Below are 57,671 nucleotides of genomic sequence, written 5' to 3'. Positions count from 1 at the left end.
CCGTATGCATCTCAATAATTAAGCCATCTGCTCCAGCTGCTACGGAAGCCTTGGTCATTGGCTCTACAAGCTCACGACGCCCCGTACCATGGCTTGGGTCAGAGATAACAGGCAAGTGACTTAAGCCTTGTAACACAGGAATTGCCGCTAAATCAAGTGTATTACGAGTGTATTGCTCAAACGTACGAATACCACGCTCACATAACATGACATTTGGATTGCCACCCGCAAGAATATATTCTGCTGCATTCAAAAACTCATCATATGTCGCACTAAATCCACGTTTCAATAAAACCGCTTTGTTGCACGTACCTAATTTACGTAGAAGGTCAAAGTTCTGCATGTTACGTGTACCTACCTGCAAAATATCTGCGTATTCCGCACATACATCAACATATTCAGGGGTCATGACCTCAGTAATTGTAAGTAATCCATGTTTTTTGCCTGCGTTAGCCATCATTTCTAAACCTTCAACGCCTACCCCTTGGAAGCTATAAGGGCCTGTACGAGGTTTAAATGCACCCCCACGCAATACCTGCCCGCCTGCTGCCTTCACAAGTCTAGCAATTTCATCAATTTGCTCTGGTGATTCTACTGCACAAGGACCACCCATAACTACAAGCTCGCCACCACCAATTTTTACATCGCCAATTTCAATTACAGTGTTTTCTGGATGGAATTCACGACTTGCTAGTTTATATGATTTTGAAATTTTAATTACACTTTCAACATCTTTTAATTGACGTAAATGCTCCGCTAACTTTGGCTCGATGCTACCAATCAAGCCAATTACAGTCCGATCACTGCCACGAGAAACATGAACTTGAAGTCCTTCTTTTTCAATCAAAGCAATAATTTCCTGTACACGCTCTTGTGGCGTTTGATTGGAAGTAATAACGATCATAATCAATCATCCTCTCATATTTAAAGCATCACTGAAATACAATTTTTATATTATATCACATTTTCGCGCTTAGACGCTTTTATGCTTGTTTGCTTTTAAGCTTTTAATCGTTAAAGTAATTTTACATGATTAACCGATATTCGTCAACAACATCATTATGTAATAAATATAAACTTAATTAACTATGTTGGAATAACATCTCACATAAAAAAGGACTAACCCCAATCCAGGTCAGTCCTACCTTTTACTTAAAGTTATATAAATTATGACTTTTTACTTTCTTTCTTTACAGGAGGAAGCAGTTTGCTCATATTTACGGTTCTTACAATTTCCCATGTATCAGGATTAGCAGGGTCATATTGCTCTAAATAAGCGATAACCTCTCTCGTGATTGGGGTCGGTGTGGATGCTCCCGAGGTCACTGCTACCTTCTCAATACCTTTTAGCCATTCAAGCTTTAACTCACTTACGTCTGCAATTCGATAAGCCGTTGTGCCCGCGATTTCCTCCGACACCTGTGCTAACCGATTAGAGTTATTACTGCGTGGATCGCCTACAACAATAACAAGATCAGCTTGACCTGCTTGCTCTGCTACTGCTTCTTGTCTTACTTGGGTCGCTAAGCAAATTTCATTGTGTACCTCAGCACCGGGATATTTAGCGATCAATCGATTCATAATGTGTCTTATATCCCATTGGCTCATCGTGGTCTGGTTCGTAATTATGATCTTATTTCCTTTTATGTTTAAACTGTCGATTTCTTCTTCCTTTTCTATCAAATACACATGTTCTGGTGCAATACCCACCGCACCTTCTGGTTCAGGATGCCCCTTTTTACCAATATAAATAATTTCATAACCCTCTTCTGCCTTCTCTTTAATGAGTACGTGGGTTTTTGTTACATCAGGACAGGTTGCATCAACTGTAGTTAAGCCTTTATCTCTGGCCAATTTACGGACCTCTGGCGATACACCATGTGCTGTAAAAATGACAGTACCACTCTCAACCTGGCTTAGAATTTCAAGTCGATTTGGGCCATCTAATGTAATTATTCCTTCGTCCTCAAAGGAGTTTGTAACATGACTGTTATGCACAATCATACCTAATATATAAATTGGACGGGGTAAATCCAAATTTTTCGCTGCTTGCCTTGCCAGCACCATTGCATCCACCACACCATAACAATAACCTCTTGGCGATATTTTAAGGACTTCCATTTACTTCACCTCCATAATCTACTACTTGATTATAACTCAAATTTGAATGATATAACACAACTAGCATCACACAATATAAATAAAGCATCTTTAAATAAGGCGCCTTATTTATATTTAAAGCCTTAAATAAAATTCATTCTTGTCAGTAACCGTCTAATTCTTGCACCAAGCTCACCAATTTTAAATGGCTTCGTTAAATAATCATCCGCACCTAGCTGTAATGCACGTACAATATCATTTTCTTCCTTCCGTCCAGTGAGCATAATAACAGAATGCAAATCCGTATGTGGGATGGAACGAATTTTTTCTAACACCTCTAGCCCATCCATTCCAGGCATAATGCCATCAAGAATAATTAAAAACGGTGCACGCTCTGCATGCCATGGATCCCTGAAGAAATGTTCTCCACTCCGAAAGGAGCGGATGTCTACTGTAATAATTGCCGACAAATCTTCCGTCAAATATTGTTTAAGCATCGTTCTTATAATGGAATCATCATCAATAATGGCAATGTTTAGCTTGCGTAAATTACGACTTTGCTGGGCTCCTGATCTACCAATTTCCACACAACGACGCCCACGTTTTTTTGCACAATACAGTGCATTATCAGCAATCTCAAGTATTTTATTGCATTCCTCTTGCGTTATCGCTCGTCCTTGGGTTATGCCTACTGAAAAGGTCACATGAAAGGTCGTATTAGCATAGCTAAAATCTAGCTGAGAAAATTGTTCGAGCAACGTTTCCATCCGCATTTTTGCCTTTAATTCATCCATCTTAGGCATAATTAAAACAAATTCTTCCCCACCAAGGCGAATAAGCATATCCTTAATACGTATATTTTCTTTCATAAAGGCTGCAAACTGCTGCAAAACTTCATCCCCAGTGAGATGTCCATAACGATCATTAATTTGCTTAAAAAAGTCCAGATCAATCACAGATAACGAGAAGCAACTCGCTTCTCGTTGATAATCACGACATAATTGTCTAAAAGCTTCATCTAAGTATTTACGGTTCATCGCACCGGTCAATTCATCCATAAACAATAAGTTGCCTAGTTGCTTTCGTTTTCTCATCTGTCTTTTCAGGCGTGCCAATAAATCATCCATATCTAAGGGCTTGTTAAGGAAATCATCTGCACCCATATCAAACGCTTTAATACGACTGCTCTTGCGAGTGTCTGTACTAATAATAGTCGTTGGAATTAATCCTTTACTAATACGCTCCTTAAGCGCATCAATAACTTGAAAACCATCTTTTTCGGGAATGATAAGGTCAATGATTAAACTGTCAGGGGAGAGGTCATAAAAGTAGCGAATGGCTTGATTCGGATTCACAGTAGCTACGACAAAAAAACCCTCAAGCTCTAGCTTATCCTTCAAAAACTGCAGCAAAACTGCATCATCGTCTAAAATAAGCACAAGCGGTTGTTGCTCCACATGGGGAATACGCTTTAATGTCATTAATGATTTTTGGGTTGGTTTTCCTTGATGCTCTAATTCATAAGTAGCCTTCATGAGCGGAATCAAAAAATTTTGTAGATTCTGAGGTTCCCACTCTTCTATGTCTATGCTATTCAGTTCATTAAGAAGTGATGCCGCCGTCACTGATAGACCAAACATCCTCAAAGTGCCCGCAGTGCCTTTCACAGAATGTAAAAAGCGACGCACTTCTGTAACAGAAATAACGTCGTTTAAATCAAACCAGCTATCCATTTGCTCATGGATGTTATTATATAAAAGTGTAATATATTTTTGCATAGCGACTTCTCCTCGGGTGACTGAACGGTAGGTCGTTTAAATGTGTTGAAGAACTCGCAGATAAGTATAATTCATCGTATGAAGCAGGTCAATCATTAATAATAACAGGGAGCCAGATCACAAAGGTGGTCCCTTGTCCTTGTTGAGTAAAAACTTCAACTGAGCCTTGATGCTCATCAATAATCCATTTTGCAATCGCTAGTCCTAACCCTGTTCCTGGTGTCATTCCGCGGGACGGATCAGCACGATAAAACCGCTCAAATATGTGCGGAATTTCACTGCGATCCATACCAATGCCCGTATCCTTAATCCTAATCCCTACGTATCCCTGGCTTTCTATCGCATCTATAACAACTTCACCTTCCGGTGTATACTTAAAAGCATTTTCAATAAAAATGAATAGCATTTGCTGTAAATAATCTTTACTTCCAATAACATAGGCATTTTCTAGTGCACTCAAATCACCTTGGAGCCATTTTGCTTGACGAGGAAGAAACTGAGCACGCCTCACAACCTCATCTAGTAATGGCATCAGTGGTAACTTTTCCTTTACCATCATTTTCCCCGCATCCGCACGAGCCAAAGATAACATATCATTGACCAATCTACTCATGCGTTGGGATTCACCTACAATATCATTAATAGCTTCATACGATATTTCAATCATTTTTTGAGAATCGATATGACTATTGCCATCCTTATTTTGATCCCACATCTTTTTAAGCAAATCAACATTCCCACGAATTGTAGTTAATGGCGTACGAAGCTCATGAGAGGCATCCGATACAAAACGTCGTTGAGCGGCATATGCCTCCTCAATTTCTCGGTAGAAGCCTTCCGTTCGCTCAAGCATTTGATTTAATGTGCCAATTAAGCGACCAATTTCATCATTTGGTCCATCGTAATCAATCCGAACGCTAAGGTCGTTTCCTGTTTGAATCCCGTTGGCAGCTTTAATCACCTTGCCAATCGGGGCCATAGATTTATGAGCAAGAAATAAACCAAAGGTACTTGCCACAGCGAGCGTAACAAAAGAACCAAAAATCAATATGTTCTTCATTTGCTGCATTAACCGATTTTCAGCATTCGTATCCGCTGCAAGCTGAAGCACACCAACAATTTGCCCCTGAAATGCAATGGGACCTTCATACAGCAAATAATAGTTACCATTATCTATCATGCTTTGGAATATCCCGTTTGTTCCTAATTCTTGCACACTCGGAACCTTAAATTCCATTCCTCGATTCCGCATGCCAGCGGACCGACTAGAGTGATCTGTCACATAGTTATTAAGCTGCCATAATATTCTGGCGTCCTCAAGCCTGATTTTTTGTTCATCCTCTATAACTAAATCCCATCCCTGAAGCATAGTCACATTTTTAGATTGATCGATTGCCTTTGCTTGCTCAATGATACGATTTTTAACCTCTTGGAATGTATTATATCTAACAATGGCATAGATAGACCCGGAAAATAAAATTAACGTTACAGCAAGAATACTGGTATACCAAGCCGTCATCCGAAGTCTAACTGACATTAAGAATCTCCCCTTAAAATATAGCCTGCTCCCCGAATCGTTTGAATAATTCGCTTCCCGCCATATTCTTCTGTTTTTTGCCGCAACATTGCAATATATACTTCTAATACGTTGGATTCACCACTGTAGTCATAACCCCAAATTTTATCCATAATCAAGTCACGAGTAAGTAAACGCTTTGGGTTTTGCATAAACAAATATAATAGCTCAAATTCTTTAGCAGTTAGCTCTAATCGTTGCCCTGCACGCAGCACTTCACGAGAATCCATATCCATTATAATATCTTCAAACACAAGTCGTCCGCCTTGTCCTTCATTTTCGGACACTGTTTCCTTGCGCCGCAGTAGCGCACGCACTCTCGCCATTAACTCCTCTAACGCAAACGGCTTTACTAAATAGTCATCTGCGCCTGTATCTAGTCCCTTGACTCGGTCCTCAACTTCATCCTTTGCTGTAAGCATCAAAATAGGCACATTACTTCCTGCCGAACGCAATCGACGGCAAACCTCAAAACCATCGATTTTAGGCATCATAACATCTAAAATAATCATGTCCGGTTCTTCAGATAATAATTTATTTAGTCCTTCTGCACCATTATTTGCAGTTTGAACCTCATATCCTTCAAACGCCAATCCTCGGCGTAACATGGATGTTATTTTTTCGTCATCATCAATGACAAGTATAGACGATCTCAACTTCCCCACTCCTTAGTTACGATATATTCCATCATCTTATCTTATTTTATCAAAACAAGTTAATCTTTTGCATCCTTTGCAGCTGTAATGAAGTGAAAAATGACGTATGTATGCAAGTAGCAGACTACAGTGAGTCTGCTACTTTCTAACTCTTTAATTAAATTATTAATTTTATTATTGTTGTTCTAGATTAGAAAAATCATTTTTGTTGCCAATCGTTACTTTAATATCCATCGTTTTTCCTCTACGAACAACGGATAAGGTAACTTCTTTCCCTACCTCTTGCTTTTGGATATAACCAATTAATTCTTCTTTAGTTGAATACTTTTTACCATCTGCACCTGTAATAATGTCATATGGCTGTAAATCTGCTTTGTATGCAGGTGAATTAAAGACCACATTAGACACTACAGAACCTTCAGTAATATCTGTTTCCATTTGTTTTGCAACTTCCTTTGTCATTGTCATTAAAGTCGCGCCAATAAATGGAACTGGTTTTTCAGGTATTTTTTCGTTATTTTTTAATTTTTCTAAAACTTCATTCACAGTAGATGTTGGAATAGCAAAACCAATACCTTGTGCTGTAGAGCTAACCGCAACATTAATCCCTACAACCTCACCATTAAGGTTGAGCAATGGACCACCTGAGTTCCCCGGGTTTATAGAAGCATCAGTTTGTAATAAATGCTCATACTCCCGATTTTTCTCGCCATTTTCGCCAGCAATCGTAATTCCACCACGTTCTTTGGCACTTAACACACCCGCAGTTACGGTATGATCAAAGCCTTGTGGGTTCCCAATCGCAACTAACCATTCCCCTACTTTCGTATTATCCGAATTGCCTAATGGAATTGATGGGAAATTATCACCTTCAATTTTCAAAACAGCAAGGTCAAGCTCATAGCTCGTACCTAACACTTTAGCTTCATATGGCTTATCTTTATCTTGCAAGGTTACCTGTACAACATCTGCATTGTGTACTACATGCTCGTTGGTTAAAATATAACCCGCTTTATCAAAAATAAATCCAGAGCCAATTCCCGTTGGGACTAATTGGTTTGAGTTACTACCTTCATTTGAGCCTTGGTTTGATCCATCATCTGTTCCTCCTTGTGAACGGTCACCAAAGAAGTAACGGTAAAACGGATCATTGCTATAAGGACTCGCTGATTGATTATTTTGTTTGCTTGCCTTTACTAAGGTTTCTATCTTGACTACTGCTGCCCCAGCTTGATTAACCACATTAGTCACATCTCCTGGCTTAGTCATCGGCAACACTACAGAAGCATTTGTCGCATTAGAGGTAGTTGCTGTAGCAGGAACTGCAGCATTACTTAATGATTCATTTGATGTAAATAAGTTTTGTTTATCCGCATAAACCATACCACTAAGCATAATCAGCATTCCTGCTAGCGTTCCAGCAATGATTGTCTTAAAGGAGGTTTTTCTAGGACGCTGATTGTATTGCCAGTTATTATTCCCACCATTTTGACTTCCACTAAAATTGGAGCTTGGAGTTAAGTTCCTTTCTGGTGGTGTATATCCACTCGAAGTTAGGCTTGGTGGAATAGGTTTAACTGGTTCTGGTTTTGTAATTTCCACATTTTCATCGTTCACACTCTGCATTTTTCCTTCCACAGTATCTTGTTCTGAATTATAGGATTGGGACTTAAAGGAACCATAAGAATAATGATAAGAAGATCCAGTCTCAGGGGAATCTTGCGATCTATCGTTTCCGTTAGGCCCCCAGTTTTGTTCAGGTTTATTTTTGTTGTTTTGATCTTCCATAATGCATATACCTCCTTCCCCGTTAGGGGGATTATTGATTGTTTAATTGTCTTTATTTTGTACCACGAACCTTAAATGTACATTAAAAACAATTAAAAAGGAGATAAAACAATTTATCCCCCTACTAGGCCCTGCCTATGCGCGTATATAGCAAGCTGTGTCCGATCCTCCAACTCGCATTTTAAAAGCAAATTACTGACGTGCGTTTTAACCGTTTTTATACTAATATGTAATTCCTCACTAATGTCCTTGTTTGTTTTTCCTTCTGCAATGAGTAATAAAACTTCCTTTTCACGATCCGTCAGATTAACATAAGTTTTTTGTACGGATTGTTGACGTATGCCTCTAGTTAAGGCTTGAGCAACTTCACCAGTCATCACGGGTAGCCCTTTAGACACACCATCTAAAGCATGAATCAATTCCTCCGCGGAGACGGTTTTGAGTACATAACTAACGGCTCCAGCCTCTACCGCCTGCACAACCAAATTATCCTCCATGAAGCTAGTTAAAATAACAATTTTTAAATCTGGATGTATAGCTACGATCTCTTTCGTCGCCTGTGCCCCATTCATGATCGGCATCATCAAATCCATTAATATAATATCAGGCAAAGGATCAAGTCTACCTTGCTTAATCATCTCTACAACTTCTTTCCCATCCGTCGCCTCTGCGATGACCTCAAAACGCTGATCAAGCATTAAATACGTCTTTAATCCCATTCTGACCATATCATGGTCATCTACAATCATAATTTTAATTTTCTCACTCATCCGCATTCCCTCCCTGCTCCTGCTCAAAATTCGGAATATGCACACGTATCGTTGTTCCCGCACCAGGCTTACTAATAATTTCTACGTGTCCACCTAGCTTCTCAGCCCGTTCCTTCATCGTTGATAATCCGTAGGAGCCTTGCTTTTGATAGGAGTTCGAGAAGCCTTGTCCATCATCACTAATACTTAATACAACCTGACGTTTATCCTGATGTAATGACAAGCTAACTAAGTTGGCTTGAGCATGTTTGACGATATTTGCAATCGCTTCTTGGATAATAAGAAAAAGCTGGTGCTCCTTTGCTTCAGATAATTCACCTTGTAAATCTACATCCTTGATTCCTTTTAAGCCATTTTGCCGACAATAATCAGGAAACCATTGGTCTAAAGCCTCCTCTAAAGTTTTATCTACAAGCTCCATTGGACGAAGCTGAGCGATTAAAGCTCTCATTTGCTTTTGTGCTAGGTTGGACATTTGAATGAGTTGGCTCATTACATTACGTGCACCATCCTCATTACTTTCCAGCACCTTTGGTAATGAAGATGCCGCCATATGAATCGCAAATAACTGCTGGCTTACCGTATCATGTAAATCACGTGCCATTCTTCTTCTTTCTTCCAGTACTGCTTTTTCTGCGGCTTGCTCTTTTTCTAGTACATCATTTTCACCCAACAATTGAAGCAGCTTCATTTTTTTTTCAACTGCTTCAATCATCGTATTAAACTCCTGATATAGACTTGCAAAAGATTGATCCACCGTTTCAGGCATTCTAACCGATAAATTCCCCTTTGCAACCTGAAGCATATTAAGATGAAGTGGATCTATCCGACGTTGAACTCGTTGCCCTGCAATATATCCTGCAATAAGTACAAAAGGAATAACCCTTGCAATATGATAAACCCAACTATAACGACTGTTGACAGTGATTTCCCCGTAAATAACCCCAATATACATACTCAAAGCGGAGAGTCCAGCTGTTAACAAAAAATAAAGCAACAATTCCCACTTTGTATTTTTTATAATTTGACGTAACATCATTACCCCACCACATTAACTTTAATGTCGCCAATAAATGTATTGACGTTAAGTTTAATAGACTTATTCGTCTCGCCATAATGCAATGTTTCCTTCTGGAAATTAGCCAAAAAGCTACCATGCTTTTCACCAAGCGCATCGATATCCCCTAAAAAAGCATTACCTTGCATTTTAATTGATAAATCCATATCGTTTGGGACAAATATTTTCACATCTCCAATGAAAGCAGATACGTTAATTTTAGTTTCACCATATGGAATCTGTGCCTTGGTAAGATCAATAATGGTGTCACCAATAAAGTGAGAAACATTAGTAGGATAGAGCTGAAAGTAATCGCGACCAAGATGCACATCACCAATGAAATTATGTTTCTCTATTTTTTTTCCATAAACATTTTTATATTCTTGATTTCCATTGCTATCAGACTTATTTTTATGTGCAAAACCTTTTTGCTCATATTTATGAAATGGATCCTGTTCAGTTTGATGGAATTCATTTTGCTGCTGATTTTGCTCTTCACCGTAAAAGTTTTTTTCCTTAAATAAATCATCTAAGGAGGACTTCATTTCTGGTGGTGGCATATATTCATTTTGTGTAGGTCCAAAATCAAAATTATTTTGTTCCTCGTGTTTTTTGTCATACTTATACTTATTTTTTTGAGATTTTGGTTTAAATATAATTTGAACCCCAACCATGATAAGTACTGCGGGAATTAAAAGATTAAAGAAAGTCGTAGATCCGATATAGACATAACCTGTATTTCTACCAAGAAAATATAACCCGATAATAATTAATACACCGCTACCTACAAAATTTCCACTTTTGAACCCGTTATTAATAAAATTACTTAATCCAGCAACAATTAAAATTAATGGCCAAAACATGGAAATTAAATCTCCAACGCCATAGTGGATATAGCCCATTTGATTAAGTAAAAATAAAGCACCAAGCCCAATAAATAAACAACCCCATAAAAATCGGCTAAATAAATTTCTCAAGCTAATGACCTCCTGACAAACATTTCTTGTTATGTATAGTGTACACGATATAGCCGTTGTTCAATAGTATGCCAGAGAATGAAATTCATATCGGTCTAGAGACTGAGATGCTTAGTGAAAGTTAAGCTAAATATATCTAACCAAAGCATAACGTAAGCACTAGACAAAAAAAGCACCCTTATAAAAGGATGCTTTTTTATAGGTACCATATATATGGTATACAGAACGCATACTTGTGCTCACCATTATTGTTGGTTTTGAGAAGTATGATTCATTGCTGCGTTTTGAGAATCTTTCACTTTTTTCTTCAATGTTGTGTTTGTTTCTTCTGCAAATTCTGCATTAAACTTCTCGTTAGGTGTTTTGTATCCTGGAGAAGCAGCAGCTTTATTATTTTGGTTTTTAGCCATTGTCATTCACCTCCATCCACTTAATCCGAGTAATGAACTAAATCTTACGACGAAGTCCTTACCCGTAAAGTATTATGTGGATAAAAGTTTAAATTTATTCAAAGCTAGAATAACTAGATCACCTAAATGGCATTTTTCCATAAATCTTCGGGGATTTCCTTGCTTACTTCCATCACTTTGCCTAACTCTAAGAGCATCGCTTCGGTTAGCTTGCCATTGCCTTTACGGATAAGCTGAATATCAACTTCCTTTTTGCCCCATTCCTTATATACTTGCTTTTTTGTATTAAAATATAAGTCGATTTTTTTCCCTTTGATGGCAGAGCCTTTATCTGCAACGACACCATAGCCATACCCAGGAATATAAAAAATAGTGCCTAACGGAAATAGCTTTAAATCAGCTGCAATGGTGGATACCGTCTTTTTATCTCTTCTTACCTTAACCCCAGAATACGTAATCCCATAGTCTGGATGGTTAGGCCGTTTGCCTGTTGATTCATAACCTGCAGTGTACCCTGTTGCTACAACCGTTACTGTCCTAACATCCTTTTTTTCTGGAGTTGTTTTTTTTTGGGTAACTGGTTGCTTGTCTCCGTCAATCTCTTTTGCTTTAACCGCTTCAATAAAGTTAAGCTTCCCCAAGCTTGCTTGATGCTCATGTTGCTGTACATCCTCCTTTTGCGGCTCTAAACCTGAAAGCATAGGCAACAATAATAAAGTTATAGCAGCACACTTCCACATCGTAAAATGACGCATCTAAAACCCTCCCTTTTGCTAAAAGGATTGCCAGATGCGTCACTTTTCATACAATATTAATTTTTACAAAATGAAGATCTATTTCTTATCTCTAAAAAATAGTGTGATTAGAAATATCGTCTTTTAACATCCCCACTGCTTCATCTAAAGACTTAACTCCAATGTCGCCTTCCCCACGTTTACGGATCGCAACAGAAGCACTATTTTGCTCATTTTCACCCACTACGAACATATATGGAATCTTCTCTAATTGCGCTTCACGAATCTTATAGCCCAATTTTTCATTACGTAAATCCGCTTCCGCACGAACACCACTTGCTCTTAACTTATCCTCAACTTCACGCGCATAAGCTTCAAATGCAGTAGAAACTGGAATGACCTTCGCTTGCACAGGAGATAACCATACAGGCAAGTTACCCGCAAAGTTTTCTAGCAAGAATGCAGAGAAACGTTCCATAGTACCTAAAATACCGCGGTGTAATACAACTGGACGGTGCTTTAAGCCATCATCACCAACGTATTCAAGCTCAAAACGTTCAGGAAGCAAGAAATCAATTTGAATAGTAGACAAAGTTTCTTCTTTTCCTAATGCAGTTTTAACCTGTACGTCTAGCTTAGGACCGTAGAATGCCGCTTCGCCTTCTGCTTCATAAAATGGAAGACCTGCTTCTTCTACTACCTCGCGTAACATTCGTTGTGCAGTATTCCACATTTCATCATTTTGGAAATATTTCTCTGTATCCTGTGGATCACGGTAAGACAAGCGGAACCGATATTCCTCAAATCCAAAGTCATTATATACCTGCTTAATTAGATCTAACACACGAGTAAACTCACTTTTAATTTGATCAAGTCGGCAGAAGATGTGTGCGTCATTAAGAGTCATTGAACGTACACGATGTAAGCCAGTTAATGCGCCAGACATTTCATAACGGTGCTGCATGCCAAGCTCTGCAATCCGGATTGGTAAATCACGATAAGAATGCATACTGCTCTTATAAACAGTCATATGGTGAGGACAGTTCATCGGACGAAGCACTAGTGCTTCATTATCCATTTCCATTACAGGGAACATATCCTCTTGGTAGTGCTCCCAGTGTCCAGAAGTTTTGTACAATTCTACATTACCAAGCACTGGAGTATACACATGCTGATAACCAAGACGTTCCTCAATATCAACGATATAACGTTCTAAAGTACGGCGAAGAGTTGCACCTTTTGGTAGCCAGATTGGCAAACCTTGACCCACCAATTGATTGAAAGTAAAGATGTTAAGCTCTTTACCTAATTTACGGTGATCACGTTTTTTGGCTTCTTCAAGGAAATGCAAATGCTCATCAAGCTGTGCTTTTTTCACAAATGCAGTACCATAAATACGTTGAAGCATTACATTTTTACTATCTCCACGCCAGTAAGCTCCAGCAACACTTAACAATTTAAACACTTTAATTTTGCCAGTAGAAGGAACATGTGGTCCACGACAAAGATCAAAAAACTCGCCTTGATCATAAATTGAAATTTCACTATCCTCAGGAAGATCCCGAATCAATTCTAATTTATAAGGATCACCTAATTCTGTGAAGATCGCAATCGCTTCTTCGCGGCTAACATTTCTTCTTGTGATTGGCAGGTTTTCACCAATAATACGTTCCATTTCCTTTTCAATCTTTTGCAAATCCTCAGGATTCAAGGAATTTTCTAACTCCATATCATAATAGAAGCCATCTTCAATTGTTGGTCCAATACCAAGCTTAACTGCTTTATTCCCGTATAAACGCTTCACAGCCTGCGCCATCAAATGCGCTGTACTGTGACGCATAATCTCTAGACCATCTGGAGAATCAAGTGTAATAATTTCCACCTTTGCGCCATCTACTAAAGCAGTATTTAAGTCTACCGCTTTTCCATCCATTTTACCTGCAATTGCATTTTTACGAAGCCCACTGCTAATCGATGCAGCTACATCCTCCAAAGTGTTGCCTTCTACATATTCCCGAACAGAGCCGTCTGGTAAAGATACTGAAATTGCCATTTTACTTCCTCCTTAGTACTGTAGTGTTTTTCACTTCAACTTAAGCTCCAAAGACAGACATTTTAGCTATCCATATACGTCTATATGTACACAAAAAAGCCCGCCCCTGGAAAGGGACGAGCATTAATTTACCCGTGGTTCCACCCTCATTTAGCTAGTTTGTCACTACAAAAGACAAGTAACCCTTAATTGAGTATGATATAACGGTCATCACCCGTTTTTCCTTAGTAATATTAAACATGGTAACACCCAACAATGGTGTCTACACAAGCAAACATATTCAGGAAAACAGCTACAAAGTGGTAAACCAAAGCTGGTTACTGAAGGGACTTACAGCCAAGATCCCTTTCTCTGGAACAGTCCTTATCTTTGATTCATGTCTTTATCAACGCCTTTAATACACAACATTATAATATTGCGTTTTCCAAACGTCAAGCCATACCTTAATCTAAGTCATTTTTACTTTAATTTGTACTTTTTTGACCATGAATCATCTGACAAGTGGTACAACCCGTACATACCTCTACGCGTTCACCAAATATACGCTTAATTGTCGTTATAATTACAGCTTGTGGCTCCATCGTATGAAGGACAATGCGCTCTGGAGATAATGTAATTAAGGTGCTGACAATTGCATCCTCCATTTCGAGCTCCTGATCAGCAATGCGGGCAACTACCCCTTGAACATAGTTGACATTAACTTCCTTAAACTGTTCATTTAAAATGTTAAACTCACTGTCATGATCATGTATTAAATGTAATACTGGGGTCAGTGGCTCCTGGTAATAAACAAAATATTGTAACAAGCTAATAAATTCTTCATATTGCCGATCAAGCAAATATTCTTCAATTGCATATTGCATCGTGTCTTGCAATAACCGAGTATACTCCTTCAACCAAAAAGAAATAAAACCTTCGACATGAAGTAATCGATGTTGGCTAAAGTAGTCCATACAAGCTGTGGCAATTTTTTCAATTCTAAAATTACGCGAGCGTTTGTTTTCTGTTGTATCCACAAGCAAATCCATACAGAAATTGTACAACTTAACAAATTCATCTTCTTCTTGAGCCAAGCTCTCTTTTTTAAGCATGACTTTTACCAATTGTGGTTCACATTCATTGACAATATATTTTGCAACTGCTCTAGCTAGCTGTGACTTTTCTTCTTCCTCTTTAATAAAAATTTGGATCTCATGAAAAGGCTTATTCCAATCCTGCTCCGATGAAATATGTAGCCGAAAGTGTTGTTTATTTCCACATTCCTTAGTGATATAGGTTGCAAACTGTTGTCCTGATAATGCATTCAAACTCAATACCCGAAAAATAAACAATCCCATTTATGTGAACCTCCCTCCACTTCCTCTACAAAGTATATGGTGGGGAGCAGAGGGATATACAAAAAGGACGAATGGTAACTATTTCACTTCATCCTCCCATACAACAAGATGAGGACTCTCATCTAAAATAGATTCGTATTGCTCTTTCCACCCATACTTCATTTCACTATCCAGCTTCATATAACGTTCATATTTATAACGGCGATCTTGCTCATCCGCCCATCCAAAATGCTTTAAACGTAGCGGATGACACCAATAAGAAAAATGCGTCACTTCTAAAGGAAACCTTCCGCAATGCTGTGGTGTTTGCTTCCACGTATAATTAATTTCAGGACGATAGCGTACTAAAAAAGGCCGATAGCTCTGGTGTGCATTCCAATAAGCATCATCCCGATAATGCGTTTCACTCCACATATCATACAACCTAAAATACACAGCATCATAATCACTTTGTGATACAATTTCATCTATCATATTTTTAGCATTTGGTTCAAACATTTCATCTGCATCTAGACTTAAAATCCAATCGGGGTTACCGCTAACCGTCTCCTTCCATTGCTGTTGTCTCAGCTCCACTTCGTTATGAAAAGCAGATTTAGCATTTGTGATGAGCCGTAATGGAATTCCATGAAGCAAGTCTTTGCATATTTCTGCCGTGTTATCGGTACTTCCATCATCAATAATAACTGCTTCTTGAATATATTCTCGGTGCATTAATAAGGCTTTGGACAAATAACGATCCGCTTCATTATGGACAATCATCGATAAGGTTACTTTGTTGTTTAAATCATACATTACTTCTGATTCACCTCCTCAAGCCTTTTTGCCAAATAAGCTTGATTCGCTAACATGCTTGGATGAGTGGGGTGAAATGATAATGCCTTTTCGTTGCATTCGTTCGCTTTAACATATTGGCCTAACCGATCATAACAAACACATAGCTGCAAATAAGGTAGCCAAGTCCAATAAGCATGAATAGTAAAAGCACCAGTTACAGGTGGCTTTCCTAGTTGAGTTGCTGTCGTATACCAGAAAATAGCTTCGTTTATACGGTCTTGTTCTACAAATAAAGCACCTAACCGACAGCATACCTCTGCTCTTGGCGGAGCAAATTCCATAGCGCGGAACAATGAACGAAATTGAAGCTCAAGCTTATTTAGATGACTGTAGCAATCAGCAAGCTTTTGACATGCCGCAATTTGATCCTCTACCCACCCTTGCTTTGTTGCTAGGAATGCCTCATATTGCTCAGCAGCTTCATCAAACATCAAGTGATCCATCAGTTCATTTCCATAATAATAGAGATCTCTTGGTTTAAAGCTTTCCCCTAGCTCTACCCTCTTTTTATAAATACGTAAGTTACGATCGGAATACGTTTTTTCCTTTTTATGGGTGATTGAAATCTCACTTTGCATAATATTTCCGTACACTTCCAAATACTCATGTACAACACCAATCCAACGAAATCCTTTAGAGCGTTTAACTAGCCGGTTTCGCTTTAAGCTTGTAGTAGGTTTGCCATTGGCATCAAACGCAAGGTTATAGTTCATCATGACACTATCTACATCAAAAGAAAGCTCGTATTTGAGACGAAGGAAGGCTTGACGATCCTCTTCTAAAATCACATCATCTGCATCAAGCCACATAATATATTGTTTTGTTGCCTGATCAAATGCATAATTACGAGCAGCCGCAAAGTCATCGATCCAAGAAAAATCATAAATGGTTGCATTAAATTGGGCTGCAATTTCTTTAGTTCGATCTGTAGAACCGGTATCGACAATAATGATTTCATCAGCAATTCCTTGGACAGAAGCCAAACATCTCCCAATCGTAGGCTCCTCATCCTTCACAATCATACATAAGCTAATCGAGATTCCACCTGCTTCTTCTCCCCTTAGCGCACGCTTGTAGTTTTCCACTCCTTCTAAATCAGATTCCCTATAAATATGATAAGCAGGCTGATGTGTATCTACATACATGGAGAAGCCTAGTGCTGCTGCACGGATACAAAAATGACGATCCTCTCCCCAGAAGGACACATTAGGCAAGCGTTTGAAGCAAACACCACTTTCTAAAGCTTTGTGACTTATTAGCGTACATGCCCCTAATCCCCCAACCTCATAAATACCTGGAACTTTCATTTTTTCTAAAAAAATCGCTGCTTCCTGTTGAGCTTGTGCTTCATCCTTTTTGCTCGGAATTTGAGAAAATGAATACTCATCCATCATCCAAACTTGAGGAAGTGGTTCTGTGTCAGGTTGCCATCTTGTCCAGAAAATATTAGAAATAATATCCTTGTCTGAAGCTTCTAATCTGGATAGTGTATCAGGTGATAAAACTAAGTCGGAATCCACTAAAAATAAACCATCATAGGTTGCTTCAAGTGCATATTCAATAATTCCATCCTTCATTTGAGCGACTTTATCAACCAACTCATCGTTCCAATAATGAGTATATTCATTTTTTTGATAGGATTCAGTTGAGCTATTTTTAACAATAATTGTATTGCTATGTTTTTGCTGAAACTGGTCTAGTAAATCAATTGACTCCTGTTCCTCATTGTTATCTACGAAATAAAAATCAACCTCAAATTCATTAATGTCAAGCTCATCAAGTGATTGTAAAAAAAGCTTTAATATTGCTGGGACTTGCTTAATTGGACTTGCGATTAAAATACGGTTCATGATATCCCCCTTTTCAAGAAAAACTCATGGCACTTCACTAATCCTACATCTAGATTAGCAAACGTTATTCTTAACTTATTCAAGTTATTCATTTTAAGCACAACAGAGAACAAAATTTGATATAAATAGCTTGTTACTTATTTCACTTTAGATACTTAACTTATGAAGCATATGTTATAATCGGGGAAGTTAACCTCGAAATAGGAGGAGATTATATGGGTAAGGATAAGAAATTTATAGGATTCTGTATTTTTATTTTAATGCTTATTATGACATCTTGTAGCAATAAACAGTTAGAAGTTAATGATCAATGGCAATTATTCCGTAAAGAAAAACTAACTTTAGAAAAAGTAATTGATTTATCTCATAAAAAACAAGAGCTGTCATGGAATGATTTTGATCGTTATGACAGTAAGGAGATTGGTAGTGGACTATATATATTACGTTATGAAATAGAGGAAGGCTATTACCTTTTGATTGGGGGAAATCATCCAACACAAAAGCCTCTATATATTAAATTGATTCAAACCAAAAATCCAGAAAATTATATCGATATTAGAAAAAATAGTGTAGAGGATTTTATTTCTAAATAAAGAAGCAAGAACAAAGAGATTAATACCCAAAAAAGTTAAAGGGAGCAATGATAGCTCCCTTTTGTCATGTATATCAGTAATTACTGCTTAAGCTATACTTTTTATTATTATGTTATTCTATGAATGGACCAAACAATACCTTGTGATCCACCACCTATATCAAGTGGAATCGTCAGCCCCGATGCATTATAGAAGAGCACAATGGTATCTCCGGCATTTAGCTCCACATCTCCGGCTATTGTAACTGTCCCACTACCTAACACTGCACGAAGTGTTAAAAGAGCGAGACTTGTATTTAAAATTGGGAACAAGCCTGTTATTAAATCTGTAGCTGTTGGTGTAGTCCTACGGATAACAAAGGCTGGATTGATACCCGCTCCAAGAGAAACTCCAATGGCTGCCGTAGTTGCATAATTAATTGTAGCCTGAATGGAATATCTTCCCGTAGTTGGAGCCGTATAAATCCCACTCGCTTCATTAAAATTGCCACTATCAAAATAAGGTGAAGTTACAGTCCAGCCTGATAATTGAGCACTTGCACTCAAATTCAATGTTGAAATAAATGCAGAGAATCCCTCTGTCAACACATTTGGTCCTGTCGCGCCCGTTACACCCGTCGCTCCTGTGCCTCCCGTCGCGCCTGTCGCACCGACTCCTGTCGCTCCCGTTACACCTGTTGCTCCTGTGCTTCCCGTCGCGCCTACGCCTGTCGCGCCCGTTACACCCGTCGCTCCTGTGCTTCCCGTCGCACCTACACCTGTCGCGCCCGTTACACCCGTCGCTCCTGTGCCTCCCGTCGCGCCTACGCCTGTCGCGCCCGTTACACCCGTCGCTCCTGTGCCTCCCGTCGCGCCTACTCCTGTCGCGCCCGTTACACCCGTCGCTCCTGTGCCTCCCGTCGCGCCTACACCTGTCGCTCCCGTTACACCCGTCGCTCCTGTGCCTCCCGTCGCGCCTACACCTGTCGCGCCCGTTACACCCGTCGCTCCTGTGCTTCCCGTTGCGCCTACACCTGTCGCTCCCGTTACACCCGTCGCTCCTGTGCCTCCCGTCGCGCCTACACCTGTCGCGCCCGTTACACCTGTCGCGCCTGTGCCTCCCGTCGCGCCGACTCCTGTCGCGCCCGTTACACCTGTCGCGCCCGTTACACCCGTCGCTCCTGTGCCTCCCGTCGCGCCGACTCCTGTCGCGCCCGTTACACCTGTTGCTCCTGTGCCACCCGTCGCGCCGACTCCTGTCGCTCCCGTTACACCCGTCGCTCCTGTGCTTCCCGTTGCGCCTGTCGTTCCTGTTCTTCCAGTCGCTCCAGCTATCCCCACTCCAGTAGCACCTGTAGCTCCTGTTGTACCAATTACCCCTATAGCATCGGCAGACATCAAGATGACATTATCAACTAAAATACCACCCACTGATGGATCAGGAGCCAAGCTAAACGAAATCTGTGCCATAGCTGCACCTGCTGGGACAACGGAGGTGACCGCTTCAACGGTCTGCCATTGTGAGTTAAGAAAAAAGCCCTGTGGTACAACTAAACTCAAACCGGCACCTAGATAAGACAAACTACTATTAAAATAATTAACTGTAATAACTACTGCAGGACTTACACTAGTTGAAGGAGTTTTAGTTAATGAAGCAGACACAAACAAACCTTCACCAGGTGTGACTGTTACGATTTGCTGTAACGATGTAGATGGAGTTCCCCCTAGTAGCTCTACACTTTGAATACCCGTTTTTCGATAAGAGTTTAATGTTGCATTTACAAAGGACCATGAAGTGAATCCCGAATCAAAATAAGGATTCAAAAGCCTATTTCTTAACTGAATTGGCATCTAATCACCTCTCGAATTTTTTAAAATATAAGCTAACACCAAGAACGTTTAAATCGAGAGGAAATTCAAGTAATTGTTCTTTTAAAAAGTTTTGAATCCTTTAAATTTTATACTGGCATCCAAGGCTAGCTTATATGTTCAGAATTGAACTATTCTAACCTTATTCAATTTTCTGTTTTTAATCACTAAAAAAGGAAAAAAATAATTATTTTTGTATTTGCTTTATCAAGTCATCGCCAAAAAAGCTATCCTATGTAGTTTTTTACCTACAGAGAATAGCCTTTGACTGATCGTTATTATGTTAATGTTACTAAGAGAAGCACTCTTAGTTTTGCATTGTAAAATCACGCTCAATTGAAGCCGCTTCGTCATCAAATACACGCAATATATCATATTTAGTGTTACGCTGTGCAGGAACTTTACCTGCTTCACGAATAATAGACAATATAGATTCAATATTCACTTTATAAGTTGCACCAGCAGAGGACACTACATTTTCCTCAATCATTGTACTACCAAAATCATTACATCCATAACGAAGTGACAGCTTACCAATTTCAGGTCCCATAGTGACCCAAGAGGATTGGATATTTTTAATATTATCTAGCACAATCCGACTAATCGCTACTGTTTTCAAATATTCCTCAGGAGTTTGTCGTTCAAGCTTCAAATTCGTATTATCTGGCTGGAAGGTCCACGGAATAAAGGCAAGAAAGCCCTCAGAATCATAACCATTTTGGACACATTCATCTTGTGCATCACGAACACGCATAAGATGAAGGGCACGTTCTTCCATCGATTCGCCTAAACCAATAACCATCGTTGCTGTCGTGTTCATTCCAATCCGATGTGCGGTTTGCATCACATCCATCCAGTCTCTCCAAGAGCCTTTAAGCCGACTGATTTTGCGGCGAGTGCGGTCATCTAAAATCTCTGCACCCCCACCTGGCAAGGAGTCAAGCCCAGCTTCATGAATTTGTCTAATTACCTCTTCCAAAGAAAGTCCGTCTGACACTTCCTTCATCTTCACAATTTCTGCTGGTGAAAATGAATGCATCGTAATCTCTGGAAAACGTTCTTTAATCGCTTTGAGCAAATTCGTATAATAGCTAAATGGAAGGTTAGGATTTGTTCCTCCCTGCATTAAAATTTCAGTCCCACCTACATCAATGGTTTCTTGTATTTTTTGAAAAATAACTTCATCAGGTAATACATAACCTTCATCAGAACCAGGTCTACGATAAAAAGCACAAAAACGACAATAGACATCACATATGTTGGTATAGTTCACATTGCGTCCAATAACAAATGTCGTGATTGGCTCTGGATGCATACGCTCCATAATTATGTTAGCGACATTTCCTATTTTTTCTATTTCATTTGATTCAAATAATGCAATCGTATCCTCTACATCTAAGCGCTGTCCTTGAAGTGCTTTATCTAAAATATGATCTATAGCAGCCATACTATTATGCGCCTCCTTACTTCTATCAAAAATATAATATAAATTTAAAATAACTACGGCTAATATCGTATCATAATCATGAGCATAAAAACAGCACCCGTCACATTCACAACAGACAAGGTGCTAAAAAATCTATTTATTTTTCAGGTGCCTGATCTAAATCAGCTATCAACCCTCCTGTATTTCACGACGCGCTGCTTCTAGCGCTTGATCTAAATCAGCAATAATATCATCCACGTGCTCAATGCCAACAGAGAAGCGAAGTAGTGTATCATCTACACCTACTGCTTCACGAATTTCAAGTGGAATATCAGCATGCGTCTGCACAGTAGGATAAGTCATCAACGACTCAACCCCACCTAAACTTTCAGCAAAGGCAACCAACTTAATATGTCGCAAAACCGGCTCTATATATCTAGCATCTGTTAGCTTAAAGGAGAAAATCCCTGTATTGCCACTAGCTTGCTTTTTTTGAATATCGTAACCTGGATGATCTTCAAGACCTGGATGAAATACCTCAGCGACTTGTGGGTGTTCTTTTAAATGCTTAGCAACAGTAAGTGCATTGCTCTCATGACGTTCCATGCGTAATGCTAATGTCTTCATCCCACGCATCAGTTGATACGAGTCCGTTGGACTTAACACTGCACCAATGGAATTATGCAAAAATCCAACCTGCTGAGACAAAACCTCTCCTTTTGTAACAATAAGGCCTGCAAGTACATCGTTATGTCCACCCAAGTATTTCGTTGCACTATGAACCACAATATCTGCACCTAGCTCTAACGGACGTTGGAAGTATGGAGAAAGCAAAGTATTATCTACTATTGTTAATAGCTGATGTTGTTTGGCCCAAGCGGACACAGCCCCGATATCTGTCACCATCATTAGAGGATTCGTTGGTGTTTCAATTAAAATTGCTTTTGTATTAGGCTGTCGTACCTCCTCTAATGCCGCTAAATCGTTTGTATCTACGTAAGAGGAGCTAATTCCGAACTTTGAAAGAATTTGTTCAAGTAAACGATATGTCCCGCCGTATAAATCCAAAGAAACGATGAAATGATCGCCTTGAGCAAATAAAGTAAAAACTGTTTGTAGTGCTGCCATGCCAGAGCTACAGGCAAACCCCGCATCACCTGATTCTAAATCCGCGATCGCCGCTTCGAGCACAGACCGTGTAGGATTTTTTGTACGAGCATAATCAAAACCAGTGCTTTGTCCTAACTTAGGATGTCTAAAAGCGGTGGCTTGGTAGATTGGATAATTAATTGCCCCTGTTACTGGTTCCTCTACTGACCCTATTTGTGCTAATCTACTTTCAATGTGCATTTTTTTATCATTCAACGTAGTTTCCTCCATATTTTGTTTATATGAGCGTAATATGAGCTTTTAGATTTCGTATACAAACTCCATTTGTTGGTCAATATCATACGGTGTTTCTTGATATACATAATAGTTAAGCCAATTGGAGAACAGCAAATTTGCATGGGCTCGCCAAATGGAAGGTGGGTTTTTAGTAGGGTCATCGTTAGGATAATAATTAACTGGCAATTCGATTTGAAGTCCTTTGGCAACATCACGATCGTATTCCCATTTTAAAGAATCAGAATCATATTCCGCATGACCGGTTACAAAAATTTGTTTTCCATCCTTTGTAGCAACAAGAAATATACCTGCTTCCTCGGATTCAGCTAGAATTTGTAATTCTGGTACAGCTTCAATATCCTCGCGTGAGACATCCGTATGCCTTGAATGAGGAATATAAAACAGTTCATCAAAACCAAACATAAGCTTTACATTAGGAATGTTAATTTGATGCGGGAACACCCCAAAGCATTTTTGAGACAAATGTAACTTCTTCACACCAAAATGATGATACAATCCAGCTTGTGCTGCCCAACATATATGCAGAGTCGACGTTACATGCGTTTTACTCCACTGGAATATTTCTTTTAATTCTTCCCAATAGTTAACTTCTTCAAATTCCAGTTGCTCAACAGGAGCTCCCGTAACAATCATTCCATCAAAACGGCGATTCTTTATTTCATCAAACGTTTTATAAAACATTTCTAAATGCTGATGAGATGTATTTTTAGAAGTATGTGACTTTGGATGCAATAAGACAATCTCAACCTGTAATGGCGTATTACCAAGTAATCTCAAAATTTGTGATTCTGTTGTTTCTTTTGTTGGCATCAGGTTTAAAATAGCAATACGAAGTGGGCGTATATCTTGTCGATATGCTCGGCTTTCATCCATTACAAATATATTTTCATTTTCAAGCACTTCTTTTGCTGGCAAATGATCAGGCACTTTAATCGGCATATAAGCTCACTCCTAGTAGTTTGTTATTTTGTGGAAACCTACTCATAATTTCAAAAAGACCCTTCTCTAAAGAGAAAGGTCTTGTATCAGCAATTATGCTCCTCTCTCATCTCTCAGAAACCCCTAGTCATGACAAACAGTCGTCACACTATGCTCTGCAAGAATTAGCACCGTACATATAATATGCCGGTTGCCGGGTATCATCGGGCCTGTCCCTCCACCTACTCTTGATAAGAATTCGCTTATTTAATTTTTAATTGTTGCTTTGTATACACTTTAATGTATCAGGTTATCTCTCGTCAAGAACAAATAAATTTTGTATAAATTTTTCGTCACATCCTTTTGAGTTATAGCTTATATTATAGTGGAAATGTTAAATGCATTTTCAGAAATTTTCGTAAATTTACAATAACAAAGTGCGATCTACGTAGATTGTACAAAAAATTGACGTTTTATAGCTTGAAACTTAGCATGATGGAGCGGTATACTAGACAAGTGTTTCAAGAAGATAAGCAAAGAGGTGAATAACGAAGATGGAAGGCGACCCGAGTAGTCGAGAGAGCAATGCCCCAGTTAAAAGTACAAATGCACAAAAGATGAATCAGCAGAGCGCTCATGGATTGATTGGGGCACTTTCCTTTTTCCGTTCATTCTAATATAGATCTCCTGTCTTAGATATGACGAAATCTGCAGGTTTCTTCTTTTGTGCCAAATATAGTGCTTCTTTTGGGAAACACTATAGGATAAGGGAGGAATTTGGAATGAAGATTCGGCATGTACAAGCAGGAATGTTTACACCAATCGAAGATCTTGAGCTAACTACAACTGCACCAGAGGACGGTTTTTACTGGATTGATGCTGATGTAGAGGATTTAGCCCTATTACAGCCATTATTTTTATTACATGATTTAGCTGTGGAAGATTGTTTAACAGAAGAAGAGCAACGTCCTAAAATTGAAACGTATGATAATCATTATTTTATTGTCGTTAATAGCATTCGTTATGATGATGAAGAGATTTTTTTACGAGCATTAAATATTTTCCTTGGGCGTCATTATATTATTACGGTCACTAAGCAAAAAATTAATGAGCTACGTACCGTAAAACCAATCTTGTGGGAGCAAGAGGTAAGTGAGCCTGACCGCTTCCTTTATTATTTAATCGACTTAGTCGTGGACAGCTATTTCGTTGTTGGTGACAGAATTGAAAACAAAATTGAAAAGCTAGAAGAAGATATTTTAATGCACACTAAGCGATCTCATTTAAGTGAAATTATTGGACTACGAAGTGAAATTTTGTGGCTTAAAAAAATGTTAGGTCCTCAAAAAGAAGTGATTAACATTTTAAATAAAAAGGATTTACGCTTAATTGATGATCAACTCCAAAAATATTTTAGTGACATCTATGAAAATGCCGTAAAAATATCAGAAAACTTTGAAACGTTCCGCGAATTGATGGGCAACTTACGAGAAGCTTATCAATCGGCAATCGCGAATCGAGCCAATGAAATTATGAGAGTATTTACAGCAATTACAACGATTTTTATCCCACTTACATTAATTACAGGGATTTATGGGATGAACTTTGATAATATGCCTGAGCTCCACTCTGAGTATGGTTACTTTATTGTGCTTGGTATTATGCTTGTGTTAGGTGCTGGGATGTATTACTTGTTCCGTAAACGAGACTGGATTTAAAATATTGTAGCCTTCAAAACACGGAATCGTGGGTTGAAGGCTTTTTTTATGCAATTATGCTCTATGCATCTATGCACCTGATACATTAACAATACTGCTACGTCTAAATCTGATTCGTATCAATCTCAATCTTTCATACAAGGCTTCAAGTGTTACGCCCGCAGGAATCCCCTCTAGCTCGGCTCCGTACATTTCCTCTAGGATTGGCTTTAAAAATGTATCACCTAACTGCTCATATAGACGCCATACCCATTGCTGATCCTCTAACGAAACTTCCTGTAACTCAAGGATGATGAGTTTTTCAACGTGATTCCCTAGCTTTTCCAGCTCCTCAAGCTCTTTAATGAGGTCACGACGCTCTATGCCTGTTTTAGCACTTAGCTCACTTAAATTCAAACCCTCTTCAATCCCTTCTAAAATGCTTTGTCGCCATGCAAATCGTTGCTTCGCATTTTTAAATTTAAGCTGCTTTTGCTTATATAGCCAATTTCTAAAATCCTCCTCCTCAATCACATTGTCTACCCAATCTAATGGGAAGCCTGTATTCCTTTCATATCCCTTCAAAATACTGATAAGTTCATTTCCAAATGCCTGTATCTTACCACTCCCCATTCCAGGGACTTGCATTAATTCCTCTTCATTATGAGGTAAAAGCACGCTAAGAAATAATAACAAACGATTGTTTGCAATAAAGTATGCCGCTTTATGCTCTATTGCTGCCTTTTTTCTACGCCAAGCATTTAGCTCTGCATATACCTCATGATTTACATTTAGCTCACAATAGTAATGTAGTTTCTGCGTAAAAACTCTTCCGCTGCTACTCAATTCTTTATCATTCCATAACCCTTCCATTAGGGGATAAAACCCTTCACTTAATTTGACAGCAAGCTCATACCGATAATTGTGCAGCATTTCTGACCAGGATGTGCCTTCGTACCATACCTGTTCACTTTCATCATCTGCTTCAGCTTCATTCCAGCCCATCCGCCATATTCCTTCTTCTTCAGCGATCCACACCTGTGCAATTGAGCTCACATCATTTCCTTGCTTTTTCTCCAAGCTGTTTAAAAATACAATTCTCACTGTTTGTTCCTCCTATAGGATTAAATTTAACAGCTCTTGCAGAGGAGTATGTTAGTTTGATTGATTATAAAATTAAATTTGAGCATCAAAAAAAACACCTCCCTAGCAAATGCAAGAGAAGGTGCTTCCTTTCGTCTTTATACTGTTAATATTTATAATAACAGGTTTGAAAATACTGTCAATATCCTCAAATAACATCTAGCTTCAAACGTACCTCTAGCTCTGTCGCCTGCTTCATTAAGGCAATACGGTCAATATTGAGTCTAAGTTTATCTTCCTCTATATGTGCCAGCTCAGAAATACAACAATTAATTTCAGAAAGTCTTCTGCTTATCAATGTAGATTCCTTCCCTGCAACCAGCTTTTTCTTATGACGATTAAATTTCTCATCTAAATCATCTAGATTAGCATATAAATGCTCGATTGATCCATAATGCTGAATTAATGGCAAAGCTGATTTAGGACCAATTCCTGGGCAACCCGGAATGTTGTCACTGCTATCTCCCAGCAATGCCTTCACATCTACCCATTGGCTAGCTTCGATTCCATATTCCTCAGTAAATTGTGCGATATCGTATACATATTCCCCTTGCTTGCTCGCAATAATTTGCGAGGTGGTATCACTTAATAATTGAAACAGATCACGATCATTACTATAAATAAAACAGTGACCAGACGTCCAATTTGTAGCTATCGTTCCGATAACATCATCCGCTTCATGAGGTGCAATTGCTATTTGCCTTACACCAATTTCACCTAAAATTTGATGACAGGTTTCATATTGCTCAATTAAAGGCATTGGCAACTCGCCTCGTGTTGCTTTATAGAAATCAAACTCTTGTCTTCTTGATGTTTCATCCCGCTTTACATCCCAAGCAACCACCAAATGGGAAGCTTGATATTCTTTAGTTAAATTAATCATCTTTTGAAAAAAAACACGAATCGCATTTGTATATATACCGTTACTATTTTTTAGCTGCTCCTCAGAGCGATTATATGAGGTTGCAAAATAAGCTCTACTTAACAAATTAAATCCATCGATGACAATGAGGGTATTTGAAAGCTCATTCCTGTCATTCATCACATGTTCCACCTTTATTTCGCCCATTTCTCATTATATTCTTCTTCTTTAAAGCCTACCGTTACTTGGTTACCATCACTAACAATTGGACGCTTAATGAGCTTGCCATGCTGTGCGAGCAGAGCCACTTGCTCCTGTGTGGACATGCTAGCAAGCTTGTCCTTTAGCCCTAATTCCTTATAAACCTCACCACTAGTGTTAAAAAACTTTTTCAACTCTAAGCCGCTAAGTGATATGAATTGATTTAATTCCTCTTCTGATGGTGGTGTATCCACAATATGTTTTAATTGTAGCTCATGACCTTTGTTTTCTAACCATTTTACTGCCTTACGGCATGTACTACATTTTGGATATTGATATACGATAAGCTGACTCATAATCATCTTCTCCTTTAATTTATTGGCTCTAAAAAATCCATGTTTAATAAGCAGCTACGCTCCAGAGCGTTCTTGCGATTGTTGTTAAAATCATATTCCTTTTTATTAAAGCCTACTTAAGGATGGAATCGGATTTTAAGAGACAATCTTCAGAATCGCTCTGTCTCTTCGCTAGTTATGCTTATTATCTAAGCATTGATTTTAAAATAAAACCGTTAAATTAGCTCATTTTTTAATTGGAGCATATCTAAGGGTAAAGGCGCCTCAAATAACATTTCTTCGCCTGTAGTCGGATGCACAAACCCTAATTTGTACGCATGTAAAGCTTGACGACCCATGACCTTTTCCAGTCTATCTTGCTGTTTTGTCGTATCAAAATACATTTCATCTCCGATTAGTGGATGTCCAATAGACAACATATGCACTCGAATTTGATGTGTACGCCCCGTCCCAAGCTGTAGCTCAACAAATGCAGTGTCTTTGTATTGCTCTATAAGCTCATACGTCGTAAATGCAGCTTGTCCCGTTAGGCTAACTATTCTTAAATGCGGATCAACAGGATCACGATCAATAGGTGCATCAATACTTCCACTCTTCTGAGATAATTTTCCATACACTAATGCTTGATACTTTTTTAGCACAGTACCCGCAATCATTTGCTCAGAAATATGCTGATGCACATATTTATTTTTGGCGATCGCAATTAATCCACTTGTATACTGGTCTAAGCGATGTACAGGGCGGAAACGAAATTGCTCTCCTTGCTGGTTCCAATAATAAACAACTGCGTTTGCTAAGGTGTCTGTATAATGTCCATGCGTGGGATGAACAATCATTCCTGCTGTTTTATTTACAACAAGAATGTCGTCATCCTCATAAATGATATCAAAATCTATATTTTGTGGCAAAATATCGTCTGACGTTTCCTTTTCTAGTGAAATCGCCACCTGATCCCCAGCCGTAACAGGAACACTAATATACACGCGCTCTCCATTTAGCATCACACCACGCTCGGTTAACTTAATTTTTGATAGCAGTTTGCGAGAAATACCTAGCTTACGTTGAAGCACATTTTTTAATATCCAGCCTTCCTCTTCTGAGGTTACCACATATTCGATTGGTTTATAATATTGTGTCATGAGTTGTTGCTAAACACCTTTCCACTTCGTTCATATTCAATATCTTGTACATTTGATCTCACATTTGCAATCCGTGCAACGACAAAAAAGAAATCAGATAATCGGTTCATATATTGTACGACAGCAGGATTTATACTTACTACACGTCCAAGTGTAACCACCCTCCGTTCAGCTCTCCTACAGACTGTTCTGCACACATGTAAGCTTGATGCTAGCGGAGTGCCTCCCGGTAAAATAAATTTCTCCAGTGGAGTATTTTGTTGCTCATACGTATCAATCCAATGCTCCAACCGCTTAACAAGTGAGCTTGTAACCTTATAGCGACTACTTTCTAAAGAGATATATGCTAAATCTGAGCCACAATCAAATAACTCATGTTGGATTTGTAATAAATGCTGAGCTAAATCGGCAAAAGAGGGCTGTTCCTGAAGTAAGCTTCTAGCTTGACCTACAAATGTATTTAATTCATCTATTGTACCATAAGCTTCAACACGAATATCATCTTTATCCACAATTCCTCCAATTACAGAGGTCTTCCCTTTATCTCCAGTCTTAGTATAAATCGACATCATCCATTCATCTCCTTTATGCTCTTATTATTAGCCTGGATTAATTTGCTCAACATAATGATCAGCTTTCGTTGATAAGCCCGATAAAAAAACTCTCTCGTAAGTTTGTACCTACGAAAGAGTGTTAAGTTTAAATATTTAAATCAGTTTATACAAATAATGCGAGTTATCGATTTCTCGAAGAAAGATTGGTAGCTAGCTTATCACCAATAAACGCAAATCCGACATACATCAATCCCCAGAGGAACCATGCACCAATATTAGCTTTAAATGTGGGAAAATCGTAGGTTGTATAAATTAAAGGCAATAAAAAACTTATAACAAATGCTACCTTTTTTGATTTATTAAGCTTTGACATAAGAAAGCCAATCATAAAAGCAATAATTGGACAAATGACAAACGCAATTAAAACTTGGTTAATGAAAAACAAATGATAAATCAAACTTCATCGCTCCTGCTTTTTCATAAATTCATTAATTTTAAGGTCAAGAAGAGTACTGATTGCAATGACAACTTCTGTAGTAAAGGACTGTTCCTCATCAACTAAGCGTTCCATCCATTTTCTAAGCAATCGTATTTCTTCCTCTAGGCTTACTCCCTGTGGTGATATCATGCTGTTATCCTTCTGTAGCCATTGATTAACATCTATGCTTGATTGATCACATTCACCACAATCCAAAAGTAATCCCTCCTTAAGCATTATGAACGTGAATTACTGCTAGCCTTGCTTCACCTTATACACGAAATCTCCTATACGTTGTAAAGCCTCATTAAGTTGGCTTACTCCTGTAGCATAGGAACACCGTAAAAAGCCTTCTCCACCTAGTCCAAACACATTGCCTGGAACTGCCGCCACCTTAGCTTCAGTTAACAACCGGCCAGCAAATTCTTCAGAGGTAAGTCCCGTAGATTGTATATTGGGGAACGCATAAAATGCTCCCTTCGGCTCATGGCATTCAAGACCGATATCCCTTAAGCCTTGAACTACTAGCCTACGCCGTTGATTATAGGACTCCACCATATGATCCTTATCTTCCATCCCATTTGTTAAAGCTTCTAAAGCAGCGACTTGGCCCATTACCGGTGCACACATCACTGTATATTGGTGAATCTTCAACATAGCATATATTAAGTCAGGATGTCCACATACATATCCCATGCGCCAACCTGTCATTGCAAATGCTTTAGAGAAGCCGTTAATTAATAACGTACGATCCTTCATTCCTGGCATTGATGCAAAGCTAACATGCTGGCTACCATAAGTAAGCTCAGAATAGATCTCATCACTAATGACGATGAGGTCATGATCCTCTACAACCTTCACAATAGGAAGCCAGTCTTCATAAGACATAACTCCACCTGTTGGGTTGTTAGGATAATTTAATATAAGTACTTTGGACTTAGGTGTAATTTGCTCAAGCAAATGTTCGGCTTGAAGTTTAAAATCGTGTTTAGCATAGGTTGCAACTTCTACCGTTTTCCCACCACTAATGTCTATAATTGGACTATATGAAATATAGCAAGGAACAGGGAGTAATACTTCATCTCCTGGTACGATCAATGCACGCAAAGCTAAATCTATCGCTTCACTTGCACCAACCGTCACTAATACCTCGTCTTTAGGGTTATATTTTAACTGATAGGAACGATCTAAATAGTTCGCAATTGCTTCCCGTAGTTCTGGTGTTCCAGCATTAGAGGTATAGCTTGTATATCCTCTCTCCAATGAATACACACAAGCCTCACGGATATGCCAAGGTGTAATAAAATCAGGTTCACCTACACCAAGTGTAATTATATCTTTGTTGGCACTCACTAAATCAAAGAACTTACGAATGCCAGACGGCTGAATATCTCGAACCAATGGAGCAAGATAAGAAGACATTGAACTATGCGGTTGCTCTACATTTCCACTCATATCATTACTTCCTTTACGGGGTTATCAACAGGCGACGATCATCTTCTGGATCTTCAAAAATGACCCCGTCTTGTTTATATTTTTTAAGAATAAAATGTGTTTTAGTAGATAATACAGATTCTAATGGTGATAATTTATCAGAAACGAAGCTAGCAACCTCTTGTAGATTACGCCCTTCTACTTCAACTAATAGATCATAAGCACCTGACATCAAATATACAGATTTAACTTGTGGGAACAAGTATACACGTTCCGCAATGGCATCAAAACCACGTCCACGTTGGGGTGTAATTTGAACTTCGATGAGCGCGGTTACTTTTTCATCCCCTAACTTATGGGCGTTCACGACTGTAGCGTATTTTACAATGATGTGATCTGCCTCAAGTTCGGCGATGGCTTGCTTGGTTTCCTCTAGAGATGATCCTACCAAGGTTGCCAGCAATTCTGGATTCCTACGCGCATCCTCTCTTAGAAGATCCAGCAACTTAAGCTTTAATGGACTTAATTCTTTCATGCTATATCCTCCAGACATGATTCCATCCACCTGATTGCACAGTAGTGTAATAAATCACTTCGCTTGTCAGGTTTTTGAAAACTAGATTTAATACTTATATTACATGAATTACACTCAAGTGAAAAGCAAAAACCGTCACCAAAACGAAACTGCATCACATTATGTTAGCAAAATGCTAACTTTTGCAACTACAGATGTTTTGAATGACGGTTCTGTACGGTTCTTTTACATCGATGTAAAAAAACTTTTATTTAAATTAGGTGATTAGGTGTAGTCATCGCACCTGCTTGTTGTTGACCAAAAGCTTGTGCTCCTGCACCACTTCTTTGCTGCACAAATTGATTTGCTTTTTGAATCGTATCTTGTGCACATTGTACTTCCTTATCAACCATAGTACGTGGTGCTTTTCCAGGCATGGTGTACATGTTATTTTGAGACATAGCTTGGAACAATTGGCCCTGAAGCTTTAACGTATCATCTGTTAATTGATTAAACATTTGACGAACCTCTGGACATGCTGCTTCTGTCGTTGCTGTTGTATATTCTCGTACTGTTCTTTTTAAATCTGCCAAGATCGTATTAAGTAAATCTTCCTCAGGTAAAAGCTCCATATGATTCAATCCTGTATTCATATTGATGTTATCCTCCTTCAATGATTAAAATTAGTGAGTCGTTGTTGGCGCCAGCTGTTGGTGAGAAGTAAGCGTATCAAGCAATGTATTCATATGTTGCTGATGGGCATTAATTTGTTGCGAAATCACTTGCTTAATTGCAGGCTCCTTACTAATCGTAGAAGCACATGCACATAACTTAATGAGGATATCCTCATTAGATAAGCAATCTGAGATGTAATCTAACTCTTTACCTGACAATGGTTGCATTTGCATGAATGTATTCCCTCCTGAAAATTAATTACGTTTCACACGGTATTATGCGTAACAAATCACATAGATATGTGTAATTTTGTGTAATATAGAATGGATTTTCTAACAATAAATAGGGAAGTATATTTAAACCACTTTATTACTTAAATTTAAATATTACTTAGTTTGGCTGGAGGATTGAGCTTATGAAGCTACATTATGGTCAATATTACTGGACTACAACATTAAAACAAGAAATCAGTTATCCTGAGCTACAGGAGGATATAACTTGTGATGTTCTTGTCGTTGGCGGAGGGATGGGTGGGGTCACTTGCGCCTACCAGCTATCCAAGCAGGGGTTTGATACAGTACTAATCGAAGAAAATGAAATTGCGAGTGGCAGCACACAAACAAACACGGGGTTGTTACAATTTTGCAGTGATAAAATGTTAACCTCCTTTATTCACACGATTGGTGAAGAGCTTGCTGTACACTTTTATCAGCTATCACTGGATGCTGTTAAGCAGCTTGTGGAGATTAGCTCTAATTTGTCTGAAGACGCTAGAATACTTCCTAGAAAAAGCTTGTATTTGGCTAGTTCACCTGAAGATGTAGAGCTGCTCCAAGAGGAGTATAACAATTTACAAAGGTTTAAATTTCCAGTGGAGTGGTGGGATAAACAAAAAGTAAAATCCCATTTTTCTTTTCACAATGAGGCTGCCCTTTATTCTGGTGGTGATGCTAAAGCAAATCCTTATGTGTTTGTGAAGGAGTTATCCCAATTAACAGCTAAACATGGAGCCAGAATTTTTGAAAAAAGTAAGCTAACTAGTCTTAAATGTGAACAAGATCATGTCATTGTTTATGTAGGTAAACATCGTATTCAAAGCAAAAAGGTCATCTTTGCTACAGGTTATACTACGCAGGAATTTAAGCCAGATCGCGGGGCAGATCTTGTTGCTTCTTACGTTATCGTTACTGATATCATTCCTGAGTTACAAAGGCATTGGTTTGAAGACAGCTTAATATGGGAGACAGCACGACCTTATTTTTACATTCGCACCTCAGAGGACGGCAGAATTATTGCAGGTGGATTAGATGAACCTTTGCCTCCAAATGGACTAGAAGAGGTACGTTATCTTCATAAAAGCAAACAACTATTAGACAAAGTGCATGAAATGTTCCCGATGTTCACTGAGGCTAAGGCAGAATATTCTTGGGGAGCCGTTTTTGGCGGAACTAGAGATGGATTGCCCTTCATTGGACCCCATTATAAATACCCAAATTGCTACTTCCTGCAAGGTTACGGTGGAAATGGAACCGTATGTAGTATGATTGGGGCCAATTTACTAACGGACTTGATCAGCGGAAAAGATCGACCCGATGCTGCGATGTTTGATTTAATGCGGGGTTCAAAAAAATAAGGCTTACACTGTTGAATACACTCAATAGATTTTAAGTTAGAAAGACTAAGAGGACTTAGACAAGTCCTCTTGTTGGCGTTTCGTAAATGGTATTAATCTTCTTCTTTGCTAATTGCCTTCATAAAAGGAAAACGTTCTTTATCATCTAAAAATTGACTAACATGAAAGCAGGAAGGGCAAATAAATACATTATATTGTAGCTTAGATTGTAATAAAGGTTTGTCATAGCTTGGAAGAATGGCTGCCTTAAACTCGTTTGCACCTAATACGTGATGACCTGAAAAAATCATATATTCTCGGCAATGAGGACATTCAGGTACAACATCTTGTGTATCCAGCAGCTTTTCAACTGCCGACTCATACACTAAAGGATCATGTCCAGCTGCATGGAATAAATGTGAAGCCCCTTTTCCACTTTGGCCACGCAAGTGACCTAGTCCTTCCTCTTCATCTCCATAATTGTTTAAATCATCTTCTGATCGAGCCGAGTCTACATCAAAGGTTAAAGTACGATAACCATCTAACTCATTATGGCAATAGGGGCATTCTTCTTCTGGTCCTAATTCCTCATCCCATACAATCTCCGTCTGGCACCATGGACAAATGGTTGCTTCCATCTTGTTTGACCACCTTTCATTTCACATTATAAATTAATTTTTCTCTGTTCAAATGGCTCAATCTTGAAATTAGTGCATGACAACTAACCCAAACTAGCGAAGAGACAGAGGGATTCTGAAGGTTAAATAGAGCCATTTATTTTAACTCAACAATAGTGACTCCATTACCACCTTCGCCATAGTTGCCTAAACGATAGCTTTTTACATGCTTATGCTTCCGTAAATAATCGGTAATGCCAGTACGTAATACGCCGGTTCCTTTACCATGGATGATACTAATTTGTCCAAGATTACCCAAAAAGGCTTCATCAATAAAACGGTCTACCTCTAAGTAAGCTTCCTCTAAATTAGCCCCCCGTAAATCAAGCTCACTGGATACGCGATCTTTAGTTCGCTTTAAAATTGCCGCTTGTCGCTGTACTGGTGCCTGAGCTGGTGCAGCAGCTACTAATTCCAGATCATCCACACTTACTTTCATCTTCATAATCCCTAACTGTACTACCGCTTCTTTTGTACCTACAAGCTCAACTACGAAACCACGTTGATTGAGGCTATATACCATAACCTCATCACCAGCACCAATTGTACGTGGTGCTTTGCCACTTTTACGAATTGCTCCTACCTTTTTACGTTGCGCAGGCTCTGCTTCCTCTAATTGCTTACGAGCGGCGATCAGCTTATGCTCCTTAACTGAAGCACCTTCCTCTAGCGCCAACTTACGTAAATCAGCGATAATGCTTTCCGCTTCGCTTTTTGCTTTTGTAATGATAGCTCTAGCTTCTTCTTCCGCTTTTATAATCCGCTTATCACGTTGCTGTTCTAATTTTTCAAGCTCCACTTCATGTTGCTTACGAAGCTGCTCTAACTCCTTACGTAACTGCTCGGCAGCTTGCTTTTCTTGCTCAGCACTTAAACGATTTTGCTCTAGAGAGGCAATCATATTTTCAACACGTGTATCTTCTTCGTTTACTTCCCCACGTGCATAATCAAGAATGTGCTCAGGCAATCCTAAACGGCTAGCAATAGCAAACGCATTACTCCGTCCAGGTACACCAACTAATAAACGATACGTTGGACTTAAAGTGTTCACATCAAATTCCATACTTGCATTAATAACCCCTTTGCGTTCATAAGCATAGGCTTTAAGCTCGCTATAATGGGTTGTAGCCACCATTCTTGTTCCAAGTGAGTGAATATGCTCCAAAATCGCAATAGCTAATGCTGAGCCTTCAGCAGGGTCAGTTCCTGCACCAAGCTCATCTAGCAATACTAAGCTTTTAGAGGTCATTTCACCAAGCATCGAAATGATGTTGGTCATATGACTTGAAAATGTACTTAAATTTTGTTCAATACTTTGCTCGTCGCCAATATCTGCATAGATCGCGTCAAATACACATAGCTGTACCCCATCCTCCGCAGGCACAAATAAACCTGACATTGCCATTAAGCTAAGTAAGCCAATTGTTTTTAACGTAACCGTTTTACCACCTGTATTGGGTCCTGTAACGATGATTGTGCTATATTGGTTGCCAAGCTCCATATCGATTGGAACGACCTGCTCCACTGGAATTAAAGGATGTCTGCCCTTCTTGAGCTTAATGAATCCTCGGTCATTCATACGCGGAAGCACTGCCTTCATCTCACGTGCTAATCTTGCTTTAGCAAAAATAAAATCAAGCTCTGACAAAATCTCTAAATCGTACATTAAAAGCTCTGTCTGATCACCAACAAGCGCCGTTAATTTTTGCAAAATAACTTCAATTTCTCTTTCTTCCTTGAGCTTTGTTTCCCGTAGCTTATTATTCATAGCCACAATGGATTCAGGCTCAATAAATAAAGTAGCTCCAGAGCCGGATTGATCATGGACAATCCCACCAAAATGAGCACGATATTCCGCTTTAACTGGAATTACGAAACGATCGCCACGAATTGTAATAATTTGATCCTGCAACATTTTTGAAACAGAGGATGAACGGATCATGGCATCCAATTTTTCACGAATACGCACCTCTCCGCCTCGAAGCTCACGTCGAATTTGCGCCAATTCTGGACTGGCAGAATCAAGCACCTCAACATTTTCATTAATACAACGCTTAATAGCATCCTCAAGCGGTTTTTGTTCAGTTAAGTCGTCACTAAGCTTGTACAATAATTCGATCTCATCTTCTTCATGCATGCTTGCAATATAACGTTTAACGCGCCGAGAACCTTCCAGTGTTGTAGCTATATCCCATAATTCATGGGGATTTAATGTGCCACCGATACGTGCACGTTTTGCGGAAAATGAAATATCTACAATTCCACCAAACCTTGGTGCACCACGCAAACGATCTACTTTACAGGATTCATCTGTCGCTTGCAAAAGTCGCTTAATATGCTCTAAATCATTAGAGGGAAGCAAGGCGTCCGCAGCAGCTTGTCCTAAAGCCGTTTGGCAATATTTTATTAGCTTTTCAATTATTTTGTGATATTCCATTTTTGCTAAAACTTTTTGTTCCAAATTTAGTCAACTCCCTTCGAGCTATCCTTAATTATTATACCGAAGCTTCCTTATTCTCGCTATTCACAGCATTTTACGGATTTATACAACAAGCCTAACACATAAGATTGGACATTATAGAACAATATAATAACGTGCAGGACTTAACATATCTTTAAGGAGGGCTCAGACATGCAGTTTTTGGGACACGTCGTTCGATTTATCGTATCTGCAATCGTCTTGATGATTGTAGGTTGGCTCGTACCGCAATTTAGTGTAGGCGGTTTTGGAAGTGCCTTAATGTTGGCACTTGTCATCGCTTTACTTGGTTGGGCAATTGAAGGTATATTTGGCAAAAAAGTTACCCCATTTGGTCGAGGAATCGTAGGTTTTTTAATTAGTGCCTTAGTAATCTGGCTTGCCCAGTTTATTGTGTCCGGTATTAGCGTCTCCATTATCGGCGCATTATTGGCAGCATTAGTTATTGGCATTATTGACCTATTTATTCCCGTTTCCACACCATTTGAAGCTGGTAGGAGCAACTCTTCGCGCTAACCTTGCACAACATGTAAGTAGCCCCCGACTATAACGGGGGCTTAATTCCATAAATCATATGCTATTGCTTCTGATCCTGTTCAATTAATTCAATCCACTCGTTATATTCATTTTGTAATTTAGCATAATCATCACGAAGATGCTCATATTCCTGCTCTAGCTTCTGAGATTTCTCAAGATCTACTTCACGTTGCACCTGTAACAGACGATATTCATGAGAAATTAGCTCATAACCATCTGTAATTTCACTAAGCTGTGCCTCTAATTGTTCCTTTTGCTGCTGTATAGTTTCAAATTGTGAGGATAGCTGTGTCAGGCGTTCGCTTCCAGCCGCACCTTGAGCCTCCCACTGATTAATCTCGGCTTCTAGCTCATGTTCACGTGCATGGAACGAAGCTAGCTCATTTTTCGCATTCTCATATTGTTGCTGCCAATCTGCCTCACGCTTACGCAGCTCCTCCAGCTCTTGAGCTTGTTCTTGGGCTTGAAGTGTCATAAAATCAAGCTCTTCCGCTGCTTGTTGCCAGCTAGCCTCCATCTCATACAGCTTATCCTCTAATTTATTTTTTGCTTCAAGCATTGCTTCGTGTTTTTGCTGTAGCTTTAGCTTACCTTGTATTTCCTGCTCCAGCTTCTGTTGAGATGACTTGAGCTGCGCAGTATTATGCTCAGCCTCAGCTTTAAGTTCATCCAATTGCTTAATAAGCTGTCCTTTTTCCTTAGTCAAACCTTGAATATCTTGATTAAGCTGTTCTTGGATAGAAGCAAGCTCAAGTGCAGACTTTTCTAGCTGGCTAATTTCCGTATTGCGATTTTCCGCTAACTTTTGCCATGTCTTCTCATTTTTTTGAGCTTCGTCTAAGCTTGCCTTTAATTGCGCTTCACGTTGTTTAGCTTCATGAACCAATTTCTGCTCTTGTAACAAGGATGCTTTAGCAGCTTCAAATGAGGATTGCAGTGTATTGATCTGCTCCTCTAGCTTAGTTTGATGCTCCTTGCCTTTAGCTACAGCATCCTTTGAAGCAGCAAGCTGTGTCTGAACATCCTTTAATTGTTCACTCAACTTCACTGCCTTGTCTTTTTCTTGCTTCACTTCATGCTCTACAATACGCAGCTTACTTTGGAGCTTCGTATTACTAGAACGTACCTCAGCTAACTGGCGCTCCAAATCCAATGCCCGCTGGTTAAGCTTTTGCGAAGCATCTTCATTTTCTTTGAGTTTATGATTGCTTGTAGCAAGCTGTTCAAATAACGATTTTTTATCACTTTTGGTTTGATGAAGCTCCTCTTGAATACTTTTATTCATGTTTTCTTGCTTGACTAACAATGCATGATTAACAGAAAGCTCCTGCTTCAGCTTTTGATGTTGCTCAGATAGCTGCTCCAAGTCTACAGCAAGCTGTTCCGATTTCATTGCTTCTTCAGCCATTCGAACTGCAGCAAGTACTGCCAAACGGGATGTATCAAGATGAGGATACATTTTGGCAATGACATGCATATGCTCATCAACTCGGTAAGCAATTTTCTTCATATATTCAGCACTACTGCCAACAATTTTATAAGAGGTTCCATAGATTTCTACATTTATACTAACGCGTTCAGGGGTCGTCAAAGCTTTGTTCCTCCTTCGTTACTACGCTGATGTCTAGATGTGTAGGATTTTTTACTAGTAGCTAAGGATTCAATGGGATTTATACAATGTTAACGAAAATCACATCGAATCAGTTACACTTACAAAGATTCGATGTGACTTTAATAAAATCCTGCTATTTTCTTAATTCTGCGTTAAAAGTTTGTTCAAGCGAAGAAACAACCTTTTGATGCAAGGTAGTAATCTCTTCATCTGTTAATGTACGCTCTTTATGACGGTACACAAGGGAGATAGCGATACTCTTTTTATTTTCACCAAGCTTGCTACCTGTAAACACATCAAACACATCCACAGCTTCAAGCAATTGTCCTGCTTCTTGTTTAATTAGTGTAATCAACTTATCCACTTCTACGTTTTGATCCAACACAAGTGCAATATCTCTTTGCATGGCAGGGAAACGAGGTAAATCTTTATAAACCGCGACATGACCACTATGCGTATACAGTGACTCTAAGCTAATTTCCGCCACATACGTGTCAGGCAATTCCTTCTCTTGTTGGAATTCAGGATGAAGCTGACCAAGCGTACCAATATGCTGTTTACCTTGCTCTGTCGTTAAATAAATAGAGGCAGAACGTCCAGGGTGGAAGCCTTGTGGCTCATCGGCTACATAGCTAATGCTATTTTCAATTCCTAATCCAATAAATATAGCCTCTACTGCACCTTTAAGATCATAGAAATCAACAGGCTGAGAACTTACATTCCAAGACTTTTCTTCACGCTCTCCACTCAAAAGTAAAGATAACAACGTAATTTCCTGTGGTTGTTTTGTAAGATTCACTTCTTCAGATTGAAATACATGACCGATTTCAAAAATCGCTAAGTTATTTTGCTTACGATTGTGATTATAAGTAGCAATATCAACTAAACCTGGAATTAAGCTGCTACGAATAACGCTACGATCCTCGCTCATCGGCATAGCAAGCTTAACCTCTTGATGGTTAGCAGACTGTTGTGGGAATTTAAGTGCTTCTCCCTCACGAATAAAGGAATACCCCATAACCTCAAACCATCCAGCATAAGACAACATTTCCCGAATGTTACGTCTTAGCTGCTGAGCTCCTGTATAGCCACCTAATGTAGCTGGTCCTTCAATCGCTGTCACAGGGATGTTATCATATCCATATAATCTAGCGATTTCTTCAATTAAATCGACATTACGTGTAATATCTCCACGTCTTGTAGGAACAACAATCTCTAATGTATCCTGAGCAACCTCTTTATGGTCAAAGTGTAGACGACCAAAAATCCCTGTAATTTCTTCGATCGTAATGCTTGTGCCTAAATAGTCGTTCACTTTATTTACTGTAAGCTGAAGCACGACTGGCTGTTGTTGTGTACCTACCGCTTCCACAATGCCTTTATGAATATTTCCGCCTGCAAGCTTAGCGATCAGAGCCGCTGCGCGATCCAAAGCTGGAATTACACGTGCAGGATCAACTTCCTTTTCAAAACGTTGCGATGCTTCTGAACGAAGACCTAGTTTACGGGATGTTTTACGAACGGTTCCACCATCAAACTTCGCTGATTCAAGCACGAGGTTTACCGTTTGATCGGTAACTTCTGTTGCGAGTCCCCCCATTACCCCTGCTAATGCAATCGGAGCGTTGTTGCCATCTACGATCAACAAATCATGCTCATCAAGTTCTCTCTCTTGACCATCTAATGTAACAAACTTCTCTTTATTTACACCTTTGCGTACGCCGATGGTTTGACCTGCAATTGTATCTGCATCAAACGCATGTAACGGTTGACCATATTCAAGCATGACATAATTCGTAACGTCTACGATGTTATTAATCGGGCGAATTCCCGCCGCAATTAAACGATTTTGTAGCCATAATGGAGAAGGTGCAATTTTTACGCCAGAAATATGTCGCACTGCATAATGACTACACAATTCAGCATCATGTTGACCTATTTTAATGAAATTTTCAGTTGGCTCTGTACCTTCCGTTAGCTCCTTGTCTGGCTGAGGTAAAGCAAGCTCACGTCCTAAAATAGCACTTACCTCATAAGCCGCACCTAACATACTTAAGCAGTCAGAACGATTGGGTGTTAAATCAAAATCGAGCACTTGGTCATCAAGACCTAATAAAGAAATAACATCAGTACCCACCTCAGTTTCAGCAGGTAAAACCAAAATTCCTTCTTGTATCTCTTTAGGTAGAAGCTTATCGTTAATTCCAAGCTCCTTTGCAGAGCAGATCATCCCTTGAGACAATGCGCCACGTAGCTTCGCTTTTTTAATTTCAAGTCCACCTGGCATTTTAGCGCCTACAAGTGCAACAGGAACCTTTTGACCTGCATCTACATTTTTAGCCCCGCATACAATTTGCAATTCTTCCTCAGCACCTACATCAACCTTACAAATATTCAATTTATCTGCATCAGGGTGCTTTTCCTTCGACTTCACATAACCAACAACAACCTTGCTTACGCCTTGGTTGCGGTTTTCTACTGAATCAATTTCGATACCTGAACGTGTAATTTGTTCAGCTAATTGCTCTATGTTAACATCCTCTAGACTGACATAGTCAGCCAACCATTGTGTTGATACCTTCATAATAATCCCCTTCCTTTTCCCAACATTTAAAGTGACTTGAATTGTCCTAAGAAACGTAAGTCGTTGTTGTAGAAATAACGAATATCATCAATACCATACTTCAGCATTGCAATCCGCTCTACACCCATACCAAACGCAAACCCACTTACTTTCTCTGGGTCATAACCACTCATTTCAAGTACACGTGGATGAATCATGCCACTTCCTAAAATTTCAAGCCAGCCTGTTTGTTTGCATACACGACAGCCATCTCCATGACATTTCATACAGGTTACGTCTACCTCAACGCTTGGCTCTGTGAATGGGAAAAAGCTAGGACGTAATCGAATTTGTGTATCCTCACCAAACATTTTGCGTGTGAACTCCAATAACGTACCTTTTAAATCACTCATACGAATACGAGGGCCAATGACAATCCCTTCAATCTGATGGAACTGGAAGGAGTGAGTTGCATCATCATCATCACGGCGGTATACACGTCCAGGGCAGATTACCTTAACGGGTACTTCCCCCTTCATCGCTTCCATCGTTCTTACCTGAACAGGAGAAGTCTGAGTTCTCATAAGTAGGTCTTCTGTTAAATAAAAGGAGTCCTGCATATCGCGTGCGGGATGGTTTTTAGGTAAATTCAGTGCCTCAAAGTTATAGTAATCTGTTTCCACTTCAGGTCCTTCTGCAATCCGATAACCCATTCCAATAAAAATGTCTTCGATGTCTTGAATGACTTGATTTAGAGGGTGAATGCCACCTTGTCTTGGTTGTCTACCTGGCAATGTTACATCAATTTTTTCATTTGCAAGACGCGCTAACGTTTCTTGTTGTTGGAAATGATTATTTTTTGCTTCAATGAGTCCTTCAATAGCACTACGCACTTCATTTGCTACTTGACCGATGATGGGTCTTTCCTCTGCAGTTAATCCACCCATTCCCCGCAAAATTTCAGTAAGCGCCCCTTTTTTTCCTAAATATTTGACACGCAGATCATTTAAAATGTTTGCATCCGCTACAGCTTCAAGCCCTGCAATCGCTTCTTGCTTTAGCGCTTCTAATCTTTCCTTCATGTTTCATGTCCTCCCTTATGTTTTGTTTCCATGACAAACAAAAAAGGCCTTTTCTCCCAAAAAAGGGACGAAAAGACCGCGGTACCACCCTTGTTAGAGCTATTATGTCATATCCATCATTAATTGCTCTCACTTTTACGAAATAACGGTTCGCCAGCCGGTTAACTCTAATGAATTCATCCTTATCCATCCTTGAAAAGGGTTTTATGAGGATCAATTGTTCAAGCCACTGCTCCAGAGGGAATTTCAGTTAGTCCAATCCATAAAGGCAATCTCAGTATTATGCCCTCTTCCTGTATAGTGGTTGCTAGCTTACTTGTCTCTATCCACGCATTTACCTTTGTTTACTTATTATATGAGAAGTTCCTTCCAATGGCAAGAAAATCAATGATTAAGCGATAAATAAGGGGACTTTATTAAAGCACTTTAAAAGGCTCAAACTTGAAATCAGTGCTTGATCGCTAACCCAAACTAGCGAAGAGACAGAGCGATTCTGAAGATTGTCTTTTAAAATCAAATTCCACCAATACATTTACTTCAATTAAAAAATGATCATTATTTCTTCAAGCGGAAAGGTACGGTAGTCACAATAACATCCTTATGTCTTAGCAAATACGCTCGCATCATTATACTCGTCTGGTTGTGTAACAGGTTTTCCCACCAATGCTTGGTAATAAACTGCGGAATCAAAATTGTAATATGATCTTCTTCTGCTTTTTTCCATTCCACGGTTTCAATAAATTTCATAAGTGGTCTCATAATACTTCTATATCTTGATTTAAGCACGATAAGACGAATACCAGGGTTCCATTGCTCCCATTTTTGCTCCATTTTCTGAATCCCTTCATCATCAAATCCGATGTATACGGCAACGACATTATCAGATAATGTTTTAGCATAGCTAACAGTATTTTTAACTACCTGTGTGATTCCTGAGATTGGAATAACAATCGTATTTCCTTTTGCAATGGGTTTATCTATTTCAAGATCAATACGCAATTGGTCTGCTGTATTATCATAATGTGTACGAATACGATGGAACACATATACCATCATTGGTAAAAATATAAATACAATCCATACACGTTCAAATTTTGTAGTAATAAAAATTAGGGTAATCGATAGTGTTGTGAGCATACCAATCGTATTCACGACTAGTTTAACTACCCAACCCTCAGGCTTAAGTCTAATCCAGCGAAGCATCATCCCAAATTGAGACAATGTAAAAGGAATAAATACCCCCACCGCATATAACGGAATTAAGCTTTCTGTATGTCCCTCAAACGCAATGACAAGAATAGCCGAAAAGGTACTTAAAAATAAAATCCCGTTAGAGAAACCTAATCTGTCACCACGCACCATAAACATGTGTGGCATGTACTTATCCTTCGCTAACATAAAGGACAACAAAGGAAATGCGGAGTAAGCCGTATTAGCGGCTAGGAATAAAATGATTGCTGTAATCCCTTGTATAAAATAATACATTCCACCTCTACCAAAGGTACCTGCTGCGATTTGGGATATCACCGTCTCCTTCGGATTTGGGACAGCACCAAACCAATAAGCAAGTAAGCTGATTCCAATAAACATCAACCCTAAAATAATCCCCATCATCATGAGTGTTGCCGCCGCATTTTTCTCCTCTGGTTTACGGAAGTGAGGGATCGCGTTTGAAACGGCCTCAACCCCAGTTAACGCCGAACAGCCTGAACTAAATGCCTTAAGCAATAAGAACAAGCTAACATTTGAAACGGTCGCATGAATTTCATGGGATGCCATTACAGCACCACCCGTAAAGTATTTAATCATGCCATAACCGATCATAAAAAAGATGGAAACGACAAACAGATAAATCGGGATTGCCAATACGGATGCAGATTCTGTTACTCCTCTTAAATTCATAATCGTTAAAAATATAATCATAATTAGTGCTATAGCCACTCGGTGGTCATGTAACGCTGGAAATGCGGATGTAATCGCATCGGTACCTGCAGAGGAGCTTACCGCAACCGTTAAAATATAATCAACAAGTAATGCGCCACCAGCAATCAAACTGGATGAGGTTCCAATGTTATCTTTAGCAACAATATATGCTCCGCCACCACCAGGATAAGCAAAAATTGTCTGCCGATAAGAGATGATTAAAATCGTTAGTAATCCAAGTACAGCAATCGAGATTGGAATAGAGTACCATAAAGCCGATACACCAACAGCCATCAACGCAATCAGGATCTGTTCAGTACCATATGCAACAGAAGATAAGGCATCAGATGACAAAATAGCCAGTGCCTTTAATTTACCTAGTTTTTCCCCCTCAATCTCCGTTGATTTCATCGGCCTGCCTATTAAAAATCTCTTTATTTTATCGAACATGCCCTTCTTCATCTCCTACCAAAATAATAACTCCAGAAACGTATTATGACGCAACTTTCATAAATTTTCAATCTTTTTCTTCACGTTTCAATTACCACTAAAAGTATAAGATTACTGTTCCCAATTTGGTTTAAAATCATGTTTAAATTATTCATCAGCATAAACACAACATAAACAACCCTCGCTAGCTTAAAGCGAGGGTTACTCTAATAAAGAGCGTATGATTTTACTTAATCAGAAGCAAGTAGCCCATCAAAGTTTTCTGGACCAACACGTATCGTACCAAGCAAGTTAGAGCTAATAAATGCACTATAAGTCAATGTGTCCGAAGTGATAGGTGGATTAAAATCAGCAGCAGAGAATGTGATAACTTGTGGCGCAAGAACGCTGAGGTTAAACGTTGCAGTTGCTGAATATACGAGTGGGTCTGTTGATAGCGTGCCTCTGACGACTGTAATGGTTATCCCCACTAGCGCCAATGGCAGTTGAACTGAAACTGTCCCTGTTAACTGTACTCTAGGATTCGCTCCTACTCCAGTAGTTGTAAGGCCTATTTGTCCAAATAATACCGGTGTATCAACTACAAGAATGGGAACTGCAATAGAGTTAGCATAACTTGCATTCTGTGAAGTTCTAGCATCAAGAAATAATGGCATTTTGACTATACCTCCTATTGATTGAGATAGGATAGTATATTCAAACTTTGATAGTGCGCTTGGATACGTTACTCAGATTGAGAAAAATTGGCATTTTACCGAAAACAAATTTTTATCTTATTTTCAGAAACAAAAAAACCCTTATTATTAAGGGTTTTTAAGAATTCATTATGAAGCGGGTGATGGGAATCGAACCCACGCTATCAGCTTGGAAGGCTGAAGTTCTACCATTGAACTACACCCGCATAATCTTATATATGGTCGGGATGACACGATTTGAACATGCGACCCCCTGGTCCCAAACCAGGTGCTCTACCAAGCTGAGCTACATCCCGAAGTCAAAGGCGATTAAGATTCACCATTTGAAGACAAGAAATAATATATCACGTTCAACACATTTATGCAATACTTTTTTTCTAAAACTTTTTTCCAATCATTTAAAATACGTGAACATAACACTAAAACCCTCTAAAACGGCTTGACGCACTCCTTTACATCAAAATCCGCTTTAGAGGATTTCTGAACATTAATCAAGATAATTTTCACTTCTTAATTCTTACTTCTTGATTCTTACTTTTTATTACTTACCTTATGCTTTTTTAACTTTTACTTCTCAAAGCTAACCTCTGGTGTCGTTAACTTATCGTAAAAATCTACAACCTTATCTTTATTTTCAGAAGCACGAAGCGCCATTGCAGAACGAGGATGCTCATCTAACGTACCCGTGATCATGTAAGGAATGTTGTAGCCCCATTCTTCCTTTTCACGTAATGGAACAAGTAATTCCTCTAATACTTGTAAAACAGGACGTAATTCATAGTTAGTATTTTTCAAATGGGTTACTAGAAGCTCCGTAGGGCAATTTCCTGCTGCACGTCCCATACCGTATACAGAAGCATCCAGCAATTCAACTCCATTTGCAGCCGCAACAAGTGTGTTCGAGAATGCAAGCTGCATGTTGTTATGAGTATGCACGCCAAGACGTTTATTAGGAAGGTGTTTTTTAAACTTGTTAATCAAATGCTCCATATCCTTGTAATCCAAACTACCGTAAGAATCTACAATATAAACAACATCTACGACACTATCCTTGATCATTTCAAACGCTTCAAGAAGCTCATGCTCCATGACATTTGATAACGCCATAATATTAATCGTTGTTTCATAACCAAGATCATGGAATAGCTGCACAAGCTGCAAACCTTTATCTACTTCTTTAATGTAGCAAGCAACACGAATCAGATCAATCATGCTTTCACTACGCGGTAAAATATCGTTAGCATCTACACGTCCGATGTCGACAAGTGCTGATAATTTTGTATGTCCTTTTTCGGGAATCACTTTACGTAAAAAATCATCATCTAAAAATCGCCATGGGCCTGCAGACTCTGCTCCCTTTAATAGCTTTGGACTATTTTTATAACCAATTTCCATATAATCAACGCCAGCCGCATTTAAGCCTGCATACAGCTTTTGCACAAATTCAATACTGAAGTTCCAATTGTTCACCAAGCCACCATCACGAATCGTACAGTCTACAATTTTACTTTGATTTAATTTCATCGTCCTTATCCTCTCCAAGTGTTTATGTTATTTACCATCTTACTTGAAGCCCATTCATAATGTAAAGCAAAAGCTCGTGATAATTGTCACAGTAGCCAAAATATTGCCATGATATATTATTTCTACATCTAATTGAGAGTGATTATCAATATCTAAACTTACGGAGGTGATTTGAGCATGACACAGACACTTAAAGAGCTTAAACCAAACGAAACCGCCCTGATTACAAGCATTGGCGCAAAAGGATCTATTCGCAGAAGATTGATGGATATGGGCATTACACCCGGTACACAAGTCATTATGCGTAAGGTTGCACCTCTTGGCGATCCGATTGAAATTCATATTCGAGGGTATGAGCTAAGCATCCGTAAGGCTGAGGCAGATCAAATCATGATTACAAAATAGATCTATATTTTTAGAAGGGAACGAACCATTCATGAGCTATCGATTTGCGCTTGCTGGCAATCCCAACAGTGGTAAAACTACATTATTTAATACACTGACAGGAAATAATGCCCATGTGGGGAATTGGCCAGGGGTTACAGTTGAACGTAGAGAAGGAAAGTGTAAGCAAACCAATGAGGAGCTTTACATTATTGATCTTCCAGGTATTTATTCTTTATCCCCCTACTCACCAGAAGAAATCATCTCACGCGATTTCCTTACAGTTGAACAGCCTGATGCCATCATCAACATTGTAGATGCAACTAACATTGAACGAAACCTGTATTTAACGACCCAACTACTTGAACTTGATATTCCAATGATCATTGCCTTGAATATGATGGATGAAATCGAAAAACGTGGTGATCAAATTGACATTGCTAACCTAGAAAAGGAGTTAGGTGTCCCAGTTGTTCCAATTGCTGCAATTAAAAAGCATGGCGTACAAACTTTAATTCAAAAGGCCATCGCCCTCAAACCTAAAGCTTCAAATATAATTAAAAACGACTTCCATCATCCTGCTTTAGCACAAAGCATTGAGAAAATAAGCACATTACTTTCCCAACACGGATATTCCCATACATTATATTACACGATTAAGCTCTTAGAGGAAGACGAAAAAATTACAGATCATCTCAAGCTCAGCTCTACACTTACAAAACAAATTGATGTCCTTATCCAAAGGGCAAAAGCTGAAGCCAATCAAGATATCGATGTCATTATTGCCGATTCACGCTACTCTTATATTACTAACATCGTTCAAAGCTTTGTTATTAAAGGACATCCCCCTGGAACACTTACCTTTTCAGATAAAATAGATAAAATTGTTACGAATCGAATATTAGGCTTACCGATCTTTTTCCTGATAATGTTCTTTATTTTTGAAACTGCCGTTGGTTCCATTGGCGCTTATATTAAAGATCCATTTGAAGTACTGGTCACAGAACAGCTACCAGAGCTAGTTACGAACTTCCTACAGAGCATTGGTGCCTCTGATTTAATCCAAGGTCTTGTAGTTGGCGGTATTATTACAGGGGTCGGAAATGTATTATCCTTTTTACCACAAATAGTAATCTTATTTTTATGCTTATCCCTACTTGAAGATATTGGTTACATGTCTAGGGTTGCCTTTGTGATGGATCGGCTATTCCGGCAATTTGGGCTCTCAGGTAAAGCATTTGTCCCCCTTCTTATGGGATATGGCTGTGCAGTTCCAGCAATTATGGCAACGAGAACATTAGAGGATGAGCGTAGCCGAAGACTAGCGATCACTTTAATGCCCTTCATGTCATGTAGCGCTAGAATTCCAGTATATGCGGTGTTTGCGGGTGCCTTTTTTGCAGCACATCAAGGTTTAATTGTGTTTAGTATTTATTTCCTTGGTATTCTGGTTGCAATGTTGTCTTGTATTATTCTGAATAAAACGGTTTTAAAGGGAGAGGCCGCACCATTTGTAATGGAGTTACCTCCTTATCGTATCCCTACACTAAATGCAATCTCCAGACACACATGGGAAAAGGCAAAAGGTTATGTCATCAAAGTAGGGACTGTACTTTTATCGATGACTGTGGTCATTTGGGTGCTACAAACGTTTAATTTCTCTTTCCAGCAAGTGGATGACTCTGCTAATAGTATGTTTGGCGTTATTGGCGGTTTTATTGCGCCTATCTTTTCCTGGAACGGGTTTGGGTCTATCAAGGGAACTGGTGAGGTGCATTGGCAAATTGGGGCAGCTTTATTAACTGGACTTATTGCCAAAGAGGCGGTTGTAAGTACATTAGGGATTTTATATGTAAATGTAGGGACAGAAGAATTAACGACTGCATTAAGTGCTGCATTACAGTCGTATTTCACACCATTAGCTGCATTTTCTGTCATGGTATTTGTTTTATTGTATGCTCCCTGTGTTGCTGCTATTGCAACAGCAAAAAAAGAGCTGAATTCTTGGAAATGGACGTTGTTTACAGTAGCCTACCAATGTGGAATCGCTTGGCTCATCTCTATGCTAGTTTATCAAATTGGACGTATGCTTGGCATTGGATTAGGTTAACTTATTTTGTTTAGTTAATGGAGGGATAAATGTGGCTGACTTTATAATTATTTTTATTATAGCTACAATTATGGGCTTAACTTTGTATCGGTATATTAAGCAAAAGAAGGCTGGGCAAAGTGGGTGTGCAGGCTGTAGCTTTAGCAACGCTTGTGAGTCGTCACCTTCTTCTTGCCCTCAAAGCACATCTACATGCCACGATAAAACTGTCCCACCTGTCACTAAGCTTAAATGATCATATACCGAATAAATCAAGAGCCTCAACATCAATTACGACGTTGAAGCTCTTAATTTGTATATGCATATAACCGCTAGTGTCCTCACTTAACATCGCCCCTTCATGTGTTTTATGATTTTATGTCAGCATTCACACCAATGGCAACGTTATTTCAAATGTAGTCCCTAAACCTAATATACTACTTGCTGTTATATCTCCAAGATGATTACGGATAATACGATGGCTAAGTGATAAGCCTAGGCCTGTCCCATGCTCCTTTGTCGTGAAAAAAGGATCAAACATTTGACCTAATATGCTTTTTTCTATTCCCTTCCCATTATCCTTTATAATAATTTTGGCATATTTACCTTCTGCAACGACACTAATTACGATATGACCTTCATGATCGGCTGTGATTACTTCATCAATCGCTTCCATTGCATTTTTTATCATATTGAGCAACACTTGTTTAATTTGCTTTGCATCAATAGATACATTCATATGTTGATTATGCTCAGGTATAATGAGTTCTATTGTACACCCCTTCATTAAAGCTTCGCTTTCTGTTAGTAGTGTAACCTCACTTAATAAAGAAGGCACATGAACAATGCTTCTCTGGATCACAGACGGTTTAGAAGAATTAAGAAACTCATGGATAATATCGTTAGCTCGATCGATTTCATTTAAAATAATACGTGCATACTCATCACGCCCTAATTGAATCAAATGCGGACGTAACAGTTGAATAAAACCACGGATAGAGGTTAGAGGGTTTCTTATTTCATGAGCAATCGCAGCAGAAATTTTACCTAACATAGCAAGCTTGTCATTGTGATAAGCGGTTTGTTCAATTTGTTTATAATCGGATACATCCTTAATACTTAAAAGGACATCTCCATCCATCTGATCGTCATAAACAACTGAAATCAACCAATTCCTACCATATTCATCGGTGCATTCATGATGATTTTGGCATCTTAAAATAGTTTCTCTGTAGATTTCTAATACTTGCTTTTTTTTGAAACGACTTAAATGTGGATGTCTTACTATTTGTAGCAGATTACACCCAATTAAAGACTGTTGCGGCATTTCAATTAACTTGGCCATTTCTACGTTAACGAAGGTAAGAACACCCTCACAATCAAATAACATGATTCCACTGTCTAAATGTTGCAATACATTCTCATATTTATTTTTGACAAGCTGTGTAGATTGGAATGCTTTTACCGATTGAAGCAGTGTTTCCTGAAATTCACTCAACAAGTTGGTTCCCCCTGTTCTCAAAATGATGTACTTTGCCTACCGACAACATACGATCACTACCCGAGAAGCTCAGACCCAAGCCATAGGTTAACATACCACCGTCATGCTCGCCGTTTCGGGATATTCATATGCTACAACTCTCTATCCCCCCTTTCTTCTTATTTTTTAATCCTGTCTCGCTTGTCTAGGAAAATGCTGTAATTTTGCAGGTTTTGACTGAAGCGGATAGAAATTTATGTAGGAACATAGACAAAAACATGCCTCTTCACCTGCAAAATATTTATCTTAAAGCAAGCTAAAATATGTTAAAAATTAGCTATACTCTAATCATAGTAGTGGAGCCCAAATCACGTCAATCAGAGATACTGTCGAAAAAAGCGATATCCTCACTAAAGCAAAAATTTCACCTAAAAATAGGAAAATAGACTATGTTTTTTTGACTAAAAAAGAACAATTTTCAAGTCATAATTACAAATTTAAATCAATTATAAAAAGTAATTAAAGGAAATAAATGGAGTAAATATTCAGAGGTGTCAATTAGGGGTATAATCATAAGATGTGAGTATTTTATAAAACAAGGGACACAATCAATTATCCCTTGTTTTTTTCTGCATCAGCTTATCTTTTTTTAGACTCATTACGGCTAACCGCCTTTTAAGCTGGTACTCCCATTTTAGATCCTGGAGAGCTTTCGCCATTGTCATTAAATCAAGACTCATATCTATTTGTGTCTGTACAATTTCTAGCGGGTCTTCCCCTTCAACATTTACACAATTATCAAATACTAAGATTTCATGCTCTAATACAAAATCCTCAAAATCAATGTCGGTTATCCCGTCATCATGACTATATTCCGCTAAAATCTCATATTCATGCTCTACTTTATAGTGAACTTCAACGCGTTGACATACTGGACAAAATAGTAATGGGACATTATGAACTTTAGTATGATAATGCTTCATTGTTCCTTTTGTCCCTATCATGCTCGCTCCACAACAAAAGCTCATTTCCTGTCACCCTTCCTTCTTACCAAATTATCCATATTTATAATCACTTATTCTATATCCATCATGTTAATTCCTGCACGTTATGGGATTAGGAGGAAAAAACCCCTTACTATACGCAATAAGCAGTATAGTAAGGGGTCCGTTCATAAAATTAGAAGCTTGAGCTTAGCCGTTTAACGTTTTGTCTCCAGGCTTCCAGTTCATCGCACACAAGCCACCAGATTGTAATGCTTGAAGAACACGAAGTGTTTCTTCTACGCTACGACCTACATCATTATGGTTAACAACTTGATATTTTAGTTCGCCTTCAGGATCAATAATGAACAATCCACGAAGTGCAACACCTTCTTCTTCAATAAGTACACCATAATCACGAGCAACGCTCTTCGTAATATCAGATGCAAGAGGGAAGTTAAGTTGTCCAAGACCATTGCTATCCTTAGGTGTGTTAATCCAAGCTTTATGGCTATGCTCTGAGTCTACACTTACACCAAGCACTTCAGTGTCAAGTGATTTGAACTCTTCATAAGCTTCGCTCAATGCGGTAATTTCAGTTGGACAAACAAAGGTAAAATCAAGTGGATAAAAGAAAAATACTAACCATTTACCACGATAATCAGACAATTTAACCCGTCCAAATTCTTTACCATCACCTGATACGCTTGCCATATCAAAATCTGGAGCAAGTTTTCCTACTAAACGTTCTGCCATTGTAAATCCTCCTTTAAAATATGTAAGAAACATCTACTGTTTCTTGTATTTAGAATGTATTTTGTAACAACAATTGCTACACACAAAATGTTATCATTCGTCATATTTAAAGTCAAGATTATAATTAATATTTATTTATAATTATTATAAATAAGCTTTTATTTATGAACATTTTTTGAATTATTTTTGGATTGCAGCCACAATTAGATCACCCATTTGGGTTGTGCCAATCGCACTTGCTTTATCTGTAGCGATATCTCCTGTTCTATGTCCCGCATCCAATACATTTTTCACCGCTGCTTCAATCGCATCAGCTGCATCGCTATAACCAAACGTCATGCGTAGCATAAGCGCTACAGACAAAATTGTTGCTACTGGGTTAGCTAAATTTTGCCCTGCAATATCTGGGGCAGACCCATGTACCGGTTCGTACAATCCAAAGCTTCCTTCTCCTAATGAGGCTGAGGACAACATCCCTATGGAACCTGTAAGCATTGCCGCCTCATCACTTAAAATATCACCAAACATATTTTCAGTTACGATGACATCAAAGCTAGCAGGACGACGTAAAAGCTGCATTGCACAGTTATCTACTAATACATGCTCAAGCTCTACATCTGGATAATCCTCAGATACACGAATGACTACCTCTCTCCACAAACGTGAGGATTCTAATACATTTGCTTTGTCTACAGAGGCTAGTCGTTTACTACGCTTCTGCGCAATTTGGAATGCCTGACGTACAATTCGTTCGACTTCCATTTCGTTATAAGCACAAGTGTCTACTGCCTCTTGACCAAACTCTGTTTCTCTACGGAACTTTTCGCCAAAATAAATACCACCTGTTAATTCACGTACAACGATTAAATCAGTGCCTTCTAGTACTTCTGGCTTTAAAGTCGAAGCATCCTTTAGACAATCAAATACAACCGCTGGACGCAAATTTGAAAATAAACCTAATGCTTTTCTTATGCCTAACAAGCCTGTCTCAGGGCGCAACTCCTTTGGATTGCTATCCCATTTAGGTCCACCCACTGCACCAAGCAATACCGCATCGGCATTTTTACACACGTTAAGTGTTTCCTCAGGTAACGGAGTCCCCTTCTCATCAATCGCAATCCCACCAAACAAAGCATGTTCAGTTTCAAAACGATAACCAAACAATTCCTCTACACGTTGCAATACCTTTTCCGCTTCAGCTACAACCTCAGGACCGATACCATCGCCTGGAATAACCGCTATTTTTTTCACATCTGACATAAATGAACAACTCCTTCTATAAAATAAACATGAATTTTTATGCATTTATTTATATCCGTTAAAAGTAGCTTATCTTATTGTTTTATCATAAGTAACGGTAATATACAAAGATATAGAATCTATTAGGTTAATAGGTTTATCCTATGAATGAAATGGGTATCGGGTACCAACCACTCTTGAAGCTATATTCAGAATGAGCATCGGGTTCCAACCACTCTTGAAGCTGTATTTAATTTGAATTTATTATGTTGTATAAATACAGCTTCAAAGGTGGTCCGTAAACTTTCCACCCGATACTCATTCCCCCGTAGTTTGATAGATTACTCAAAGTTGGCAGTACCCAACACCGCCAAAATTCCCAAAATATAAAAAAAGAATGCGACTGTGCAAATTCAGCACAGCGCATTCTTTTAAGTTCCTTAGATTCTGTCTTCCCTAAAATTAGTGCTTGATTAAAGTAGAGAGGGACGAAGGGACAGAGGGATTGTGGAGAAATGAAATGTTCGCCTTTAAAGTCCGATTTATACCTTCAACCATTAATAAAATGAAATCGGACTTTAACAGCGATCGCAACAACTCTCTGTTTCGTAGCGCTTCTCTCTACCCAAAATCAATCAAGCGCAAATTTTCAAACTTTTAGTTTTTGATCCAATGCATCAAGCCACGAAGCTCGCGTCCGACAACTTCAATTGGATGTTCAGACTCATTACGACGAGTTGCAGTTAAGAATGCACGGTTAGATTGATTTTCAAGAATGAAGTCACGTGCAAATTTACCTTGTTGGATGTCAGACAATACTTCTTTCATTGCTTTCTTCGTTTCGTCAGTAACGATACGTGGTCCAGTTACATAGTCACCATATTCTGCTGTGTTAGAAATGGAGTCACGCATTGTTGCAAGTCCACCTTCATATACAAGGTCAACGATTAATTTCAATTCGTGCAAGCACTCGAAGTAAGCCATCTCAGGAGCATAACCTGCTTCTGTTAATGTTTCGAAACCAGCTTTGATTAGTGCACTTACGCCACCACATAATACCGCTTGTTCACCAAACAAGTCAGTTTCTGTTTCTTCACGGAAAGTAGTTTCAATAACTCCTGCACGTGTACAACCAATTCCTTTTGCATAAGCTAGTCCAATTTGTTTAGCCAATCCAGTTGCATCTTGATGCACTGCGATTAGACCAGGAACACCAAAGCCTTCAACATAAGTACGACGTACCATGTGACCTGGAGATTTAGGAGCTACAAGCAATACATCGTTGTCTTTGGAAGGTACAATTTGTCCAAAGTGTACGTTAAAGCCATGTGCAAACAATAATGCTGCACCTTTTTTAAGGTTTGGTCCAATTTCGCTATGATATACAGCAGCTTGAGTTTCATCTGGCATTAAGATTTGTACAATATCAGCACGAGAAGTTGCTTCCGCAACAGACAATACTTCGAAGCCATCTTCTTTAGCTTTATCAAAGGATTTACCTTGACGAAGACCAATAATGACATTTAATCCACTCTCACGCAAGTTTTGTGCATGAGCATGTCCTTGACTACCATAACCAATAATTGCGATTGTTTTCCCTTGTAATACATTTAGTTCTGCATCTTGTTCATAGTACAATGTAACTGCCATTTTAATTAGCCTCCTAGAATTTGGGTAACAATTGTTCCCTTATGAATTTTCCGCCTGATAAGCGGGTATTTCAAAAGAAGAATTTTTAAAATTGAATTACGGCTACGATCCAGAGAGTTCTTGCGATTGTTGTTAAAATCATATTCCTTTTTATTTAAGTCTATTTATGGGTGGAATTTGATTTTAAGAGACAACCTTCAGAATCACTCTGTCTCTTCGCCAGTTAGGCTAGCCGTCAAGTTCTCATTCTAAGATTGAGCCTGAATTTTTATTCATTTATATTGCATGAAAATCAATTCATTTTAAATCTCTTCTTCTCAAATCCCCGCTTATCAGGTATATATTTTAAAGCTTATGCGCTCAGCATATCACATTACGAAACTTAGATACTAATTTTGCGACTTAGTTATTCTGACTTAAGCATTCCCACGAATCATTGCGGTAACCCCAGTACGACTTAATTCTCGAATTCCATAAGGAGTTAACAATTCTATCATAGCATCAATTTTGGTTGTGTCACCAACAACCTGTACCATCATTGAGCTTGTTCCAATATCAACGACAGAAGCACGGAATGTCTCAACAAGTCCCATAATTTCTGGTCTTTCTGTTGGCTCAGCTTTCACTTTGATAAGCGCCAATTCACGGCCAACCATAGGGCGAGAACTCAAATGTACAACCTTGATCACATCGATAAGCTTATATAGCTGCTTTTCAATTTGTTCTACGGTATGATCATCGCCAGAGGTGACAATGACCATTCGGGATA

The 57,671-nt window shown here is 38.9% G+C and carries 52 protein-coding genes, 2 tRNA genes, 1 riboswitch and 1 other annotated feature (2 of these 56 cut by a window edge); of the genes, 8 read left to right on the top strand and 46 right to left on the bottom strand.

The window, feature by feature from the left end:
• The 15 genes from aroF to J2Z32_RS09295 form a co-directional block, all read right to left on the bottom strand.
• On the bottom strand, window positions 1–904 hold the 5' portion of the coding sequence (gene aroF, locus J2Z32_RS09365) for a 3-deoxy-7-phosphoheptulonate synthase (protein WP_210088895.1). It extends 137 nt beyond the left edge of the window; 904 of the gene's 1,041 nt are visible here — the first part of the coding sequence; its start codon is at window positions 902–904; the stop codon falls past the left edge of the window.
• Between the two features lie 263 nt (window positions 905–1,167).
• Complete coding sequence (locus J2Z32_RS09360; protein WP_210088894.1) at window positions 1,168–2,121, bottom strand: 4-hydroxy-3-methylbut-2-enyl diphosphate reductase; 954 nt, start codon at window positions 2,119–2,121, stop codon at window positions 1,168–1,170.
• Between the two features lie 122 nt (window positions 2,122–2,243).
• Window positions 2,244–3,878, bottom strand: coding sequence for a GGDEF domain-containing response regulator (locus J2Z32_RS09355; RefSeq protein ID WP_210088893.1), 1,635 nt, complete (start codon window positions 3,876–3,878; stop codon window positions 2,244–2,246).
• An 88-nt stretch (window positions 3,879–3,966) separates the two neighbouring features.
• Window positions 3,967–5,415 carry a sensor histidine kinase gene (locus J2Z32_RS09350; protein WP_210088892.1) on the bottom strand — a complete coding sequence of 483 codons (1,449 nt, stop codon included), beginning with the start codon at window positions 5,413–5,415 and terminating at the stop codon, window positions 3,967–3,969.
• Complete coding sequence (locus tag J2Z32_RS09345; RefSeq protein WP_210088891.1) at window positions 5,415–6,110, bottom strand: response regulator transcription factor; 696 nt, start codon at window positions 6,108–6,110, stop codon at window positions 5,415–5,417. The genes J2Z32_RS09350 and J2Z32_RS09345 overlap by 1 nt, the downstream gene beginning before the upstream one ends.
• Window positions 6,111–6,284: 174 nt before the next feature.
• Complete coding sequence (locus J2Z32_RS09340) at window positions 6,285–7,898, bottom strand: S1C family serine protease (protein WP_210088890.1); 1,614 nt, start codon at window positions 7,896–7,898, stop codon at window positions 6,285–6,287.
• A gap of 113 nt (window positions 7,899–8,011) precedes the next feature.
• Window positions 8,012–8,668 (bottom strand): response regulator, encoded by a 657-nt coding sequence (locus tag J2Z32_RS09335; RefSeq protein ID WP_210088889.1) that lies wholly within the window; start codon window positions 8,666–8,668, stop codon window positions 8,012–8,014.
• The gene (locus J2Z32_RS09330) at window positions 8,661–9,707 is read right to left on the bottom strand and encodes a HAMP domain-containing sensor histidine kinase (protein WP_210088888.1); all 1,047 of its coding nucleotides are present in this window, start codon (window positions 9,705–9,707) and stop codon (window positions 8,661–8,663) included. The genes J2Z32_RS09335 and J2Z32_RS09330 overlap by 8 nt, the downstream gene beginning before the upstream one ends.
• Window positions 9,707–10,702: a cell wall-active antibiotics response protein LiaF gene (liaF, locus tag J2Z32_RS09325; RefSeq protein WP_245251341.1), complete on the bottom strand. Its 996-nt coding sequence runs from the start codon at window positions 10,700–10,702 to the stop codon at window positions 9,707–9,709. The genes J2Z32_RS09330 and liaF overlap by 1 nt, the downstream gene beginning before the upstream one ends.
• A 245-nt stretch (window positions 10,703–10,947) precedes the next feature.
• Window positions 10,948–11,112 carry a hypothetical protein gene (locus J2Z32_RS09320; RefSeq protein ID WP_210088887.1) on the bottom strand — a complete coding sequence of 55 codons (165 nt, stop codon included), beginning with the start codon at window positions 11,110–11,112 and terminating at the stop codon, window positions 10,948–10,950.
• Window positions 11,113–11,234: 122 nt separating this feature from the next.
• Window positions 11,235–11,867: a 3D domain-containing protein gene (locus J2Z32_RS09315; protein WP_245251340.1), complete on the bottom strand. Its 633-nt coding sequence runs from the start codon at window positions 11,865–11,867 to the stop codon at window positions 11,235–11,237.
• Window positions 11,868–11,958: 91 nt separating this feature from the next.
• On the bottom strand, window positions 11,959–13,899 hold the full coding sequence (gene thrS / locus J2Z32_RS09310; protein ID WP_210088886.1) for a threonine--tRNA ligase: 1,941 nt from the start codon (window positions 13,897–13,899) through the stop codon (window positions 11,959–11,961).
• A gap of 464 nt (window positions 13,900–14,363) precedes the next feature.
• On the bottom strand, window positions 14,364–15,236 hold the full coding sequence (ytxC, locus tag J2Z32_RS09305) for a putative sporulation protein YtxC (protein ID WP_210088885.1): 873 nt from the start codon (window positions 15,234–15,236) through the stop codon (window positions 14,364–14,366).
• A 78-nt stretch (window positions 15,237–15,314) separates the two neighbouring features.
• Entirely contained in the window at window positions 15,315–16,031 is a 717-nt protein-coding gene (locus J2Z32_RS09300) for a glycosyltransferase family 2 protein (protein WP_210088884.1), read from the bottom strand.
• Window positions 16,031–17,923 (bottom strand): glycosyltransferase, encoded by a 1,893-nt coding sequence (locus J2Z32_RS09295; protein WP_210088883.1) that lies wholly within the window; start codon window positions 17,921–17,923, stop codon window positions 16,031–16,033. The genes J2Z32_RS09300 and J2Z32_RS09295 overlap by 1 nt, the downstream gene beginning before the upstream one ends.
• Before the next feature lie 215 nt (window positions 17,924–18,138).
• On the opposite strand from J2Z32_RS09295, the gene J2Z32_RS09290 reads away from it, so the two are divergent.
• Window positions 18,139–18,516 carry a hypothetical protein gene (locus J2Z32_RS09290; RefSeq protein ID WP_210088882.1) on the top strand — a complete coding sequence of 126 codons (378 nt, stop codon included), beginning with the start codon at window positions 18,139–18,141 and terminating at the stop codon, window positions 18,514–18,516.
• Window positions 18,517–18,623: 107 nt separating this feature from the next.
• On the opposite strand, the gene J2Z32_RS09285 is transcribed toward J2Z32_RS09290, so the two are convergent.
• From J2Z32_RS09285 to metA, 4 genes are all read right to left on the bottom strand, one after another.
• Entirely contained in the window at window positions 18,624–20,345 is a 1,722-nt protein-coding gene (locus J2Z32_RS09285; protein ID WP_210088881.1) for an NTTRR-F1 domain, read from the bottom strand.
• 325 nt (window positions 20,346–20,670) lie between these two features.
• On the bottom strand, window positions 20,671–21,810 hold the full coding sequence (gene mqnC, locus J2Z32_RS09280) for a cyclic dehypoxanthinyl futalosine synthase (protein WP_210088880.1): 1,140 nt from the start codon (window positions 21,808–21,810) through the stop codon (window positions 20,671–20,673).
• A gap of 168 nt (window positions 21,811–21,978) precedes the next feature.
• Window positions 21,979–23,139 (bottom strand): PLP-dependent transferase, encoded by a 1,161-nt coding sequence (locus tag J2Z32_RS09275; RefSeq protein ID WP_245251348.1) that lies wholly within the window; start codon window positions 23,137–23,139, stop codon window positions 21,979–21,981.
• 60 nt (window positions 23,140–23,199) lie between these two features.
• Window positions 23,200–24,135, bottom strand: coding sequence for a homoserine O-acetyltransferase MetA (metA, locus tag J2Z32_RS09270; protein ID WP_210088878.1), 936 nt, complete (start codon window positions 24,133–24,135; stop codon window positions 23,200–23,202).
• A 103-nt stretch (window positions 24,136–24,238) separates the two neighbouring features.
• Window positions 24,239–24,372: riboswitch (SAM riboswitch) on the bottom strand.
• A 296-nt stretch (window positions 24,373–24,668) separates the two neighbouring features.
• On the opposite strand from metA, the gene J2Z32_RS22525 reads away from it, so the two are divergent.
• Window positions 24,669–24,791 carry a hypothetical protein gene (locus J2Z32_RS22525; protein WP_280921120.1) on the top strand — a complete coding sequence of 41 codons (123 nt, stop codon included), beginning with the start codon at window positions 24,669–24,671 and terminating at the stop codon, window positions 24,789–24,791.
• A 105-nt stretch (window positions 24,792–24,896) separates the two neighbouring features.
• The gene (gene corA, locus J2Z32_RS09265; protein ID WP_210088877.1) at window positions 24,897–25,832 is read left to right on the top strand and encodes a magnesium/cobalt transporter CorA; all 936 of its coding nucleotides are present in this window, start codon (window positions 24,897–24,899) and stop codon (window positions 25,830–25,832) included.
• 69 nt (window positions 25,833–25,901) lie between these two features.
• On the opposite strand, the gene J2Z32_RS09260 is transcribed toward corA, so the two are convergent.
• From J2Z32_RS09260 to J2Z32_RS09210, 11 genes are all read right to left on the bottom strand, one after another.
• Window positions 25,902–26,915: an HRDC domain-containing protein gene (locus J2Z32_RS09260; protein ID WP_210088876.1), complete on the bottom strand. Its 1,014-nt coding sequence runs from the start codon at window positions 26,913–26,915 to the stop codon at window positions 25,902–25,904.
• A gap of 187 nt (window positions 26,916–27,102) precedes the next feature.
• Complete coding sequence (locus J2Z32_RS09255) at window positions 27,103–27,996, bottom strand: 5'-3' exonuclease (RefSeq protein WP_210088875.1); 894 nt, start codon at window positions 27,994–27,996, stop codon at window positions 27,103–27,105.
• A gap of 14 nt (window positions 27,997–28,010) precedes the next feature.
• Window positions 28,011–28,373 carry an arsenate reductase family protein gene (locus J2Z32_RS09250; RefSeq protein ID WP_210088874.1) on the bottom strand — a complete coding sequence of 121 codons (363 nt, stop codon included), beginning with the start codon at window positions 28,371–28,373 and terminating at the stop codon, window positions 28,011–28,013.
• A gap of 215 nt (window positions 28,374–28,588) precedes the next feature.
• Window positions 28,589–29,512 carry an RluA family pseudouridine synthase gene (locus tag J2Z32_RS09245; RefSeq protein ID WP_210088873.1) on the bottom strand — a complete coding sequence of 308 codons (924 nt, stop codon included), beginning with the start codon at window positions 29,510–29,512 and terminating at the stop codon, window positions 28,589–28,591.
• Window positions 29,509–30,081, bottom strand: a complete 573-nt coding sequence (locus tag J2Z32_RS09240; protein ID WP_210088872.1) for a cob(I)yrinic acid a,c-diamide adenosyltransferase — start codon at window positions 30,079–30,081, stop codon at window positions 29,509–29,511. The genes J2Z32_RS09245 and J2Z32_RS09240 overlap by 4 nt, the downstream gene beginning before the upstream one ends.
• A gap of 166 nt (window positions 30,082–30,247) precedes the next feature.
• On the bottom strand, window positions 30,248–30,523 hold the full coding sequence (locus tag J2Z32_RS09235) for a hypothetical protein (RefSeq protein WP_210088871.1): 276 nt from the start codon (window positions 30,521–30,523) through the stop codon (window positions 30,248–30,250).
• A gap of 3 nt (window positions 30,524–30,526) precedes the next feature.
• The gene (locus J2Z32_RS09230; RefSeq protein ID WP_210088944.1) at window positions 30,527–30,694 is read right to left on the bottom strand and encodes an aspartyl-phosphate phosphatase Spo0E family protein; all 168 of its coding nucleotides are present in this window, start codon (window positions 30,692–30,694) and stop codon (window positions 30,527–30,529) included.
• A gap of 105 nt (window positions 30,695–30,799) precedes the next feature.
• Window positions 30,800–31,999 carry an aminotransferase class I/II-fold pyridoxal phosphate-dependent enzyme gene (locus J2Z32_RS09225; RefSeq protein WP_210088870.1) on the bottom strand — a complete coding sequence of 400 codons (1,200 nt, stop codon included), beginning with the start codon at window positions 31,997–31,999 and terminating at the stop codon, window positions 30,800–30,802.
• Window positions 32,000–32,012: 13 nt separating this feature from the next.
• Window positions 32,013–32,513 (bottom strand): Lrp/AsnC family transcriptional regulator, encoded by a 501-nt coding sequence (locus J2Z32_RS09220; RefSeq protein ID WP_210088869.1) that lies wholly within the window; start codon window positions 32,511–32,513, stop codon window positions 32,013–32,015.
• 251 nt (window positions 32,514–32,764) lie between these two features.
• Complete coding sequence (locus J2Z32_RS09215) at window positions 32,765–33,145, bottom strand: spore coat protein (RefSeq protein WP_210088868.1); 381 nt, start codon at window positions 33,143–33,145, stop codon at window positions 32,765–32,767.
• A gap of 30 nt (window positions 33,146–33,175) precedes the next feature.
• Window positions 33,176–33,400, bottom strand: coding sequence for a hypothetical protein (locus J2Z32_RS09210; protein WP_210088867.1), 225 nt, complete (start codon window positions 33,398–33,400; stop codon window positions 33,176–33,178).
• Between the two features lie 182 nt (window positions 33,401–33,582).
• Here J2Z32_RS09210 and J2Z32_RS09205 point away from each other — a divergent pair, with 182 nt between their 5' ends.
• Window positions 33,583–34,800, top strand: coding sequence for an NAD(P)/FAD-dependent oxidoreductase (locus J2Z32_RS09205; protein ID WP_210088866.1), 1,218 nt, complete (start codon window positions 33,583–33,585; stop codon window positions 34,798–34,800).
• A 92-nt stretch (window positions 34,801–34,892) separates the two neighbouring features.
• Here the strand turns inward: J2Z32_RS09205 and J2Z32_RS09200 are convergent, their stop codons facing one another.
• Together J2Z32_RS09200 and J2Z32_RS09195 are read right to left on the bottom strand one after the other, a co-directional pair.
• Complete coding sequence (locus J2Z32_RS09200) at window positions 34,893–35,417, bottom strand: hypothetical protein (protein WP_210088865.1); 525 nt, start codon at window positions 35,415–35,417, stop codon at window positions 34,893–34,895.
• A 136-nt stretch (window positions 35,418–35,553) separates the two neighbouring features.
• The gene (locus J2Z32_RS09195) at window positions 35,554–37,893 is read right to left on the bottom strand and encodes an endonuclease MutS2 (protein ID WP_425342990.1); all 2,340 of its coding nucleotides are present in this window, start codon (window positions 37,891–37,893) and stop codon (window positions 35,554–35,556) included.
• Window positions 37,894–38,088: 195 nt separating this feature from the next.
• Between J2Z32_RS09195 and J2Z32_RS09190 the strand changes: the two genes are divergently transcribed.
• Entirely contained in the window at window positions 38,089–38,451 is a 363-nt protein-coding gene (locus J2Z32_RS09190; RefSeq protein WP_210088863.1) for a phage holin family protein, read from the top strand.
• A gap of 61 nt (window positions 38,452–38,512) precedes the next feature.
• On the opposite strand, the gene zapA is transcribed toward J2Z32_RS09190, so the two are convergent.
• From zapA to J2Z32_RS09150, 8 genes are all read right to left on the bottom strand, one after another.
• Window positions 38,513–40,063, bottom strand: coding sequence for a cell division protein ZapA (gene zapA / locus J2Z32_RS09185; RefSeq protein ID WP_210088862.1), 1,551 nt, complete (start codon window positions 40,061–40,063; stop codon window positions 38,513–38,515).
• A gap of 154 nt (window positions 40,064–40,217) precedes the next feature.
• Entirely contained in the window at window positions 40,218–42,668 is a 2,451-nt protein-coding gene (gene pheT / locus J2Z32_RS09180) for a phenylalanine--tRNA ligase subunit beta (RefSeq protein ID WP_210088861.1), read from the bottom strand.
• 26 nt (window positions 42,669–42,694) lie between these two features.
• Complete coding sequence (gene pheS, locus J2Z32_RS09175; protein WP_210088860.1) at window positions 42,695–43,729, bottom strand: phenylalanine--tRNA ligase subunit alpha; 1,035 nt, start codon at window positions 43,727–43,729, stop codon at window positions 42,695–42,697.
• A 60-nt stretch (window positions 43,730–43,789) separates the two neighbouring features.
• Window positions 43,790–44,067, bottom strand: a binding site (T-box leader).
• A gap of 217 nt (window positions 44,068–44,284) precedes the next feature.
• A complete protein-coding gene (locus J2Z32_RS09170; RefSeq protein ID WP_210088859.1) occupies window positions 44,285–46,102 on the bottom strand; it encodes an APC family permease in 1,818 nt (605 codons plus the stop codon).
• A 230-nt stretch (window positions 46,103–46,332) separates the two neighbouring features.
• Window positions 46,333–46,758 carry a hypothetical protein gene (locus J2Z32_RS09165; RefSeq protein WP_210088858.1) on the bottom strand — a complete coding sequence of 142 codons (426 nt, stop codon included), beginning with the start codon at window positions 46,756–46,758 and terminating at the stop codon, window positions 46,333–46,335.
• 174 nt (window positions 46,759–46,932) lie between these two features.
• A tRNA-Gly gene (locus J2Z32_RS09160) sits at window positions 46,933–47,003 on the bottom strand.
• 13 nt (window positions 47,004–47,016) lie between these two features.
• A tRNA-Pro gene (locus J2Z32_RS09155) sits at window positions 47,017–47,093 on the bottom strand.
• A gap of 271 nt (window positions 47,094–47,364) precedes the next feature.
• Entirely contained in the window at window positions 47,365–48,321 is a 957-nt protein-coding gene (locus J2Z32_RS09150) for an aldolase catalytic domain-containing protein (protein ID WP_210088857.1), read from the bottom strand.
• A gap of 177 nt (window positions 48,322–48,498) precedes the next feature.
• Here J2Z32_RS09150 and J2Z32_RS09145 point away from each other — a divergent pair, with 177 nt between their 5' ends.
• Genes J2Z32_RS09145 through J2Z32_RS09135 form a run of 3 tightly spaced genes read left to right on the top strand, consistent with a single transcriptional unit; the run spans window position 48,499 to window position 51,050 of the window.
• Window positions 48,499–48,726, top strand: coding sequence for a FeoA family protein (locus J2Z32_RS09145; RefSeq protein ID WP_210088856.1), 228 nt, complete (start codon window positions 48,499–48,501; stop codon window positions 48,724–48,726).
• Window positions 48,727–48,757: 31 nt separating this feature from the next.
• A complete protein-coding gene (feoB, locus tag J2Z32_RS09140; protein ID WP_210088855.1) occupies window positions 48,758–50,815 on the top strand; it encodes a ferrous iron transport protein B in 2,058 nt (685 codons plus the stop codon).
• A 31-nt stretch (window positions 50,816–50,846) separates the two neighbouring features.
• Window positions 50,847–51,050, top strand: a complete 204-nt coding sequence (locus J2Z32_RS09135; RefSeq protein WP_210088854.1) for a FeoB-associated Cys-rich membrane protein — start codon at window positions 50,847–50,849, stop codon at window positions 51,048–51,050.
• A gap of 132 nt (window positions 51,051–51,182) precedes the next feature.
• On the opposite strand, the gene J2Z32_RS09130 is transcribed toward J2Z32_RS09135, so the two are convergent.
• From J2Z32_RS09130 to ilvN, 6 genes are all read right to left on the bottom strand, one after another.
• On the bottom strand, window positions 51,183–52,295 hold the full coding sequence (locus J2Z32_RS09130) for an ATP-binding protein (protein ID WP_210088853.1): 1,113 nt from the start codon (window positions 52,293–52,295) through the stop codon (window positions 51,183–51,185).
• Window positions 52,296–52,882: 587 nt separating this feature from the next.
• Window positions 52,883–53,302 carry a hypothetical protein gene (locus J2Z32_RS09125; protein WP_210088852.1) on the bottom strand — a complete coding sequence of 140 codons (420 nt, stop codon included), beginning with the start codon at window positions 53,300–53,302 and terminating at the stop codon, window positions 52,883–52,885.
• Window positions 53,303–53,467: 165 nt separating this feature from the next.
• Window positions 53,468–54,013 (bottom strand): peroxiredoxin, encoded by a 546-nt coding sequence (locus J2Z32_RS09120; protein ID WP_210088851.1) that lies wholly within the window; start codon window positions 54,011–54,013, stop codon window positions 53,468–53,470.
• Window positions 54,014–54,193: 180 nt separating this feature from the next.
• The gene (gene leuB / locus J2Z32_RS09115; RefSeq protein WP_210088850.1) at window positions 54,194–55,273 is read right to left on the bottom strand and encodes a 3-isopropylmalate dehydrogenase; all 1,080 of its coding nucleotides are present in this window, start codon (window positions 55,271–55,273) and stop codon (window positions 54,194–54,196) included.
• Between the two features lie 636 nt (window positions 55,274–55,909).
• Entirely contained in the window at window positions 55,910–56,902 is a 993-nt protein-coding gene (gene ilvC / locus J2Z32_RS09110; RefSeq protein ID WP_210088849.1) for a ketol-acid reductoisomerase, read from the bottom strand.
• A gap of 416 nt (window positions 56,903–57,318) precedes the next feature.
• Window positions 57,319–57,671, bottom strand: partial view of an acetolactate synthase small subunit gene (gene ilvN, locus J2Z32_RS09105; RefSeq protein WP_210088943.1) — the 3' portion only. Its footprint extends 130 nt past the window's final position; the window shows 353 of its 483 coding nt (coding positions 131–483); the start codon falls outside the window, past its right edge; the stop codon is at window positions 57,319–57,321.

This window comes from Paenibacillus turicensis, from assembly GCF_017873435.1.
GTDB lineage: Bacteria > Bacillota > Bacilli > Paenibacillales > Paenibacillaceae > Fontibacillus > Fontibacillus turicensis.
Note: the sequence above shows the minus strand (reverse complement) of the source record. Positions and strands in the feature narration are given on the sequence as shown.

Coding starts and splice junctions, on each gene's coding strand:
- J2Z32_RS09360 (WP_210088894.1), bottom strand. CDS start 2,121: ATGGAAGTCCTTAAAATATCGCCAAGAGGTTATTGTTATGGTGTGGTG.
- J2Z32_RS09355 (WP_210088893.1), bottom strand. CDS start 3,878: ATGCAAAAATATATTACACTTTTATATAATAACATCCATGAGCAAATG.
- J2Z32_RS09350 (WP_210088892.1), bottom strand. CDS start 5,415: ATGTCAGTTAGACTTCGGATGACGGCTTGGTATACCAGTATTCTTGCT.
- J2Z32_RS09340 (WP_210088890.1), bottom strand. CDS start 7,898: ATGGAAGATCAAAACAACAAAAATAAACCTGAACAAAACTGGGGGCCT.
- J2Z32_RS09335 (WP_210088889.1), bottom strand. CDS start 8,668: ATGAGTGAGAAAATTAAAATTATGATTGTAGATGACCATGATATGGTC.
- J2Z32_RS09330 (WP_210088888.1), bottom strand. CDS start 9,707: ATGATGTTACGTCAAATTATAAAAAATACAAAGTGGGAATTGTTGCTT.
- J2Z32_RS09320 (WP_210088887.1), bottom strand. CDS start 11,112: ATGGCTAAAAACCAAAATAATAAAGCTGCTGCTTCTCCAGGATACAAA.
- J2Z32_RS09315 (WP_245251340.1), bottom strand. CDS start 11,867: ATGCGTCATTTTACGATGTGGAAGTGTGCTGCTATAACTTTATTATTG.
- thrS (WP_210088886.1), bottom strand. CDS start 13,899: ATGGCAATTTCAGTATCTTTACCAGACGGCTCTGTTCGGGAATATGTA.
- ytxC (WP_210088885.1), bottom strand. CDS start 15,236: ATGGGATTGTTTATTTTTCGGGTATTGAGTTTGAATGCATTATCAGGA.
- J2Z32_RS09300 (WP_210088884.1), bottom strand. CDS start 16,031: ATGTATGATTTAAACAACAAAGTAACCTTATCGATGATTGTCCATAAT.
- J2Z32_RS09295 (WP_210088883.1), bottom strand. CDS start 17,923: ATGAACCGTATTTTAATCGCAAGTCCAATTAAGCAAGTCCCAGCAATA.
- J2Z32_RS09290 (WP_210088882.1), top strand. CDS start 18,139: ATGGGTAAGGATAAGAAATTTATAGGATTCTGTATTTTTATTTTAATG.
- J2Z32_RS09285 (WP_210088881.1), bottom strand. CDS start 20,345: ATGCCAATTCAGTTAAGAAATAGGCTTTTGAATCCTTATTTTGATTCG.
- mqnC (WP_210088880.1), bottom strand. CDS start 21,810: ATGGCTGCTATAGATCATATTTTAGATAAAGCACTTCAAGGACAGCGC.
- J2Z32_RS09275 (WP_245251348.1), bottom strand. CDS start 23,139: ATGCACATTGAAAGTAGATTAGCACAAATAGGGTCAGTAGAGGAACCA.
- metA (WP_210088878.1), bottom strand. CDS start 24,135: ATGCCGATTAAAGTGCCTGATCATTTGCCAGCAAAAGAAGTGCTTGAA.
- J2Z32_RS22525 (WP_280921120.1), top strand. CDS start 24,669: ATGGAAGGCGACCCGAGTAGTCGAGAGAGCAATGCCCCAGTTAAAAGT.
- corA (WP_210088877.1), top strand. CDS start 24,897: ATGAAGATTCGGCATGTACAAGCAGGAATGTTTACACCAATCGAAGAT.
- J2Z32_RS09255 (WP_210088875.1), bottom strand. CDS start 27,996: ATGAATGACAGGAATGAGCTTTCAAATACCCTCATTGTCATCGATGGA.
- J2Z32_RS09250 (WP_210088874.1), bottom strand. CDS start 28,373: ATGAGTCAGCTTATCGTATATCAATATCCAAAATGTAGTACATGCCGT.
- J2Z32_RS09245 (WP_210088873.1), bottom strand. CDS start 29,512: ATGACACAATATTATAAACCAATCGAATATGTGGTAACCTCAGAAGAG.
- J2Z32_RS09240 (WP_210088872.1), bottom strand. CDS start 30,081: ATGTCGATTTATACTAAGACTGGAGATAAAGGGAAGACCTCTGTAATT.
- J2Z32_RS09230 (WP_210088944.1), bottom strand. CDS start 30,694: ATGATATCACCACAGGGAGTAAGCCTAGAGGAAGAAATACGATTGCTT.
- J2Z32_RS09225 (WP_210088870.1), bottom strand. CDS start 31,999: ATGAGTGGAAATGTAGAGCAACCGCATAGTTCAATGTCTTCTTATCTT.
- J2Z32_RS09220 (WP_210088869.1), bottom strand. CDS start 32,513: ATGAAAGAATTAAGTCCATTAAAGCTTAAGTTGCTGGATCTTCTAAGA.
- J2Z32_RS09215 (WP_210088868.1), bottom strand. CDS start 33,145: ATGAATACAGGATTGAATCATATGGAGCTTTTACCTGAGGAAGATTTA.
- J2Z32_RS09210 (WP_210088867.1), bottom strand. CDS start 33,400: ATGCAAATGCAACCATTGTCAGGTAAAGAGTTAGATTACATCTCAGAT.
- J2Z32_RS09205 (WP_210088866.1), top strand. CDS start 33,583: ATGAAGCTACATTATGGTCAATATTACTGGACTACAACATTAAAACAA.
- J2Z32_RS09200 (WP_210088865.1), bottom strand. CDS start 35,417: ATGGAAGCAACCATTTGTCCATGGTGCCAGACGGAGATTGTATGGGAT.
- J2Z32_RS09195 (WP_425342990.1), bottom strand. CDS start 37,893: ATGGAATATCACAAAATAATTGAAAAGCTAATAAAATATTGCCAAACG.
- J2Z32_RS09190 (WP_210088863.1), top strand. CDS start 38,089: ATGCAGTTTTTGGGACACGTCGTTCGATTTATCGTATCTGCAATCGTC.
- pheT (WP_210088861.1), bottom strand. CDS start 42,668: ATGAAGGTATCAACACAATGGTTGGCTGACTATGTCAGTCTAGAGGAT.
- pheS (WP_210088860.1), bottom strand. CDS start 43,729: ATGAAGGAAAGATTAGAAGCGCTAAAGCAAGAAGCGATTGCAGGGCTT.
- J2Z32_RS09170 (WP_210088859.1), bottom strand. CDS start 46,102: ATGTTCGATAAAATAAAGAGATTTTTAATAGGCAGGCCGATGAAATCA.
- J2Z32_RS09165 (WP_210088858.1), bottom strand. CDS start 46,758: ATGCCATTATTTCTTGATGCTAGAACTTCACAGAATGCAAGTTATGCT.
- J2Z32_RS09150 (WP_210088857.1), bottom strand. CDS start 48,321: ATGAAATTAAATCAAAGTAAAATTGTAGACTGTACGATTCGTGATGGT.
- J2Z32_RS09145 (WP_210088856.1), top strand. CDS start 48,499: ATGACACAGACACTTAAAGAGCTTAAACCAAACGAAACCGCCCTGATT.
- feoB (WP_210088855.1), top strand. CDS start 48,758: ATGAGCTATCGATTTGCGCTTGCTGGCAATCCCAACAGTGGTAAAACT.
- J2Z32_RS09125 (WP_210088852.1), bottom strand. CDS start 53,302: ATGAGCTTTTGTTGTGGAGCGAGCATGATAGGGACAAAAGGAACAATG.
- J2Z32_RS09120 (WP_210088851.1), bottom strand. CDS start 54,013: ATGGCAGAACGTTTAGTAGGAAAACTTGCTCCAGATTTTGATATGGCA.
- leuB (WP_210088850.1), bottom strand. CDS start 55,273: ATGTCAGATGTGAAAAAAATAGCGGTTATTCCAGGCGATGGTATCGGT.
- ilvC (WP_210088849.1), bottom strand. CDS start 56,902: ATGGCAGTTACATTGTACTATGAACAAGATGCAGAACTAAATGTATTA.